The following is a 57,502-nucleotide window of genomic DNA, read 5'->3' on the forward strand; positions in this document are numbered from 1 at the left end:
AACCCCCCCTTGAATGCCCCCCCCTATTGGGTTTTAGGGGGGGCCTGCCCGGGGGGGGGGCGCCGGGGGGGGGGGCGCGGGGGCTGTGGGGGGGGGGGGGGGGGGGGGGGGGGAGGGGGGGGGGGGGGGGCCGGTGGCCCGCCGCCGGACCACGAGGTCCTACTCCTCCAGCTCGCCGTTTCCGCTGGAGAACTGCGCCAGCCGGAAGATCACGAACTCGGCGGGCTTGACCGGGGCGATGCCGATCTCGCACACGACCCGGCCGACGTCCACCGACTCCGGCGGGTTGGTCTCCTCGTCGCACTTCACGTAGTACGCCTCTGCCGGGCTCTGCCCGAAGAGAGCGCCACTGCGCCACTCGTTGACCAGGAACGCCGAGATGTTGCGGCGGATGCGGGCCCAGAGGTTGTGGTCGTTCGGCTCGAACACCACCCACTGGGTGCCGATCAGGATCGACTCCTCCAGGTAGTTGAAGTACCGGCGGACGTTCAGGTAGCGCCAGGCCGGGTCCGAGGAGAGGGTGCGGGCTCCCCAGACGCGGATGCCGCGGCCCGGGAAGGAGCGGATGCAGTTCACGCCGATCGGGTTGAGCAGGTCCTGCTCGCCGCGGGTGATCTGGAGCTCCAGGTCGACGGCGCCGCGCACGACCTCGTTCGCCGGAGCCTTGTGCACCCCGCGCTCGGAGTCGTTGCGGGCCCAGATTCCGGCGACGTGCCCGCTCGGCGGGATCAGCCGGGACTGGCCCGACGACGGGTCGAAGGTCTTGATCCACGGGTAGTACAGGGCCGCGAACTTCGAGTCGTAGCCGGCCGTCTCCTGCCGCCACACCCGGATCTGACGGGCGTTCTGCCGCGGCGGCGGGTCGATGATCGCGACCCGGTCGCCCATCAGCTCGCAGTGCGCGATCAGCCCGAGCTGGACCGCCTTCACGGCCTCCAGGTCGATGGCGCCCCGCTCGTAGGCGGACATCAGGTCCGGCACGGCGACCATGGAGATCTCGTCGATGGCCTCCAGGCCGCCGAAGCCCGTGCGGTCCGCCGAGTCACCGAGGTACTGGGCGGGCCCCGGGTGCGCGGCCGACGCGGTCTCGGCCTCGGCGGGCCGCTCCGGTGCGGGCGCGGGCGCCGCGGGCAGCGCCACCGTCTGGTTCTCCGGGCGGGCCAGCTCCGCGGCGGGAGCGGCCTCGGCCACGGTGATGAGCTGCGAGCGCTCCTTGACCTGCGTGACGACGTACGCCCGGCCGCCCTTCTTGTTGGCGGTCACCTCGAAGGTCTCGACCGGCTTGCCGCCGTCCTTGACGATCAGCTTGAACCGCTCCGCGGGGCCCTCGCCCTCGGGGTCGGCGACCTCGACGCTCAGCGCGCCGCTCGCGCCGGGCGCGGTGGCCGTCACGGCGAACGTGCCCAGCCGCGCGGGCTCGGCCGCCGGAAGCGCGGCGGGCGTCCGGGAGGCGCGCACCGCGGCCGGGGCGGGCCTGCTCTCCGCGGCGGCACCGTCCGCGGCGGAGCCGCCGACCCGGACGACGTACGCGGCGGAGCCACCGTTGTTGAAGAACCCGTAGACGGAGTGCGCCAGGTAGTAGTCCTCGGTGAACGCACCGAAGTTCGCGACGTACTGAGTCCAGTTGGTCACCAGCGTGGGTTCGTTCAACGGCCCGGTCGGGGCGAGCCCCACGAAGGCCGCCACCGAGGTGCCCACCCCCTCGATCGGGCGCGAGCCGCTGGCCACCTCCTCGACGTAGACGCCGGGCGACAAGTAGGACGGCATGCTCTGCGCTCCTCGGGGTAGGACAGGACAACGCTCAGCCTGTCGCGCCCCCGACCTCCGGCGAAACGTCCGCAGGGGCCGCCCCGGGGGCAGCACCGCCGCCCCCGACCTGCCCCGACGGGCACCCGGGGGCCGTCCGCGGGGCGGGCGCCCCGGCTCCCGGGCCCGCCGGTGGCCCCGCGGTGCGGTGCGCCGGACACCCGCAGGACACCGGGGCATCGCCCCGCACGGGCGTCCGCCGGGTCCCCGGGGGCAGCACGGTCTGCCCCGACTGCCCGTGACCCGCGCGCAGTTGCCCGCCTAGCGTGCGGGGGTGAGCCTTTGGACTTCCCTTGAACCCCCGTCCGTGACCGTCGACCCCGGCAGTACCACCAGGGCCCAACTACGGGTGCGCAACACCGGTGATGTGGTCGACGAGTACCGGTTCGAGCCGGTCGGCGGGCTCGCCCCCTGGATCCGGGTGGAGCCGCAGACCCTGCGTCTGTACCCCGGGACGACGGGCACCGCGGAGGTGACCTTCTCCCCGCCCCGCACCCCGGACGCCACGGCCGGCCCCAACCCGTACGCGATCCGCGTCACGCCCACCGAACACCCGGACGCGGTGACCGTCCAGGAGGGCAACCTCACCATCACGCCCTTCTCCGAAGTCCGCGCGGAACTGGTGCCGTTGACGGTCAAGGGGCGCTTCCGGGGGCGGCCCCGGCTCGCGGTGGACAACCTCGGCAACGTCAAACTGACCGCGTCGGTCAGCGGCAGCGACAACGGCGACCACCTGTCGTACGAGATCCGGCCCGGCAACGTGCAGATCGAGCCCGGCCGGGCCGCCTTCGTGGACACCACCGTCAAGCCCCGGCGGATCACCTGGTTCGGCTCGAAGGAGGAGCGCCCCTTCACCCTGGCGCTGCGCCGCTCCGGGGCCGACCCGCTGGAGACGGAGGGCATGTACGTGCAGCGGGGCTTCCTGCCGCGCTGGCTCGCCACCTTCCTCGGCGCCCTGGTCGCCGTCGCCATCGCCTTCGTGGCGATCTGGTTCGCCTACAAGCCGCAGGTCATCACCAGCGCCACGGAGCAGGCCGCCGTCGGCAGCGTGCTGCCGCCCAGCCCCAGCGCCCAGCCCAAGCCGCCCGAGCAGCAGCCGCAGCCCTCGGTGCCCGCACAGCCGCAGCCCACCGCGGAGAAGCCCGGCGGGGGCGGCGACGACAAGCCCAAGCCCAAGCCGACCCGGAAGCCCGGCGTCGTCCCCGCGAAGAACGTCCTGCTGCAGAACGTCAGCACCAAGCTGTGCGCGGACATCCCCGGCGCCGACAAGGGGCAGATCAACGGCCCCGTCCTCCAGGAGCAGTGCCACGAGCGGAACGACAACCAGCTCTGGGACCTCGAAGTCACCCTGCCCAAGGGCGGCCCCGGCGGGAAGCCGCTCTTCCTGATCAAGAACACCACCGACGGGTTCTGCATGGACCTGGGCGAGTACGACGGCCGGCCGATCCACACCCCCATCGGTGAGTTCCACTGCGACGGCACCCTCAAGGACAACCAGCTCTGGTACCTCGACGAGACGGACCCCGGGGTCTACTGGATCCGCAACTTCGCCAGCAACGGCAAGTGCCTGGACGTGGCCGGGAACAGTGACGCCACCCCCGGCCTCAAGCTGATGATCTACGAGTGCACCCGCACCGACGACCAGGAGTGGCGCATCGTCCCGCGCAAGGACTGACCGCCCGCCACGGGCGACCGGGGCGGCGGGCCGGAACTCCGGCCCGCCGCCTCACCAGTTGCCCTCGCCCGGCACCAGCCGGCCCGCCTTGCGGTACTCGCGGCGGGCACCCTCCAGCAGGTCCTGTGCCGAGATCGGGCCGCCCCGCCCGGCGGCGAGATATGCGGCGGTCACCACCGCGCTGCGGATGGTCCCGCCCGCCAGCTCGAAGTCCCGTGCCAGCGGGGATGGATCGATGCCGTCGTCGGACGGCAGGTGCTTCAGCCCGTGCCGCCACAGCGCCAGGCGCTGCTCCACGTCCGGGAAGGGGAAGTCGACCACCAGGTCCAGCCGGCGGGTGAACGCCTCGTCGATGTTGGCGCGCAGATTGGTCGTCAGCACCGCGATCCCGTCGAACGACTCCAGCCGCTGGAGCAGGTAGGAGCTCTCCATGTTGGCGTACCGGTCGTGCGCGTCCTTCACCTCCCCGCGCTTGCCGAACACGGCGTCCGCCTCGTCGAACAGGAGCACCGCGTCGGTGCGGTCCGCCTCGGTGAAGATGCGTTCGAGGTTCTTCTCCGTCTCGCCGACGTACTTGTCGACGATCGACGACAGCTGCACGACGTAGAGGTCCAGCCCCAGATCGGCCGCCACCACTTCCGCCGACAGCGTCTTTCCCGTCCCCGAAGCTCCCGCGAACAGCCCGAGCACACCCCGCCCGCGTCCGCCGCCCGCACTCAACCGCCAGTCGCCCAGCACCTTCTGGCGGTGCCGGGCGCGCAGCGAGAGCTCGCGCAGCTGGGCGAGCGGACCCTCCGGCAGGACCAGATCGTCCCAGTCGACGTCCGGCCTGATCCGCCGGGCGTGCTGCTCCAGACCCGACACCGAGCGGCGGCGGGCGGCGAGCTGGACGTGCGCGGCGGACAGCGGCGTCCCGTCGAAGGCCGCCAGGGCGCGGGCGGCCAGCGCGGTCTGCCGGATGCGGTCACCGTCCAGGCGGTACGGGGCGACGGCTGCGGCCAGGTCGAACGCCTCGGCGTCCGGGCCCAGTGCCGCCCGCCAGAGGTCGGTGCCGCCCGCCCGGCGGCCGGGCGCATCCAGGACCAGCGGGTCGCCGGACGACCAGTGCGGATCGTACGGGCGGGAGTCCGTCAGCAGCACGGTCACGTCCGGCACGGTCGTCAGCGCCCGCACCAGCGGTCCGGGACGCTCCGGCAGGCCGGGTACGACCAGCGCCCGCCCGCCCAGCCGGGCCTCCCGCAGCAGCTCCGGAATCCGGCCCTCGGGGTCGTCGCAGACCAGGGCGTCGAGGCCGGCCTCCCGCAGCGCCTGGGCGAGTACGGTCGTGGCGTCGCCCTCGCGGGTCTCCCGCAGGTAGACGGGGAGCGGACCGCCGCGCAGCCGGGCCGCGAGCCGGTGGGCGAAATCGGCGGCCCCCGTGTCCAGCGGCACCGGGACGGGCAGCGGACGCAGCAGGCCGAGCAGGGCCGCGTCCGGGGTGTCGTCGCCGAGGAGATGCCCGATCACCCGGTCGGGGACCCGCAACGAGCGGGTGAGGAAGGGGCGTTCGGGCTCATCGACGTCCAGCAGGCCGAAGGAGAGCAGCGGGGCCGAGGGGTGCAGCCGGGCGCGGGCGGCGGCGGTGTGCGCGGGCACCCCGCACAGTTCCAGGGCGAGACCGGCGGTGGCGCGGCGGCGGCTCACGTCGTCGTTGAGGTAGCCGTAGAGCTGCTCGAAGGTGCGGTCGACGTCCGGCGCGAGGGCGGTCAGCAGGATCCGCACGTCGAGTCCGGTCATCCCGACCCGTTCGGCCAGCCGGGCCAGCCGGTCGGCGGGACCGCCGCCGGGACCGTGCCTGTGATCCGCCGCCCCGGCGCCACCTGGCCCGAATCCGCCGTCCCCGACGGCCGGTTCGTCACCCGGGGCGAGCGGCCGGGCGCGCAGCAGGTGCTGGACGGCGTCGTCGGAGAGGTAGAGGCCGCGCAGCGGGTCGTCCGCGGTGGGGTCGGTGGCGGTACGGGCCCCGACCAGTGCGGCCACCCGCTCGCGCAGCCCGGTGAGCCGGGCCCGCAGTGCGGCGGCGGGCTCGCCCGGCCCGGGGAAGTCGGGTCCGGCGGTGGTTGCCGGGCCGTCCTGCGGGAGCTGTTGCGTCGCCGACCCGGCTTCCTCGGCGGTGGTTTCGGTGAGGTCGCGGGTGTTCATCGTGTCTCCCCCCGGCGGTCCGCCGCCACCGCTTCGCGGGCGGCACGGGCGGCGGCCACCTGCGCGGCGCTGTGCGAGCGCTCCGACGGGTCCGCCGGGGCGCCTTCCACCGCGCGCACCCGTACCGTCGCGCCCTCGGTGACCGGAGGCCCGGCGTCGTACTCGGGGTAGGCGGGGAACGGTGCGGTCACCACCAGGTCCAGGGACGGTTTCAGCTCCCCGCCCAGCGCCGACCAGATGTCGGCGAGGGAACGGGACTCCGACTGCACCCCGGCCACCGACAGCGGCACCGAGAGCCCCAGCCTGCCCAGCGAACCCGGGAGTTGCTCGGCCGGCAGCACCTCGCGGGGCAGCAGCGTCGCCAGGACGGCGGACAGCAGCCGGTGTTCGTCCTGGGGGATCTTCGTCCACGCCGTCAGCAGGTACGACAGCCGGAACCAGCGGGGCGGCTGGCGGCGCCGTACGACGATGTCGCGTTCGTCGCGCACCGGCAGCTGGCCGCGCTGGCGGCGGGCCACGTCCTCCCGGATGTCGTACAGATAGGCGTTGACCGTGGGGGCGTTGCGCCGTGCCGCCCAGTCCCGGGTGGGCGCCTCGAACGACACCTCGATCCCCGAGTCCGTCAATGCCCCGCCCCGGAGGAGGCCTCCCAGAACCTCGTCCACCTCGTGGATCACACGCCCGCTCCCGTCCGCACTCTCGTCGCGGCGGCCCGCGTTCCGCGACCGCCCGCCCCCCGATCGTGCCCGCGCCCCCGCGCCGCCCGCAGGCACGGCGGGGACGCCGACGGGGCAGGGAGCGCTGCCCGAGCAGCCCCCGGGAGCGCTCCCGCGGGTGCGCGACGGGTCAGATGTAGCCCTCCCGCAGGGCATATGCCACTGCGTGGGCGCGGTTGCGCAGGTGCAGGCGGGTGGTGAGCCCGTGGATGACGTTCTTGACGGTCCGTTCGGAGTACGACAGCTTCGCCGCGATCTCCCCGGTGTCCAGTCCCTCGGCCACCAGGCGCAGTACGTCCACCTCGCGGACCGCGAGGCCGAGGGAGGGCAGACCGGAGCGTCCGGTCGCGCTCCGCTGGAGCGTGCCGACCTGGCTGATGAGTCTGCCCAGCAGGTCGGCGGGGAGGTCGCCGTCGCCGCGGGAGGCCGCGAGCACGGCCTGCACCAACCGGTGCGCGGTGGCCTGGTGCTGCCAGACGATCGCCCCGACGCCGCACTCGACGACGTCCAGCAGTTCGCTCTCGCGGATCGATCCGACCACGAGCACGGCCCGTGCGCCCTGACTGCGCGAGACACGGCGCAACCGGGTCAGCGAAGCCTCGTCCAGGGTGTTCTCGATGAGCAGGGCCACGGTCCCGGGGCCCGACTCCTCGCTGAGTTCTATCTCCGGGTGGCGGCGCAGATGGCTGACGGCGCCCTCGCGGCTGAGCGGGTCGGGTGCGCAGACCGCGACGGGGACGCGTCGGGTGCGCGGGACGGTGGCGCTCACGCTCGGGGGACCTCCGCCGGAGGCGGTGGCCCCGTCGGCACGGTCACTCATGACTGCGTTCCTTTCATGAGCCCCGGACCGTGGTTCGGGGTGTGGGGGGCTTCCTGCGGCGGGTGCCGTACCTACGGCTTTACCCACGTTGAAAGGGGTGACGCGATCTCGTTCATGAACAACAGTGCCACCCCTGTGAACATCTGTATCACGGTGTTTTGGGCCTGCTTGAGGCGACGTAGCGGAACCGGCCAACCCGTTCGTGCTGTCGGGCATACGGTTTCAGCACCCCCGCGGAGCCGATTTCGCAAGGGTCAAGTCGCCATGTTCACGGGGCAGTTCAATGGGCGCCACGGATACCTCGGAGGGTTGGTGCGAACGCGCACCGGAGGTGGTACGCGCGGCCGTGCCGGCCCTCCCGGTCCGGGGGGCCGGCCCTGCGGAAGGAAGGATGGCGCGCGGAACGGATGGGTTGCGGCGGTGCCCCGATCTCTCCCGGATCTGCCCGAAAGGGCAACAGGATCTGCGTGCGGGTACCTGTGCGGTCTGCCTGCGGATGCCTGGAGGAGGGACCGGAGGCCGTACGGTCTGCCCCGAGTTGTTCCTCGCCGGGCCTGCCGGAGCACCGGGGCGACCCGGTACAACGGCAGGGGGCGGCGCGGTGGATCGCCAGCCACCCACCCCTGCCCCCGGGGCGGTTCCGCACGGATTCGGCCCCTGCCGACGAAGGGGGCACGACATGCACGCAGGAGAGCGCGAAGAGCGGCCGGACGCGGCGGGCCGGGTCCCCGCCGCCCGGCCCGCGCGGGCCGCCGGGAGCACGGCCGCGGACCCGGAGAAGGAGGCGGCGGCCCCGGAGCTGGGCCGCGGCCGGCCGCTCTCCGCGGCCCAGTTACCGGCCGTCCAGCGCTACGCGGGCAACCGGGCCGCGACACGGGCACTCGGGGAGCGGTCCGCCGGGCGCGGCGCCGGGCCGCGGCCGACGGTGCAGCGGGCCCCCGGGCCGGGAGTGTCGTCCAACCGGCTGACGAACAACGTCCGGGAGTACGGTCCCGGCAACCTCCGGCAGGCCAACGAGGAGGACCAGGCCCGGCTCGGCCGCGTCTTCCCCAAGGACAGCGAGGGCAACCACCTCCAGTTCCCCGACCCGACCGCGTTCGGCTCCTCCCTGGTGGGCCCGCTCCAGAAGACGCTGAACAAGATCCGTCCCGGCGCGTCGAGCGGCTCCGGCGGCGCCGCGGACTGGGTCAAGGGGATCAATCCGCGCCGGGACGAGGACGGCCCCACCGGCGCCTACCGCCGCAACTGCTGCGACGCGGTGCGCAGTTTCCTGGCGTCCTGGTCCGGCAACCCCACGGTGGCGGCCGGCATCCACAACCCGGGTCCGGCCGAACTCGAAGCGGACGGCGCTCCGAAGTCGAAGCGCTGGCTGGGCAGCGACTGGCGCACCTCGGAGACCGGGGCGAACGGCGAGGTGCGGCCCGTGTGGCAGGCGGTGGAGAGCCGGCTGCTGGGAGCCGGGCACGGCTCCGCGAGCATGGTCGTGTTCCGCAAGGCCGGCGAGCGGCCCACCGTGCACGCCGTCGCCGGGGTCAACTACAACGGCAGGGTCGTCTGGGTCGACCCCCAGATGGGACGCGTCTCCTCCACACCCCTGTACGAGGGCACCCTCTTCATGTCGATCACGCTCGACCCCCGGTTCGCCCCGGTCGACGAGCCGAACCTGCGGGCCCCCGCGCCCGCGCCGACGCCGTGAGCCCCGGCCCGCCCGCACAGTGCGCGGGCGGGCCGGGGCCGGGGTTCCGCCCGGGGCCGGGGCCCCGGGCGGGGGCGGGCGGTGCTCAGTTGCAGCCCGCCGGAGTGGCCTGCGAGGCGTCCCTGATCAGGGACCGGTGCGCCTCCTTCAGCCGCTGCACGTCCGGCTTGACCACCTTGCGGTCGTAGGTGAGCAGACCGTTCAGCTCGCCCTCCACATCGGTGATCTGCGTGTACACGGCGCCGTTGCCGCCCCGGCAGGCGAGCTCGCGCACCTCGTCGAGCTTGGTGAGGTAGTCGTCCGTGTACGTCGCCGGGTCCACGTCGACGTAACTCTGCTGCACCGCCCAGGCGTGGCCCGGCACCGCGAGGCCCAGGCCGCCGTACTCGCCCGCGACCATCGCACGCCGGCCGTCCGGCTTCGGCAGGGCCGGGCTCGGGTAGCCGTGCTCGTCGATGATGTCGCCGGTGCCGCCGTCGGCGCCGAGGTTCAGCCCGGACATGCCGTTGACCGGGCGGGTCGGGTCCCAGGTCTTCGCCAGGTCCGCGATACGGCCCATGTCGTACTGGCCCCAGCCCTCGTTGAAGGTCACCCACATGGCGATCGACGGGTGGCTGCTGTGCTGGTCGATCATCTGCTTCATCTCGTGCTCGTACTGGGCGCGGGCCGCGGGGGAGGGGTTGGTGCCCGCCTCCATCGACGGCATGTCCTGCCACACCAGCAGACCGAGCCGGTCGGCCCAGTAGAACCAGCGGTCGGGCTCGACCTTGATGTGCTTGCGGACCGAGTTGAAGCCCATCGCCTTGTGCGCCTTCAGGTCGTACGCCAGGGCCTCGTCGGTCGGCGCGGTGTGCAGGCCGTCGGGCCAGAAGCCCTGGTCGAGGGTGGCCATCAGGAACACCGGCCTGCCGTTCAGCATCGTGCGCGGCGTGCTGTCCACCTTCTCGACCGACACCGAGCGCATCCCGAAGTAGCCGCTCACCCGGTCGGACCCCACAGCGACCTTCAGGTCGTACAGGAAGGGGTCGTCCGGCGACCAGAGCCGGGGACGGGAGATCCGCAGGGCGAGCGGGCTGCCCGTCCGGCCGCTCACCCGGGCGACCTCACGGCCTCCCGCGTACGCGGTCGCGGTGACCGGCAGGCCGTCGCGGACGCCCCTCGGCTCCACGGTCAGCTGCCCCTTCGCCACGTCGGGAGTGAGCTTGAGGTCGGTGACGTGGTCGGCGGCCACCGGCTCCATCCACACCGTCTGCCAGATGCCGGACGACGGGGTGTACCAGATGCCGCTCGGGTCCAGCCGCTGCTTGCCCATCGGCGGGTTCTCGGCGCCGCGCGCGTCGGTCGGGTCGTACACGCCGACGATGAGCTCCTGGGTGCGGCCGGGCTTCAGCGCGTCGGTGACGTCGGCGCTGAACTTGTCGTAACCGCCCTTGTGCTCGGTCACCTTGGTGCCGTTGACGTACACCTCGGACTGCCAGTCGACCGCGCCGAAGTTGAGCTTGAGGCGCTGTCCGGAGCCGATCCGCCAGTCGCGCGGGACGGTGAAGGTGCGCCGGTACCACATCCGGTCCTCGTGGCGTTCGATGCCCGACAGCTGGGACTCGATCGGGTAGGGGACCAGCACCTTCTCCGGGAGCTGCCTGCCGACCGGCGGAGCCTGGCCGGCGGTGGCCGGGGCGAACTGCCAGGAGCCGTTCAGGTTCTGCCACTTGGTGCGGACGAGCTGCGGGCGCGGGTACTCGGGGTGCGCGTTGCCCGGGTTCACGTCCTTCGCCCACGGGGTGCGCAGCTGGTACGTCGAGTGGTTGGGGCCGCTGCTCCAGAACGTGCCGACCGCCTTGCCGTCGGTACCGGTCAGGCCGCCCTTGCCGTCGTAGGTGAGGTCGGCCCGGCCCGGGGCGTCGCCGCCCTTCCTGCCGACGACGGGCTCGGTGAGGGCGAGGAGCAGGGCGCGCGGGTCGCCGGGGTCGGCCTTCGCCTGCCCGAGCGGCCAGTTGGCGCCGCCGATCACGGCCTTGAAGTGGGTGGCGAGGCCGGCCGGGGGAGGGGCGACCTCCTGGGCGAAGTCGAGCTTGAGGGTGCGGCCGTCGCCGAGGACGGTGGTGCCGATCGCGCCGTCGTAGTCCCAGCCGTCGGGGAGGCGGAACGCGGTGGCGGGCACGGCCGTCTTGGCGCCGCCGGGCGGGGTCCAGCGCAGGTGGAGGTTGGAGCCGCCGTAGTGCTCGAAGTACTCGACCTTGATGTCGTACGCGGTGCCGGCGGTCAGCTCGACGGGGGCCGAGGTCTGCTCCTTGTCCCAGTCGTCGACCCAGTGGTCGACGGCGAGCCTGCCGTCGATCCACAGCCGGAACCCGTTGTCCCCGATCACCGAGAACGTGGTCGGCCCCGTCTTCTCGGGCACCACCTTGCCGGTCCAGCGCACGGAGACGTCGTCGGAGCGCCCGGTGGCCGACCTGAGGCGGGACTCCAGGCTGTCGAAGTCGATCGTGGGGTCGAAGCCGGTGTTCTTCAGCTCGTGGAAGTCGAAGGCGCCGGGGGCGGACTGGGTGTAGTACTCGCCCTTCAGGCCGTGCGGTACGACCGGGTCGGGTGCGGCGCTCGCGGAGGTGGTCGCGGTCAGCCCCGTGAGGGCGAGGGCGGCGGCCAGGAGCAGGGCGATCCGGCCTCTGGGGCGGACGGAACGGGGTTTGCCGATGCGCACGGGTCCTCCTTCTGAGGAAGGGTGGCGGCTCGCTGCTTCAGTCTGTACAACGTTGGAAGGAACGGCAGTTGGCATGACAGCACGGCTCCCGGCTCCTGTCCAGGGACATGACAAACACCCCGCCGGGCGGGGTCACCCACCGATGCGGAGGAGATCACCTTGCGGGTGAGCCTCAAGGACGTCGCGCAGCACGCCGGCGTCTCGATCAAGACGGTCTCGAACGTCGTGAACAACTACCAGCACGTCACCCCCGCGATGCGGGCCCGGGTGCAGAGCGCCATCGACGAACTGGGCTACCGGCCGAACCTGACCGCCCGTCATCTGCGCAAGGGCCGTACGGGCATCATCGCGCTCGCCGTGCCCGAACTCGGCAACCCGTACTTCGCCGAACTCGCGGGCGCGGTCATCGACGCCGCGGCCGCGCACGACTTCACCGTGCTGCTCGACCACACCGGCGGCGACCGCGAGAAGGAGGTGCTGGTCAGCCAGGGTTTCCGGGCACGCGTCATCGACGGGCTGATCCTCAGTCCGCTGGAACTGGAGGCGGAGGACCTGCGCGGCCGGGAGGACGACGTGCCGCTCGTGCTGCTCGGCGAGCGCGAGTACGGGCTGCGGTACGACCACATCGCCATCGACAACGTGGCGGCGGCCCGGGAGGCGGTGCGCCACCTGCTCGGCAGGGGCCGCAGCCGGATCGCCTTCCTCGGCGCCCGCACCGACTCGGCGAACCGCCCCGCGCACCTGCGGCTGGCCGGCTGGCGCGCGGAACTCGCCGAGGCCGGACTGCCCGCGCCGGACACGCTGGTGGGGCCGACCGGGGGCTGGGACCGGGGCGACGGGGCAAGGGCGATGGCCCGGATGCTGGACGCGGGCGTGCGGCCGGACGCCGTTTTCGCGTACAACGACCTGGTCGCGATCGGGGCGATGCGGGTGCTTCACGAGCGCGGGCTCAGGGTGCCCTGGGACGTGGCCGTGGTGGGCTTCGACGACATCGCCGAGGGGCGGTTCGGCGCGGTCACGCTGACCACCGTGTCGCCCGACAAGGCGGCCATCGCGCGGCTCTCGGTCGAGTCGCTGCTGCGCAGCCTGGAGAACGGGTCGCCGGGGGAGGGCCGCGAACTGGTCGCCCCGTTCCGGCTGGTGGAGCGCGAGAGCACCCTCGGCAGGCGCTGAGTCGCGGCAGGCCGGGGCCGCGGCGGGTGCGGGGGCGCGGCGGGCCTCTGCCGCGGCTGGTCCGGGCCGCCGGGCGCCCGCGGGGCCGGGCCGGATTTCGGACGGAGGGGTTTACAGCCCTCTTCCAACGATGTAAAAACCTCCCCGAACACCTAGACGTGCCGCACGAGTTGACCGCAAGAGCCGAACTCCCCGTGAGCGCCCACGGCGCCGGGGCCGCGCCATTTGGGGACTCCATGAAGCCGACCGCATCCCGCCGCACCTCCCTCCAAGTCCTGCTCGCCACCGGCCTCGCCGCGAGCCTCGCGCTGGCCTCCGGGTGCGCCAAACCCGAGAGCGACGGGGCGAGCGACAAGAGTTCCCAGAGCGGCCAGGGTTCGCAGGGCGACTCCGGCCAGGTCGTCGCCACCCCGACCGGGGCGGCCGGACCCACCTGTGCCATCGACACCTACGGCGGCAAGAAGCTCGACCTGGCCAAGGCCACCGTCGGCTTCTCCCAGTCGGAGAAGGAGGCCAACCCCTTCCGCATCGCCGAGACCGCCTCCCTGAAGGCCGAGGCCACCAAGCGGGGCGTCAAACTCCTCACCGCCAACGCCCAGTCGCAGTTCTCCAAGCAGATCACCGACGTCCAGGACCTCATCGCCAAGGGCGCCGACCTGCTCGTCATCGCACCGCTCAACTCCGACGGCTGGGAGCCGGTGCTGCGCGCCGCCGGCGCCAAGCACATCCCGATCGTCACCGTGGACCGCAAGATCAACGCGACCGCCTGCAAGGACTACGTCAGCTTCATCGGCTCCGACTTCGTCGAACAGGGCAAGCGCGCCGCCGACGAGATGATCAAGGCCACGGGCGGCAAGGGCAAGGTCGCCATCCTGCTCGGCGCGGCCGGCAACAACGTCACCACCGAGCGCACCAAGGGCTTCGCCGACCGCCTCAAGGAGAAGGCCCCCGGACTGGAGATCGTCTTCCAGCAGACCGGCGAGTTCGCCCGCGAGAAGGGCCAGCAGGTCACCGAGCAGCTCATCCAGTCCAAGCCGGACATCGACGGGATCTACGCGGAGAACGACGAGATGGGCCTCGGCGCCGTCAACGCCCTCAAGGGCGCGGGCAAGAAGGCGGGCGACGTCAAGATCGTCACCGTCGACGGCACCCGGGGCGCGGTGCAGGGCATCGTCGACGGCTGGATCTCCGCCGTCATCGAGTCCAACCCCCGCTTCGGCCCGCTCGCCTTCCAGACCCTGGACAGCTTCACCAAGGGCGAGAAGGTCGCCCAGAACGTCGTCATCCAGGACAGCGCGTACACCAAGGACAACGCCGCCGCCGACGTCTCCAAGGCGTACTGACGCACGCCGGCCCCACGACACCCGCAGGCGATCCGCAGGCGTACGGAAAGGCGTACCGACGTGCTCTCGGTGACCTCCCTCAGCAAGACCTTCCCCGGCGTACGGGCCCTGGACGGCGTCGCCTTCACCGCCCGCGCCGGGGAGGTGCACGCCCTGATCGGCGAGAACGGGGCCGGCAAGTCCACCCTGATCAAGGTCCTCACCGGCGTCCACCGGCCGGACCCCGGCTCCGGCGGCATCACCTACGACGGCAGGGCGGTCCACTTCCGTACGCCGCTCGAAGCGCAGCACGCGGGCATCTCCACGATCTACCAGGAGGTCAACCTCGTCCCCCTGATGAGCGTGGCCCGCAACCTGCTGCTGGGCCGCGAACCGCGCGGCCGGCTCGGCCTGATCGACCTCGGGCGGATGCACCGCGAGGCCGACGAGGCCCTGCGGGAACTGGGCGTCCGCGTCGACGTCCGGCGCCCGCTGCGCGAACTGGGCGTGGGCGCCCAGCAGATGGTCGCCCTCGCCCGCGCCGTCGCGGTCGACGCACGCGTCGTCGTGATGGACGAACCCACCTCGTCCCTGGAGCCCCGCGAGGTGCGCACCCTGTTCCGGGTCATCCGGATGCTCCGCGAGCGCGGCATCGCCGTCATCTACGTCAGCCACCGGCTGGAGGAGCTGTACGAGATCTGCGACGCGGTGACCGTCCTGCGCGACGGCAGGGTGGTGCACACCGGCCGCATCGAGGAGCTCGACCGGCTGCGCCTGGTCTCGCTGATGCTGGGGCGCGACCTGCGCGCCGTCCAGGAGGAGGGCCTGACGAAGTTCTCCGGCGACCACGACACGGCCGCCGAACCGGTGCTCACCGCAACGGACATGACGGTACGTCACCAACTGCACGGCATCTCGCTCGACCTGCGCCCCGGGGAGGTCGTCGGACTCGGCGGGCTGCTCGGATCGGGCCGCAGCGAGACCGCGAAGGCCATCGCGGGCGCCCTGCCCCTCGACTCCGGCGGCGTCACCGTCGCCGGTCGCCCGGTGCGCCCCGGCTCCACCCCCGCCGCCATCCGGGCCGGCATCAGCCTGCTCCCCGAGGACCGGAAGGCGGAGGGCATCGTCCCGGGTCTCTCGGTACGGGAGAACATCGCGCTCGCCGCACTCCCCTCGCTCTCCCGGTTCGGCCTGGTGGAGGAGGCCCGCATCGACCGCATCGTGGACACCTTCATGAAACGCCTCAGCATCAAGGCGGCCGGACCGCACCAGAAGGTCGGCGAACTCTCCGGCGGCAACCAGCAGAAGGTGCTCCTCGCCCGCTGGCTCGCCATGAACCCCAAGGTGCTCCTCCTCGACGAACCCACCCGGGGCATCGACGTCGGGGCCAAGGCCGAGGTGCAGAAGCTCATCGACGAACTCGCCGACGACGGCCTCGGCGTCCTGCTGATCTCCTCCGACACCGAGGAACTCATCGAGGGCTCGGACCGCGTCGTCGTACTGAGGGACGGCGCCGTGGTCGACGAACTGCGCGGCGACGCCGTCACCGAGGACCGCCTGATGCGGGCCATCGCCTCGGCCGGTGAATCCGGTCAATCCGGTGACTTCGGCTTCGGCGAATCCGGTGACTTCATCGAATCAGGCGAAGACGGTGAACCCGGCGGGACCGGCGCCCCCGGCGGTCCCACCGGGCCCGGCGAGCCCGTCGAGGACCGGCCGCCCCGGCCGGACACCCGGCACCGCTCCGGGCGGCCCGACCCGAGGAAGGACACATGACCGACCGCAACCGGCGGGTCGCCGCACCCGCGGCCCGCGCATTCGCCGTGGCCCCCGCGCACCCGTCCCGCCGGACCGCCCGCCACCCCGCTCCCGACCCGTGCCGAAGGGGCGAGTCATGACCGAACTCCTCGCCGGACGCGCCTCCTTCGACCGCGACCGGCTGCTGCGCTTCCTCCAGGACTACGGCGTCTACCTCGGCGTCGCCGTGCTCCTCGTCGTCAACATCGCCCTCACCCCGCACTTCCTGTCCACCGAGAACTTCCGCACCCAGGCCGTCCAGGTCGCCCCCGTCATCGTCGTCGCACTCGGCATGGCCCTCGCCATCGGCAGCGAGGGCGTCGACCTCTCCGTGGGCTCCGTCATGGCGCTCGCCACCTCCCTCGTCTCGCTGTACCTCGGCTACGGGATGTGGATCGCGCTGCTGATCGCACTGCTCGGCGGGGTGGCGGTCGGCGTCGCCAACGGGGCGCTCGTCGCCCTCGTCGGCGTCCAGCCGATCGTCGCCACCCTGGCCCTGATGGTCGCCGGACGGGGCCTGGCCCTCGTCCTGCTGCCGCAGCTCAAGGAGGTGCGCGACCCGGGCATGGCGTCGCTCGGCTCCGGCGCGGTGCTCGGCATCCCCTACCTCGTACTGATCGCGGCGGCGCTCGCCCTGCTCGTCGCGTTCGTCGTACGGCGCACCACGTTCGGCAGGCAGCTCCTGGCGATCGGCGACAGCAGGCCGGCGGCCCGGCTCGCCGGACTGCCGGTCCGGCGGGTGCTGATCCTCGTCTACGTGGCCTCCGGCATCCTCGCCGCACTCGCCGGGGTGCTCGCCACCGCCCGCCTGACCGCCAGCGACCCCACCTCGCTGGGCACCCTGATGGAGCTGTCCGCCATCACCGCCGTCGTGGTCGGCGGCACCCCGCTCAGCGGCGGCCGGGTCCGCATCGGCGGCACCGTCGCGGGCGCCGTACTGATCCAGCTGCTGACCGCCACGCTCATCAAGCACGACCTGCCGCCGTCGTGGACCCAGATCGCCCAGGCCGTGGTGATCGTCCTCGCCGTCTACGCGGCCCGGGAACGAGGGAAGCGATGACCACAGCCGGGATCGAGAAGACCGCGCCCACCCGGACCGCGCCCGAGGAGGAACCGCTCGGCGCGTCCCGCTCGGAACGCCTGAGCGCCCTCGCCCAGCAGCACGGCGCACTCGTCACCCTCGTCGTCGCGGTGACCGCGGCGTCGATCGGCTTCGACACCTTCCTCACCGGCGACAACCTCCAGAACATGGCGCTGTCGTCGGCCTTCCTCGCGATCGTCGCGCTCGGCATGACCTTCGTGATCGTCACCGGCGGCATCGACCTGTCGGTCGGCTCGCTGTTCGCCCTCGGCGGGGTGCTCGCCGCCTGGGGCTCGCAGTACGGCACGGCCGTCGCCCTGTTGCTGCCGCTCGCCGTGTGCGGACTGATCGGCCTGGTCAACGGGCTGCTGATCGCGCGCTCCCGGCTCGCGCCGTTCATCGTGACCCTGGCCGCGATGCTCGGTGCGCGCGGCATCCTGCTCGCCGTCACCGACGAGGGCTCGCAGACCTACCTGGTCGACAAGTCGACCTTCTTCGCCACGCTCGGCCAGGACACCCTGCTCGGCATCGGCATCCCCGTGTGGATCACGGCCGCCCTGTTCGTGGCCGGTGCCCTGGTGCTGCGGCGCAGCCGCTTCGGGCAGTACGTGTACGCGGTCGGCGGCAACGAGGACGCGGCGGCCCTGATGGGCGCCCCGGTGGCCCGTACGAAGATCACCGTCTACACCGTGTCGGGGCTGTGCGCGGGGCTGGCCGGGGCCCTCAACGCGGCCTGGCTGGTCTCCGGGGTGACCATCCTGGGCACCGGCATGGAGCTGGAGGCGATCTCCGCGGTCGTCATTGGCGGCACCCTGCTGACCGGCGGCTTCGGATTCCTCAGCGGCTCGCTCGTCGGCGTGCTGCTGCTGAAGGTCATCCAGAACGTGATCAACCAGATCGGCTCGCTGGACTCCGCGTACCAGCAGGTGGTCAGCGGCGCGTTCCTCGCGGTCGTGGTGATCGCCCAGACCTGGCTGGGGCGCCGCAGGAAGGTGCTGTAGCGGTCCTGCCCGACGTGGGCCGGCCGGTGGACGGCCGGCCCACGAGGGGGATCAGGCCAGGTCGAACCGGTCCAGGTCCATGACCTTCTGCCACGCCGCGACGAAGTCCGTCACGAACTTCGCGTGCGCGTCGTCGCTCGCGTACACCTCGGCCACGGCGCGCAGTTCGGAGTTCGAGCCGAACACCAGGTCGGCGCGGGTGCCGGTCCACTTGACGGCACCGCTCGCGTCCCGGGCCTCGAACTCGTCCTGCGCCTCGGACGTCGACTTCCACTGGGTGTCCAGGTCGAGCAGGTTGACGAAGAAGTCGTTCGTCAGCGTGCCCGGCCGCTCGGTCAGCACCCCGTGCTTGGAGCCGCCGTGGTTGGCGCCGAGGACGCGCAGACCACCGACGAGGACCGTCAGCTCCGGGGCGCTCAGCGACAGCAGGTTCGCCCGGTCGAGCAGCAGGTACTCGGCGGGGAGCCGGTTGCCCTTGCCCAGGTAGTTGCGGAAACCGTCCGCGGCGGGCTCCAGGGCGTCGAACGACTCGACGTCCGTCTGCTCCTGCGAGGCGTCCACCCGGCCCGGCGTGAAGCCGACCTCGACGTCCACGCCGCCGTCCTTGGCGGCCTTCTCGACCGCCGCGCCGCCCGCGAGGACGATCAGGTCGGCCAGCGAGACCTGCTTGCCGCCCTTGGCGTTGAAGGACTCCTGGACGCCCTCCAGGGTGCGCAGCACCTGGGCCAGCTCGTCGGGCGAGTTGACCTCCCAGTTGCGCTGCGGCTCCAGGCGCACCCGGGCACCGTTGGCGCCGCCGCGCTTGTCGCTGGCGCGGAACGAGGCCGCCGAGGCCCACGCCGCGGAGACCAGCTGCGCGACGGTGAAGCCGGAGCCCAGCACCTGCTCCTTGAGCGCGGCGATGTCCGCGGCGTCCAGCAGCTCGCCGGTGCGCTCCGGCAGCGGGTCCTGCCACAGCAGCACCTCGGAGGGGACCTCGGGGCCGAGGTAGCGGGCGACCGGACCCATGTCACGGTGCGTCAGCTTGTACCAGGCGCGGGCGAACGCGTCGGCGAACTGGTCCGGGTTCTCGTAGAAGCGGCGCGAGATCGGCTCGTAGACCGGGTCCAGCCGCAGCGACAGGTCCGTGGTGAGCATCGTCGGACGGTGCTTCTTCTCGGCGTCGAACGCGTCCGGGATGATCTCCGGGGCGTCCTTGGCGATCCACTGGTGGGCGCCCGCCGGGCTCTTGGTCAGCTCGTACTCGTACTCGAAGAGGTTCTTGAAGAACCCGTTGCCCCACTGGGTGGGCGTCTCGGTCCAGGTGACCTCCAGGCCCGAGGTGATGGCGTCCTTGCCGACGCCCGTGTTGTACGTGCTGCGCCAGCCGAGGCCCAGCTGCTCCATCGGGGCGGCCTCGGGGTCGTCGCCGACGTGGTCCGCCGGGCCCGCGCCGTGGGTCTTGCCGAAGGTGTGGCCGCCGGCGATGAGGGCGACGGTCTCCTCGTCGTTCATCGCCATCCGGCGGAAGGTCTCGCGGATGTCGCGGGCGGCGGCAACGGGGTCCGGGTTGCCGTTGGGGCCCTCGGGGTTGACGTAGATGAGACCCATCTGGACCGCGCCGAGCGGGTTCTCCAGATTGCGGTCGCCGGTGTAGCGTCCGTCGCCGCCGAGCCACTCGGTCTCGGGGCCCCAGTAGACGTCCTCCTCGGGCTCCCACACGTCCTCGCGGCCACCGGCGAAGCCGAAGGTCTCGAAGCCCATGGTCTCCAGCGCGACGTTGCCGGTGAGGACCAGCAGGTCGGCCCAGGACAGGGACTGCCCGTACTTCTTCTTGACCGGCCACAGCAGACGGCGGGCCTTGTCGAGGCTGGCGTTGTCCGGCCAGCTGTTCAGCGGCGCGAACCGCTGCTGACCGGCGCCGGCGCCGCCCCGGCCGTCGCTGATGCGGTAGGTGCCCGCGCTGTGCCAGGCCATCCGGATCATCAGCGGGCCGTAGTTGCCGAAGTCGGCCGGCCACCAGTCCTGCGAGGTGGTCAGCACCTCGGCGATGTCGCGCTTGACGGCCGGGAGGTCCAGGCCCTCGAACGCCTTCGCGTAGTCGAACTCCTCGCCGAGCGGGTTGGCCACCGCGGGGTTCTTGGCGAGGATCTTCAGGTTGAGGCGCTCCGGCCACCACTGGCGGTTGCCGCCGCCCTGGGTGGGGTGCGGGGCGCGGCCGTGCGCGACCGGGCAGCCTCCCTCCGCGCCCGTCTCGTCGGTCTTCGCGTCGGTGACGATCGCGTCGTGGTTGTCAGCCATGGGGTCCTCTCGCACTGGAGCAGAACAGCAAGTTGGGTGAGCGGATGGCCGTACCGGACCGCCTGGTGTCCCTTGGCCCTTCGCCAGGAAGCGATCCTATGGTGGACAGGATCCAGGTCAAGAAGCTCACCTGTTCCCTTGCTCGATGAATTCCCCTCCATTGCCTACCATCGAAGCTCTGTCAACTGCCTCTAGGATCCCGGTACTTGACTCGGCACCCCACTGACACCGATTGGGTGGTACGTCATGAGTGACCTGCTTCAGCGGCTGCGCGGGCGTGGCTGGCGGATGACCTCCCAACGGCGTGTCGTGGCCGAGGTGCTCGACGGCGACCATGTGCACCTCACGGCCGACGAGGTGCACGCGCGCGCGGTGGACCGGCTGCCGGAGATCTCCCGGGCGACCGTCTACAACACGCTGGGCGAGATGGTCTCCCTCGGTGAGGTCGCCGAACTCTCCACCGACGGCCGGGCCAAGCGCTACGACCCGAACGCGCACCGCCCGCACCAGCACCTGGTGTGCTCCGGGTGCGGGGTGATACGCGACGTGCACCCGGTCGGCGACCCGCTGGACGGGCTCCCCGACGAGCAGCGCCACGGCTTCACAGTCCTGGAGGCGGCGATCGTCTACCGGGGGCAGTGTCCGGCCTGCGGGTAGCGCTCCGGGAGCCTCGTGGGAGTGTGCCCGCCCCGGCCGCCGGCACCGGCGACGGTGCCCGTCCGGGCCGGTGCGCGCGGGCCGTGCGGGTCGGTTCTGTCCGCGAGGTTGACGCGGACGTGACGGCGCCGCACATTACCTAGCGGTAGGCCTACTTGCCGGTAAGTCCCGGTGCCCCGCGCGATTCCCTGTGACTCCACGAGGAGAGACCGCATGCCGTTCCGTCGTGTCATGACTGCGTCAACCGTTGCGGGGGCGCTGGCCCTCGCCCTCACCGCCGCGACCGCCTCCGCCACCGCCGCGCCCCGGGCGCTCGCCTACGTCGCCCTCGGCGACAGCTACAGCGCGGGCTCCGGCGTGCTCCCCGTCGACCCCACCAACCTGCTGTGCCTGCGCTCCACGGCCAACTACCCCCACGTCATCGCCGCCAGAACGGGGGCCCTGCTCAAGGACGTCACCTGCGGCGGCGCCCAGACCAAGCACTTCACCCAGGCCCAGTACCCGGGCACCGCGCCCCAGGCCGACGCCCTCTCCGCCGGTACGGACCTGGTGACGCTCACCATCGGCGGCAACGACAACGGCACCTTCATCAACGCCGTCCTGGCCTGCGGGTCGGCCGGGGTGCTCAGCGGCGGCAAGGGCAGCCCCTGCAAGGACAAGAACGGGACCACCTTCGACGACCAGATCGACAAGAACACCTACCCCGCCCTCAGGTCCGCCCTCGCGGCCGTCCGCGCCAAGGCCCCCCACGCCCGGGTGGCCGTGCTGGGCTACCCCTGGATCGCCCCGGCCACCGCCGACCCGTCCTGCTTCGCCAAGATGCCCCTCGCCACGGGCGACGTGCCCTACCTGCGCGGGATCCAGGCGCACCTCAACTCCGTGGTCGAGCGGGCCGCCGAGGAGTCCGGCGCCACCTTCGTCGACCTCGCGGGGGCGTCCGACGGCCACGACGCGTGCAAGCCCGTCGGAACCCGCTGGATCGAACCGGTTCTCTTCGGCAACAGCGTGGTACCCGTCCACCCGAACGCCCTCGGCGAGCGCCGCATGGCCGAGCAGGCCATGGCCGCACTGGGGCTCGGATGATCGATTCGTCCGTACACAAGGTGTTTGACGTGTGGAGGTGTGCGGGCGGCGGTTGCGTCGACCGGGGTCACTGAGAGACTGTTGCCCTTCGACAACTGTTTCTCTTCGATCTGTGAGGTGAGGGCCACGCGCGCAAGCGGGTCCTAGTCTGTGGTTTCTTCCCTGAACGGCCCCTGCGCAGGTGCCGCGATGACGGTGTCCGGCTCCAGCGCACCGTACCCGGTGATCGTCCTCGACGAGACCGGGCAGGTCATGGAACTCAACGACGCGGCGGCACGGCTGCTGCCGGCCACCGCCGGCCGGGCACCCGAGCCACCTTCCTGGCTCGCCGACGCGCACGCCGACCGCACGGCGCACTCCGGCCCGGTGACCGGACGGATGGGCGGGCACGCCTACTCCGCACACCGGTCACCGCTGCCGGACGGCGCCACCGCGTGGTGGCTGGTGGAGGAGACCGCCTACCTCGCGGCGGTGGACGAACTGGGCGTCGAACGCCGGCGCACCCGCTTCCTCGCCCAGGCCTCCAGTGCGCTCCTCGCGTCGTTGAACCTGGACCGGTGCATGGAGGTCACCGCGCAACTGGCCGCCGAGCACCTCGCGGACGCGGCCCTGGTGATCGCCCCGGCCGCCGGACTGAAGTTCCCCACCGTCACCTGCGACGCCCAGGGGCGGGTACGGCGGTTCGTGACGCAGGCCGAACCCGGTTCGGTGCCCGGTCTCGCCGAGGCCCTGCGCGGCTTCCCGCCGGTGCCCTCCCGCTGGATCGACCCCGCACAGGCCCCCGCGTGGCTGGTGCCCGAGGGGTTCGGGCCCGTCGGGTCGATAGCGATCACCCCGCTGCCCGGACACGGTGTCTCCGCGGGCGCGCTGGTGCTGCTGCGCCGTACGGAGAACGAACGTTTCAGCGAGTCCGAGGAGGCGTTCGCCGGACTGTTCGCGGCCCGGTCCGGCGCGGCCATGTCCGCCGCCCGCCTCTACGCCGAACAGGCCGCGATCTCGGACGTCCTGATGCGCGAACTCCTGCCGCCCGTGCTGGCGAGCGTGGAGGGCGTGGAGTTCGCCGGCCGGTACCGGCCGAGCGCGGACGGCGACCGCGTCGGCGGCGACTTCTACGACGTCCACCCGCCCACCGAGGAGAGCACCGAAACCCTCGCCGTCCTCGGCGACGTGTGCGGCAAGGGACTTGAGGCCGCGGTCCTCACCGGAAAGATCCGCAACACCGTGCAGGCGCTGCTGCCGATGGCGGACGACCACGGCCGGCTGCTGCGGCTGCTGAACAACGCCCTCCTCAACAGCCACCAGACCCGCTTCGCCACCCTCGTGCTGGCCTCCGCCCGCCGGGAGGGCAGCGAAGTGGTGCTGCGGCTGACCGCGGCGGGGCACGCGGCGCCCCTGGTGGTGCGCCGTGACGGCACCGTCGAGGAGACCGGCACGGGCGGCTCCCTGATCGGAGTGCTGCCCAAGGTCACCTCACGCACCGTCACCGTCCGGCTGGGACCGGGGGAGACGTGCCTGCTGTACACCGACGGCATCACCGAGGCGCGGGGCGGACCCATGGGCGACGCCATGTTCGGCGAGGACCGGCTCCGGCGCACCCTCACCGAGTGCGCGGGCCTCCCCGCGGAAGCCGTCGTCGAGCGCGTCCAGATGCTTGCCTCCCAGTGGGTGGGCGACCAGCGGCACGACGACATGGCCGTCGTCGCCGTCACCGCACCCCGCGGCGCCCATCTGAGCGCCGTGGACGGCACCACCCGAGGCAGGTACACCGCATGACCGCACTCCAGCCCAGCCCCGACCGCCCGGTACGGCACCGGGTCGGCGCCCGCCTCGCCTCCCCCCGCACCGACGAGCGCGCCGCCGCGTGGGCGGACAAGCTCTGGACCGCGGTCGAGGCCGTCGACGAGTACTCTGCCGCGGACACCGTGCGCAACGCCCTCAACGCGGGACTGGACGCGGAAACGGTGCTGCTGGACGTCATCGGGGCCGTCCAGCACCGGGTCGGCGCCGCCTGGGCCGCCAACCGGATGAGCGTCGCCGGGGAGCACGCCGCGACCGCCATCAACGACCGGGCCATCGCAGCCCTCCCCATCCGGCGCCCGGACACCCCGCGCGGCCGGATCACGGTGGCCTGCGTCGACAAGGAGTGGCACGCGCTGCCCGCCCACCTCCTCGCCGCCACCCTGCGGCTGCGCGGCTGGCAGGTCGACTACCTCGGCGCCCAGGTGCCCACCCCGCACCTCATCTCCCACATCCACCGCACCGCCCCCGCCGCGGTCTGCCTCTCCAGTTCGCTGCCCACCCGCCTCCCGCTCGCCCACGGCGCGATCACCGCCTGCCAGGCCGCCGGGTCCCCCGTCATGGTCGGCGGACTGGCCTTCGGCACCGACGGCCGGCACGCCCGTACCCTCGGCGCCGACGCCTGGGCGCCCGAGGCCCGCGCCGCCGCCGACCACCTCGCCGCCGGGCCGCTGCCCGCACCGCCGCCCGCGCACCAGCCGGTGGAGGACCTGCCGCACCTGCTCGACCAGGAGTACACGATGGTCTCCCAGTCGGCCGCCCGGCTGGTGCGCGAGACGTTCCACGGTCTGGCGGCGAAGTTCCCCGCCATGCGCGACTACACCGACGAGCAGCGCGAGCGCACCGCCGAGGACCTCGCGTACATCGTCGACTTCCTCACCGCCGCCCTCTACGTCGACGACGACGAGACGTTCACCGACTTCCTCGCCTGGACCGCCGACATCCTCACCGCCCGCGGCGTGCCCGCCCGCTCCCTGCTCCCCGGCCTCGACCTCCTGGAGGACCAGTTGCGCGACTTCCCCCGCGCCCGCCGCCTCCTGGACGCCGGGCGCCGCACGCTCGCCCACCACGACCGGCCGGCCGTGCTGTGAGCCCGCCCCTCCCCGGCCCGCCGCCCGCCCCGCCGCCGAACCCTTTCCGCTCCTGACTCCCGACCCTCGAAGACCCGTAGGACCTGCCGTGACGACCTTTCCCCGAGACGAAGAAGCACCGGACGCGCCGGCTGCGCCGCACTCCCTGCACATCCGCACCGGAGGAGTCCTGGACTACGACACCAGCACGGCGTTCCTGGTCCGGGTCGACCATGCTCTCGGCAAGCGCCCGGCCCACGTCACCGAGCTGCACCTCGACTGCCGGGACCTCGAAACGATCGACTCCATGGGGCTGTCCACCCTGCTCCAGATCCACCGCACCGCCACCCGCCACCATCTGGCCCTCCACCTGGACAACCGCCCCGCACGCCTGGAGCGCATGCTGACCGTCACCGGCACCCTCGACCACCTCACCCGGCCCGCCGTCGCCGAGCCCACCGGCAGCCCGGCCGACCCGGCGGCCTCCGGCGACGAGCCCAGGACGGGAACGGACGAGCCGGTGATGTGATCTTCCCCATGGCGTCCGCGAGTTGCCGCCCGGCCCCCGACGGCCGTGAGAGGTTGCTCCGAGACAAGGCCGTGCGCGACCGACGGGAGAGCCCTGAACGTGTCCGGAACCAGCCCCGTCCCGACCGCCCGCCAGGCCCTGGCACTCGTCACCGACGACTTCGTCCCGCTGCCCACGCCCTTCGCGGACCGGGCCCTGGCGGACGACGGCCCGATCCACTGGCCCGGCTACTCCGCCTCGCACGCGCGCGCGGCGCGGCACACCGGTGAGGACGAGTCCCTGGTGTGCGGCGTGGGCACGGTGGGCACGGCACCCGCCGTGCTCGCCTCCTTCGAATTCCGGTTCCTGGGCGGCTCCATCGGCGAACGGGCCGGAGCCCTGCTGACCGCCGCGCACGAGCACGCCCGCGCGCGCCGGCTGCCCCTGGTCGTCCTGGTCGCCACCGGCGGCAGCCGTATGCAGGAGGGGATGCGCGCCCTGCTCCAACTGCAGGGCGCGGCACGGCAGTCCGCGCTCACCCGGGCCGCCGGACTGCCCCAGATCGCCGTACTGCGCGACCCGGCCACCGGCGGCGGATGGGCCGCCGTCGGCGCGAGCTGCGACGTGGTCCTCGCCCTGCCGAAGGCCCAGGTCGGCTTCGCCGGTTCGAGGGTCCGCCCGCCGGACGCCGACCCGGCCGCGTACACGGCCGAGGCCCAGTACACGCACGGCCACGTGGACGGCATCGTGGCCCCCGACCGGCTGCGCGGCACCCTGGCCCGCTGGCTGACTCTGCTTACCCGGCCGGCACCCGGCCCGGTGGACCCGCCCAGGGCACTCGGCCGGGAGCGGGACCTGCCGGCCACCGGCCGCGAGGCGCTCGACCGGGCCCGCCACCCCGACCGGCCCCGCGCGCACGCCTACCTCGACGCGTACTTCACGCACCGCGAGGCGCTCTCCGGCGACCGCTGCGGCGGCGTCGACGACCGGATGCTCTGCGGATTCGGACAACGCCCCGACGGGCGGACCGTGGCGTACGCGGCCCAGTGCGGCAACGCCACCCGCCCCGCCGGGTTCCGCACCGCGGCCCGCCTCGTCAGGCTCGCGGACCGGCTCGGCATCCCCGTCCTCACCCTGATCGACACCCCGGGAGCCGCCAACGACGCCGAGGCCGAGCGCGCCGGGGCGGGTCCCGCCATCGCCGACCTGTTCGCGGCCCTCGCCTCCGCCACCGTGCCGCTGACCAGCCTGCTGATCGGCGAGGGCGGCTCGGGCGGCGCGCTCGCCCTGGCCGCCCCCGGCAACACCTGGGCCACCGGCGACGGCTACTTCTCCGTACTCCTGCCGGAGGCCGCCGCCGCCGTGCTCAAGAGCGGCCCCGAGGCGACCGCGGCCATCGCCGGCCAACTGCACCTGAGGCCGCAGGACCTGGTGGAACTCGGCGCGGTGCGGGGCGTGGTGGCGTACGGCGCACGGCGGCAGGAACCTTCCGGGCACCCCTGAGACGCCCGGCCCGGCCTCCGGTCAGCCCGCCCGCCCGTCCTGGTGCACGGAGTGCAGGAACTTCGCGGCGCCGCGCACCGCCGCGGTGTGCGGCGCGGGCACCGGACGCAGGGGCGCGTGCAGCATCCCGACCAGCCGGTGGGTCAGTTCGGGGCGCAGCGCACCGCCCCCGGCCAGCAGGGCGCCCCGGGCCAGGGCGTCGGCGGTCAGCGACGTACGGTCCTGCCGCAGCATCGAGGTGATCATCGTGGCGACGGCCTCGCCGATCACCTCCGCGGCCTCGGGCCCGTCCAGGTCGGTGGTGCCGAGCGCGGTGCGGCGGGCGTCGTGGACGTCACCATCGGCGAGCAGCACGACCTCGGTGAGGTGCGCGCCGATGTCCACCACCAGCAGCGGACGGGCGAGATCGGCGTCCGCCGCGAGAGCGACCGCACGCGCCGCGGGCACCGTCAGCACCGCGCGCGGGCGCAGCACCTCCACGGCGGCCCGCGCCCGCTCCCGGAAGGCGTGCCCGTCCAGCACGGGTGTGGTGATCACCACCAGCGGGCGGGCGAAGCGCGGCAGCCGGCGGCCCAGCAGCCGGTCGAGCATGCGGGCCGTACCGGGTACGTCGACGATGGTGCCGCGCTGGATCGGATAGAGCGCCCCGGCCCCGGGGAAGGTGACGGTGGGCACGTCCAGGATCATCGGCCGGTCCGCGATCCAGGCGCGGGTGCGCGCGCTGCCCAGGTCGAGCGCGAGTCCCCGGCACCGCCTGCACAGCGGCCGGGGCCGGTCGCGGAAGAGAGGGCCGAACGACGAGGCGGCGGCGGCCCGCCGGACGGCGGTCACCGCCCTGCCTCCCGCACCTGCTGGCACCGTGCGCAGTAGCGGGCCTGCGGCACGACGAGTAGCCGCTCACGGCCGACGGGGCTGCGGCACAGGTGGCAACTGCCGTAGTGGCCCTCGTCGATGCGCCGCAGTGCCGCGCGGACGTCGGCGAGGACCATGCGGGCGGACGCGGCGAGCTTGACGTGCACCTCGGCCCGCGCCGCGGAGCCGGCGGGGCACGGGCCCTGGGCGCGTGGCGCCGTCGCGGCGATCTGCCGCAACTGGTCCTGCCGGAAGAGGAGTTGCTCGTGCAGGTTCTCCCGCAGCAGGGCGAGGTCCTCGGGCGACAGGTGCGCGGCACGGTCGCGGATCATCTGGTGGTTCACGCTTCACCCCTTGTGAGCAGGGCGGGAGAGGGAGGGGAGGCGGGTGCGGGCCGGGGTGTACGGTCCCGGGCCCGGCGGTCGGCCGGGCGGTCAGGCGGCGGCGCGGCGCTGGCAGGCGACGCAGTACCGGGTGTACGGGAGGATTTCCAGGCGCTCGACGGGGACGGCGTTGGCGCAGCCCTGGCAGGTGCCGTAGGTGCCCGCCCCGATGCGGGCGAACGCCTCGTCGATCTCCTTGAGCACCCGGCCGATCGCCTCGGCCTGGGCGGACATCAGGAGGTCGTTCACCGACTGCCCGTTCTCCCCGTTCTCCTGAAGGGCCCGCAGCTGGGCCTTGCGGGTGTTGCGGGCGTGTTCGAGGCGCTGGCGCGCGTCGTGCGTGGTGGGCCGTCCGGGAGGGAGATCGGTCCGGGAGGTGTCCAGGGACATGTCACAGGTCCTTTGCGAGGGATGGAGGGGGAGCGGGGTGCGCCGGTGGGAGAAGGGCCGGGGCACCCCGCGGCCGGTCACCGTCGAGCCTGGTCGCTCCCGCCCCGGAATCCCATCGGGCACAGGCCCCATTCACGAGGGGCCGCAATGACCACGGCCACGCCCCATGGGTAGTGCAACGCCTCCGAATTGGGTAGCAAAACCCATGGACCTTGCGTCAAATCCAAGGCAGAGTGGGCCGAGATCAACCGTAATCAGAGGAAGTGGCTCCGTCCCGGGGCGCGCGACGGCCGACAGCGGAGCCCACCGAGGTCGGAGCGCGGAAGAAGAAGGAGTTGCCCCGGTGTCGCTGTTCTGGCGGGTCTTCGGACTCAACGCGCTGGTGCTGGGCGCCGCCACGGCACTGCTGCTGTGGGCGCCGGTGACCGTCTCCGTACCGGTCCTGCTGACCGAGGCGGTCATCCTGGTGGGCGGACTCGCCGTGATGCTGGTCGCCAACGCCGCACTGCTGCGCTGGGGTCTGGCCCCGCTGGGCCGGCTGACCCGGCTGATGGCCACCGTCGATCTGCTGCGCCCCGGCCAGCGGCTGCCGGTGCCCGGCCCCGGCGGCGGCAGCGAAGTGACCGAGCTCATCCGGGCGTTCAACGCGATGCTCGACCGGCTGGAGCAGGAGCGCGCCACCTCCAGCGCACGCGCCCTGCTCGCCCAGGAGTCCGAACGCCGCCGCATCGCCCAGGAACTGCACGACGAGGTCGGCCAGAGCATGACCGCGATCCTGCTGGTGCTCAAACGGGCCGCGGACGCCGCCCAGGACCCGCTGCGCGAGGAACTGCACCAGGCCCAGGAGATCACCAGGGAGGGCCTGGACGAGGTCCGCCGCCTGGTGCGCCACCTGCGCCCCGGTGTCCTGGACGACCTGGGGCTGGTCAGCGCCCTGACCTCGCTGACCCACAACTACGCCACCCACACCGGGCTCCACGTGGTGCGCAGTTTCGACGCCGGGCTGCCCGCCCTGGAGCAGCAGGCGGAACTCGTGCTGTACCGGGTGGCCCAGGAGAGCCTGACCAACGCGGCCCGGCACGCGGACGCGGAACGCGTCGAGGTGAGCCTGCGCCGCACCGAGGAGGCGGTGGTGCTGGAGGTCACCGACGACGGCCGCGGCATCGAGGCCGCCTGCGAGGGCGCCGGGATCCGCGGAATGCGCGAACGGGCTCTGCTCGCCGGGGCCGCCCTGCTTCTCACCTCCACGCCCGGCACCGGCACCCGCGTCCGCCTCACCGTCCCCACCCCCAGGAAGTCCTGACCATGCCCGACCCGGCCCAGCCCCCCGAACCCGGCACCGCCCCGGCGCCGCACACCGCCCCGGCGCGGCCCATCCGTATCCTGCTCGCCGACGACCACGCGCTGGTGCGCCGCGGCGTACGCCTGATCCTGGAGCAGGAGCCGGACCTGCGGGTCGTCGCCGAGGCCGGGGACGGCGCGGAGGCCGTCGAGGCGGCCCGCGTCCTGGACTTCGACCTGGCCGTCCTGGACATCGCCATGCCCCGGCTGACCGGCCTCCAGGCGACCCGCGAACTGGCCGCCCTCAAGCCGGACCTGCGCATCCTGATGCTGACCATGCACGACAACGAGCAGTACCTCTTCCAGGCGCTGAAGGCCGGCGCCTGCGGCTACGTCCTGAAGTCCGTCGCCGACCGCGACCTGGTGGCCGCCTGCCGGGCCGCGATCCGCGACGAGCCGTTCCTCTACCCCGGCGCGGTCACCGCCCTCATCCGCAACTACCTGGACCGGGTCCGCCACGGCGAGGAGAACGCCGACCACCTGCTCACCGCGCGCGAGGAGGAGGTGCTCAAACTGGTCGCCGAGGGGCACTCGTCCAAGGACATCGCGGAACTGCTCTTCATCAGCGTCAAGACGGTGCACCGCCACCGGGCCAACCTGCTGCACAAGCTCGGCCTGCGCGACCGGCTGGAGCTGACCCGGTACGCGATCCGCGCCGGGCTCGTCGAGCCCTGACGCCCGCCCGAGATGCGCCGGACACCCCGTAGCCTCCCGTCGCCGGCGGGCACCGCCCCGTCGGCCCGCGGCCCCGTGCGGCCCGCGGGCCACCGGCTCGCCGCACCGCTCGCGGTACTCCTCGCCGTTCTGCTGGCGCTGCTGCCCGGGGACACCGGGAACGCCCAGGCCGACCCGGTACGGGGCCCGGCGACGGGCACCGGCGCACCGGCCGACCCGCACCGCACCGACCCGCACCGCACCGACCCGCACCGCACCGACCCGCACCGCACCGATCCGCACCGCACCGTCGCGGACCCCCGGCCCGGTGCCCCGGCGGGCACGCACTCCGACCCCCGTGCGGGCTCCGTCCCCGTACCCACCGCACCGCACGCGGACGACCCCTGGACGCCCGGTTCCTGGGCGCAGGTCAGGGCCCGGCACGACCATCTCGCCGAGCGCCCCGCGCCGCCGGACCACCCGCTCGCGGGGCCCGGCGGTACCGCGCCGGTGCCCGGCGAGGGGACGTACGACCCCGCACCCCGGGCATGTCCGCCCGTTTCCCCGGGCCGCTCGGCCCACGACCGCGGCCGGGCGCCTCCGGCCCGTACCGGCAGCTGACGCACCACCACCCTTTCCTCTCCTTGCCGCGGTCGCGCCGACCGCCGCCGCGGCATGCCTGCCGGAGGCTCCCGTTGAAACGACGGAAACACTCGCTGCGCATCCGCGCACTGCTCGCCCTCGCCGTGATCGCCGGATCACTGGCCATCGCCCTGACCATGCCGATCCGCCTGGGTCTCGACCTGCGCGGCGGCACCCAGATCGTGCTGGAGACCCGTTCCACCCCCACCACCCCCGCCGACCGCGAGGCCACCGACCGCACCGTCGAGGTGCTGCGCGGCCGTATCGACGCGCTCGGTGTCGCCGAACCCACCCTCGTCCGCTCCGGTGACCACCGCATCCTGCTCGAACTGCCCGGAGTGCAGGACCCGAAGAAGGCCGCCGACGTCCTGGGCCGCACCGCCCAGCTCACCGTCCATCCGGTGCTCGGCGGGGCCGGAGCGGCGGCCGGCCCCACCGCGCCCCCGGGCGCGAAGGCCGGGGAGCGCGTGCTGCCGGACGAGTCCGGGCAGTCCCTGCGGCTGAAGGCCGCCGGGCTGACCGGCCAGGACGTGAAGGGCGCGGACGCCCGGTTCGACCAGCAGGGCGGCGCCGGCTGGCACGTCGCCGTCGACTTCGCCGACACCGGCCGCGACCGGTGGCGGGCGGTCACCGCCGAGGCCGCCTGCCACCCGGCGGGCGACCCGCAGCGCCGGGTCGCCATCGTGCTCGACGACAAGATCATCTCCTCGCCGCAGGTGGACCCCTCGGTGGCCTGCGGGGCCGGCATCCCGGGCGGCAGCACCCAGATCACCGGCACCTTCAGCGACACCGAGGCCCGCGAACTCGCCCTGCTCATCTCCGGCGGCGCCCTGCCCGTACCGGTGGAGACCATCGAGCAGCGCACCATCGGCGCCACCCTCGGCGAAGCGGCGATCACCGCGGCGGCCTGGGCCGCCGTCATCGGCACCGCGCTGACCGCCCTGTTCGTCATCGCCGTCTACCGGCTCATGGGACTGCTCGCGACGCTCGGCCTGGCCTGCTACGGGCTGATCTCGTACGCGGCCCTCGCCGCGGTAGGCGCGACCCTGACGCTGCCCGGACTCGCCGGATTCGTGCTGGCCATCGGCATGGCGGTGGACGCCAACGTCCTGGTCTTCGAGCGGGCCCGGGAGGACCACGCCGCCCGCAGACGCCCCAGCACCCGCTCGGCCCTCACCGCGGGATTCCGCGGCGCGCTGAGCGCCATCGCGGACTCCAACATCACCACCCTGATCGCCGCCGGCCTGCTGTTCGCCTTCGCCTCCGGGCCGGTCCGCGGGTTCGGCGTCACCCTCGGCATCGGCGTACTCGCCTCCATGGTCAGCGCCCTGCTGATCACCCGCGTGCTCGCCGAGTACGCCGCCAACCGGCCCGCCGTCCACCGCCGCCCCCGGATCACCGGAATCGCCAGCACCGGATGGGTGCGTGACCGGCTGCTGCGCCGCGACCCCGACCTGATGCGCCGCCCGCGCCGCTGGCTGGCCGTCTCCGCGGCCGTCCTGGCCGTGGCGGTCTCGGGCATCCTCGTACGCGGTCTGGACTTCGGCATCGAGTTCACCGGCGGCAGACTCGTCGAGTACTCCACCAGCACCCCCGTGGACCCGAACCGGGCCCGTACCGCACTGGCCGACGCCGGGTTCTCCCGCGCGCTCGTCCAGACCTCGGGCGACGAGAGGATCACGGTCCGCGCGGAAAGGCTGACCGACGCCGAGGCGGCCACCCTCACCGAAACCGTCCAGCGGCTCGGCGGCGGGACGAAGAAGGTCCGTGACGAGCTGATCGGGCCCACCCTGGGCGAGGAACTGCGCCGCAACGCCCTGATCGCCTTCGGCCTCGCCCTCGGCGCGCAACTGCTCTACCTCGCGGCCCGCTTCCGGCTGCGGTTCGCCGCCGCCGCGGTCGGCGCGCTCGCCCACGACGTGCTCATCCTCGTCGGTGTGTTCGCCTGGCTCGGCAAACCGGTCGACGGGATCTTCCTGGCCGCGCTGCTCACCGTCATCGGCTACTCGGTCAACGACTCCGTCGTCCTCTTCGACCGCATCCGCGAACTCCTCGCCAAGGAGCGCGGCAGGTCACTGGCGCGGCTGTCCAACCGGGCGATCCTGCAGACCCTGCCCCGCACCGTGAACACCGGCATGGGAGCGGCGCTCATCCTGGCCGCCCTCGCGGTGCTGGCCGACGACGCCCTCACGGACTTCGCGCTCGCCCTGCTGATCGGCCTGGCGGTGGGCACGTACTCCTCCGTGTTCACCGCGACGCCCCTGGCGATCGAACTGCACCCGCGGCGCGGGACGCCGGGTGCGCGCCCGCCGGGCACGAAGAAGCCCCGGCTGGACGGGGGAAGACCAGCCGGGGCGGCAGAGGTGTGGCACGCGGAGGGCGGTCGCCTCGCGGCGAAAGGCTCCATGGGGCTTCAGCCGAACGATCTTCCCCATGGGCAATAGGTAGGGCCCGGGGACACTGTCCCCTCCGCAGCCACACTTGAAGGAACGGCGCCCGCCACCGGAATGTTCCGGACAACCACCGCACTTGCCAGTGAAGTGGGACACACCGGTGGCGGGACCCACCGGCGCCGCTGCCTTCGCGGGCCGACGGGGGCGGCGGGCCGACGGGCCGACGGGGGCGGCGGGACCGCCGGGCCCGGCCCGCCGGGCGCCCCCGCGCGCCGCCGGGTCAGCCCGACTTCGGCGGATGCGAGGCGTCGAACGCGAAGAGGGTGTTCTTGGCGGCGGCCACGACCAGCGCACCGCCCGCGACGGTCACCCGGGGGCTCGCGCCCTCCTCGCCCGTCAGGCCGTCGGCCTGCGGGTCCGTGGACCACAGCGGCCTGCCGTCGCGCGGCGCGAGCGCGGTCACCCGGCCGGTGGCCGAGCTGAGGTAGAGCGCACCCCGGCCCGCCACGGGGCCGGACGCCCCCTCCACGTTCGTCTGCCGCGACCACTTCGTACGGCCGGTCGCGGGGTCGAAGGCCGTGACGAGACCGGTCTGGCCGCTCACGAAGACCGTCCCGCCCGCCATGCCGGGCGTCCCGGCGAACGGCTTCGCCAGCCGGGAGAAGCTGACCTTCCGCGAGGCCGGATCGACCCGGGTCACCCCGTCGTACCCGGCCAGCGCCGGGCCCTCCCAGTACTCCCGCAGCATGACGAGACTGCCCTCGGCCGTGCCCATCGGCACCTGGCGCCCGGGGATCGTGATGGGCCGCTCCAGCTTCCCCGAGGCACGGTCCACCCTGCGCAGCGTGGAGTGCGTCACCTCCAGGGAGTCCACCTCGGAGCGGGGCGCGCACATCGCGTAGAGCTGGGCGCCGGCCGCGACGGGAGCGCACTGCGCGCCGGCGGGGAACGGGGTCCGCCAGGCCACCCGGCCGCTGTGCGCGTCCCGCGACTCCAGCCGGGAGTTGGAGCCGTCCACCGTCACGACCGAGGAACCGGACACCACGGCGTCCTGCGAACGGCCCGTGACCGCCTTCGACTGGGCGCCGGACGGCACGGCCCACAGCTCGCGGCCCTTCGCCGCGTCGAGGGCGACGACCTCGCTGGCCGGGCCCTGCGGGTTCTCCTGGTCGGCGAACCGGTAGCCGAGCACCGTGTCGTCGGTGGCGCCCACCAGGTGCATGCCCTGGACGGGGACGCCCGGACTGTTCGCCGTCCACACCCGCGAGCCGTCGACGGCGCTGATCCGGGCCGCGACGACTCCGCCGCCGCCGCAGAACAGCGCGTCCCCGCGCGCGACGCAGCGCAGCTCGTCGGGGATGTCCTCCCGGCCGCCCAGCACCGTCCGGTGCCACGGCTTGAAACCGTGCGGGAGCGCCGCCCCGGGCGCCGCGACGCTGGTGCCGCCGTCGCCCTCGCCGCCGCTTCCCGAGCCGCCGGACGTGAGCGCGGCGACCCCGCCGCCGATCGCCGCCACCGCGACCGCCGCCGCGAGCACCGGACGCCAGCGGCGCCGCACCCCGCGACGGGCCGGGACGGCGCCCGCCGAGGTGCCGCCGTCCCCGACGCCCGCGGTGTCGTCGGCGCCGGAACCGGCCGTTGCCGTCACGGGTAGGGCCGCGGGGGCGGCTCCCGGCGGCGGGGTGTCCGCCGCGAGGTGGTGGTGGGTGTGCGTGTCACGGGTGCGGCCCGCCCCGCCGGCCCCGGCCGGGCCGGTCACGCCCAGGTCGCCCGGCAGGTCCCGCAGCCGCACCAGGAGTTCGTCCGCCGAGGGGCGCCCGTCGGGCTCCTTGTCCAGGCACGGCCCGACGACCGCGCGCAGCGCCGCCGGCACGGCGTCCAGCGCCGGCTCCTCGTGCACCACCTGGTACGCGGTCATGTACGGGCTGTCCGCGTCGAAAGGACCCTGCCCCGTCGCCGCGTACACCAGCAGGGTTCCCAGCGAGAAGACGTCCGACCGGGGCCCCACGCCGCGCGGCGCCTGCAACTGCTCCGGCGACATGAACGGCGGGGTGCCGATGACCCGGCCCGTCATCGTCAGCGTCTGCTGGTCAGCCGCCCGGGAGATGCCGAAGTCGATCACGCGCGGGCCCTCGGGCGACAGCACGACGTTCGAGGGCTTGAGGTCCCGGTGCACGACGCCCACCCGGTGGATGTCGCGCAGCGCCTCGGTGAGGCCGATGGCGAGGGTCCGCAGCTCCGTGCCGGTCAGCGGGCCGTGCTCGGCGATGTGCTGGGCGAGCGTGTGCCCCTCGATGTAGGCCGTCGCCATCCACGGCTGCTCGGCCTCCGGGGCCGCGTCGATCACCGCGGCGGTGAACGCGCCGCTCACCCGCCGCGCCGCCGCCACCTCCTGCCGGAACCGGATGCGGAACTCGTCGTCCCCGGCGAACTGCTGGTGGATCAGTTTGATCGCGACCCGGCGTCCCGAATCCGTACGGGCCAGGAAGACGGTGCCCATGCCGCCCGAGCCGAGCCGTGCCTCAAGCGAGTAGCCGCCGATCTCGGCCGGGTCACCTGCGCGCAGTGACACTTTTCCCGCCTTCCGTTCCCCGCGTCTCTCCACCACCACGGGCCTGCGTACATGTGCTGCCCCACAAACTAGCCGCCACCCGGTGGGGCGGAGCAAGGCGGGTGAGCAACGGTGTGCGCGCCGCCCGCCCGGCCCGGCGCCGCTCGGGCCGGGCGCGCGGCGGGCGGGGCGGACCGCCCGTACCCGGATCTCTACGCCGGGTTCACCGCGGCCGCACACTCCTTCCGCGCCACCAGGGCCGCGTTCGCCCCCGCCGCGTCCAGCGGCAGCACCGTCATCGGGCCGAACCCCGCCGCGGTGAGCCACCGCGCGTACTCCGCGTACGTCCAGTTGTGGCCCGCCCGTGTCTCGACCAGCATGTTCAGCCCCATCAGCGCGGCCGGGGCCGGTCCGCACTCGTCGTCGTCCAGGACCAGTTCGCAGATCACCACCGCCCCGCCCGGCGGGAGGGCCGCCCAGCACTTCTCCAGCAGCCGCCGGCACGTCCCCTCGTCCCAGTCGTGCAGGATCATGCTCAGCAGGATCACGTCGTGGCCCGGGGGCAGTTCCGCATCGCGCAGGAAGTCGCCGTCCGCCGCCCCGATCGACTCCGCGAGACCCAGCTCCGCGGCCTTCGCGCGGGCCATCGCCGCCACCCGGGGCAGGTCGAGCACGGTGGCCCGCAGATGCGGATAGCGGCGGCACAGGCTCACCGGGAACGCCCCGGCGCCCCCGCCCACGTCCAGCAGCCGCCGGTGCGCGGTGAAGTCGTACGCCTCGCCCAGCGCGGCGGCGGTGAACGAGGAGAGGGTGAACATCGCTCCCCAGAACCCCTCCAGGACCGCCGGATCGGCGGTCACGAACGCCGACTCCTGGGCGTCCGGGTCCCAGGTGGTGGGCCGGTCCGCGTGCAGCGCCTCGGTGAGGCGGCCCCAGCCCGGGTAGCCGTAGCGGTCCGAGTAGCCGACGAAGCCGCCGAAGTAGTGCGGGCGTCCCTCGACGAGGAACGCCGCGGCCAAGGGGGAGTTGCGGTAGCGCGCGGCGCCGTCCGGGGCGGGGAGGCGTTCCAGCAGGCCGAGGGCGGTACAGCAGGCGAGCAGCATCCGGGCCGGGCGCGCGGGCAGGCCCAGCTCGGTCCTGATCCGCTCGGCGCCGGCCCCGCCGAGGCGCTCCAGCAGGGTGAACAGCCCCAGCTCGACGCCCGCCGCGAGCACCTTGAACCGCCAGAAGCCGGTGGTCAGTTCCATCAGGGGCACGGGCGTCACCCCCGGCGGCCGGGGCCCGCCTTCGCCGCCCGGCCCGGGGTCCCGCTGCCGCTCCGCCGACCGCTCCTGCTCCGTGGCCGCCGCACTCGTCATCGCACCGCTCCTCGACTTCTCCGCGTCCTGAACCAATCCAACGACTACGTATAGTAGTTGTGAAATTTCCGTGCGTAACAACTTGAGGTTTCAGGAGACTTCTGTGACGTACCTTGCGGGTATGGACGGACCCACCGCCGTGGTGTTGCCTCTCCCCGCCGAACTCCCCGGCACCCTCGCTCCCGTCGCGGAGCGGCTCGCCGCACTGACGGCCCGGTACGGCATTGCGTACACCGCCGCGATGGGCGCCGGACCCGAGGAGGCCGCCGCCCGCGCGGAACTGCGGGCACGGCTGGCCGCCGAGGGCGGCGAAGCGGTCCGGGTGGCCGACGAGCCGCCCGCCGGCAGTTGTGTGCACGACGCCTTCTTCTCCGTGCGGCGCGCCCTGGGCGACAGCGCCGCGCTGCTCGCCGGGGCCGTGCTCGTCAGCGACGTACTCGTGCAGGACGACTGCGCGGCGAGCGGCAGCACCCTGGACCCGGACCCCGACAACCTGCTGCTGGGCGTCACCGGCTTCCTCACCGGGGCCCTGCCGCCGGTCTCCAAGGTCGCGGCCTGGCAGCCCGCGCATCCCGTCGAGGCCGCCAACCAGCGCTGGCTCGTGGGCCACCAGCGGTTCTTCGTGATGCTGCAACTGCTCACCGTCGCGCTGCGCGGCCTCGACCGCGAGGGCGCCACCGCCGCCCAGGAGCAGGAAGCGGTCCGCTCCTTCGCCTGGCTGTGCCGCAGCGCCGCCGTCTCCATGCGGTACGCCGCCGACTTCCCGCCCGAGATGTACCCGCAGGTGCGCCGGACGATGACGCCGCCCGCGGTGAACGCGGGGTTCAGCGGACTGCAGACCCGGGACCACCTGGAACTCGTCACGTGGATGCGCCGGTTCAAGCGCGGGGGCGGCCTCGACCGGCTCGACCCCGGCTCGCGCGACGCGGTCCACGCGGCCGTCCAGCACCTCTACGAGGCCCATGTGTGGGTGTGCGACCGCTTCGGCGGGGCCGACGAACCCAGCCTGCTGATGGCCCAGGCGGCCCAGGCGGCGGGGGAGCGCGCCGAGAGCGGCGTCGCCGCCGCGCAGCGACTGGCGCGCCAGCGGCTCGGCCACCTGACGCCTTCGCCGGCCCCGGCCCCGCCCGCCCCGCCCACCGCTCCTGCCCCGGCTCCGACAGCGTCCCCGTGACCGTCCGGGAGTCACCCTTTCGAAGGTACTGAGGAAACGCTTCGTCACCCCTACAGGGGAAACGCTTCACCCCTGGCCCCGCCGAGTGCTCCGGCCGTCGGCGGGACCAGGGCCAGGGACCAGCCCGGCCCGCCCGGGTCCGTGACCGTCAGGAGACATCCCGGATGACCGCCCCGCCTCCCGGCGCCCCGCACGGGGCAGCCCCCGGCGCCGCCCCGCCCACCGCTCCGGGAGCCGTTCCCGGTGCCGTTCCCCGCGTCCGGGAGGCGGGTCCGCCGGACGCGGGGCGGTTCGGGCCGCGCCGGACCGCCGGTGTGCTCCGGCCGCGCTCCGTGGCCGAAGTGGTGGACCTGGTGCGGGCGGCGGCCGGCTCCCGCACCCCGCTGCACCCCGTCTCCACCGGCCGCAACTGGGGCCTCGGCTCGGGGCTCCCGGTCGAGGACGGCGCGGCGGTGCTCGACCTGTCGGGTCTCGACGCCGTCCGCGAGACCGACATCCGCCGAGGCTGGGCCGTCGTCGAACCCGGTGTCACCCAGGGCCGGCTGACGGAACGGCTGGCCGGGACCGAGCGCATGCTCAACCTCACGGGAGCCTCCCGTCACACCAGCGTCATCGGGAACATCCTGGAACGCGGTGTCGGCCTGCACCGGCCGCGCGCCGAGGACCTGGCGGGACTGGAACTGGTCCTCGCGGACGGAGCGCGGGTGCGCACCGGCTGGTGGCCCGCCCCGGACGGCCCGGCCGTGGTCCAGCCGCACGGGCGCGGCCCCTCCCTCAACCACCTCTTCACCCAGGCCTCCTGGGCGGTGGTCACCGCCGCGGTGGTGCGGCTGCTGCCCCGGCCCCGGGCGGTACGGGTCCTTCCGGTCGTCTTCCCGCCGGACGCGCTCGCCGAGGCCGTGGACACCCTGCGGGCCTGGACGGCGGGCGGCTCCATCCCGGCCACCACCAAGATCTACGACCCCGTCGCGGCCCGCACCTACGGCATCGGCGGCCCTTCCGGACCCACCGGCTCCGCCGGAGCCCATCTGGCCCACATCGCCCTCACCGGCGACGCCGACACCGTCGCCGCGCGCACCGGCGTCCTCGCCGCGCGGCTGCGCGAGGCGTCCTGCCCGCTGCGCGAGGGCCCCTCCCGGGCCGCCGACGCCGAGGTGCACGCGGCGTACGCGGGAGTGCACGATCCGCACGACAGCCTCTTCCGCCGCAAGACCGCAGGCACCTGCGCGCGCTGTCTCGACCGGGTCGGCGGGCTGCTGATGTTCCTGCCGGTGGTCCCCTTCGAAGGGGCCGCCGTGGCGGAGGCCGCCGCGCTGGTCGGGGCGGCACTGGCGGACGGCGCGGCCCGGCCGGGCATCACCATGAACGTGCTCGACGCCGACACCGTCGACCATGTCGTCACCCTCCGGTTCGACCCCGCCGACCCGGTGTCCACCGCCGCCGCCCATCGGACCCTGGACCGGCTGCACACCACCTTCGGGGCGCGCGGCTGGCCCGCGTACCGCCCGGACGTCGACCACCCGCTGACCGGGGCCGCCGACCCGGTGCTCCACGGGCGGCTGGCCGGCGCGCTGGATCCGCACGGGGTGTTCGCCCGAGGCCGCTTCGGCCCGTCCCGCTCCGACGGGGGAGTACCTTATTGCACATAGTTTGCAGAAACGCAGGATGTGCGAGAGGTGAGGGCGTGAGTGCTCCGGTGGTGCTGGGCATCGAGTCGTCGTGCGACGAGACGGGTGCCGGGATCGTCTCCGGCGGCCGGCTGCTCGCGCACGTCGTGGCGTCGAGCATGGACGAACACGCCCGCTTCGGCGGAGTGGTGCCCGAGATCGCGGCCCGCGCCCACCTCCAGTCGTTCCGGCCGGTGGTGCGGGAGGCGCTCCAGCAGGCCGGGCTGGGCGTACGGGACATCGACGCCGTCGCCGTGACCACCGGCCCCGGACTCTCCGGCGCCCTCCAGATCGGTCTGGCGGGCGCGAAGAGCCTGGCCTACGCCGCGGGCGTCCCGCTCTACGGGGTGCACCACCTGGCCGGGCACGTCGCCGCCGACACCCTGGAGCACGGGCCGCTGCCCGATCCGTGCGTGGTGCTCATCGTCTCCGGCGGCCACACCTCGCTGCTGCTCGTGCGCGACCTCGTACGCGATCCGATCCTGCACCTGGGCGACACCGTGGACGATGCCGCGGGCGAGTGCTTCGACAAGGTCGCCCGGGTCTTCGGCCTCCCCTACCCGGGCGGACCGGCGATCGACCGCGCCGCCCGGGAGGGCGACCCGTGCGCGGTCGCCTTCCCGCGCCCGCTCACCGGAGCCAAGGACGACCCGTACGCCTTCTCCTTCTCCGGGCTGAAGACGGCCGCCGCCCGCTGGGCCGAGCAGCACCGGGCGCGCGGCGAGGAGATCCCGCTGGCCGACGGCGCCGCCTCGCTCCAGGAGGCCGTCGCCGACGTGCTGACCCGCAAGGCGCTGGCCGCCTGCCGCAGGTACGAGGTCGCCACCCTGGTCGTGGTCGGCGGCGTCGCGGCGAACTCCCGGGTGCGCGCGCTGGCCGAGGAGCGGTGCGCGGCGGCGGGCGTCGCGCTGCGGGTGCCGCCGCTGACGCTGTGCACCGACAACGGGGCCATGATCGCCGCCGTCGGCGACCTCCTCGTCAGGGCGGGTGCCGACCCCGCCGCGCTGGACGTGTCCGTCGACCCGTCGGCGCCGCTGGAGTACGCGGCCCTGCACCCGGCCGCCCGCCCCGCCCGCGTCGCGTGACGGCGGCGCACCCGCCCCGGCCGCCGTCGGGCGACGCGGGCGCGCGCTCCCGCCGCGGGCTCCGGCCTCACGCGGCGGCGCCGTCCGCCTCCGTGGTCATCCGGGCCACGTGCAGCGCCAGATAGGACACCTCGTCCTCGCTCAGGTGCTGCTCCAGGCGCAGTTCGACGATCCGCGCCAGTCGCAGCGCGGTGCGGGTCGCCTCCGGGTAGTGCTGGCGGATGCCCAGGCCGATGGTGGACTCGTGGCCACTCAGCTGCCGGTGCTGCTGGATCCGTACGAAGAGGTAGCGCACGTGCGTGATGAACCGCGCGGCGCTCATGGACTCCTGGGCGAGGTCCAGCCCGTACCGCTCGCGCACGACGTTGAGCATCTGCTGGATGATCCCGGTCATCGTGTACGTGAACGACAGGTCGCCGGAGGCGAAGCCCGCGTTGACCAGGTGCAGTGCGAGCGCGGTCGCCTCGGAGGGGTCCAACCGCGGGTCCACCCGCTCGTTGATGGCCCCGAGCAGCAGCTGCGCCTGGGCGTACTCGGCGGCGTACAGGGTCTGCACCTCGGCGCGCAGCGGGTACTCGACCGAGATGCCCCGCCCCGCCCGCTCCAGCGCGCCCGCGACGTGGTCGGCGACGGCGATGGCGAGGGTGGGCCGGGTCGACTCGCGGCCCTCGATGCCGACCTCGCCGAGGGCGATCACGACGGCCCGCAGGACGTCCTCGCCGATGAGGGCGAGCACCTCGGCCAGGTGGTCGGGGTTGCGGCCGTCCGCGGGGACGAAGACGCGCACGATCAGCGAGGGGTCGATGGGCTTGCCCTGGCGGGCGCCGAACCCGATGCCCCGCCCGGTGAGTATGACCTCCTGACCGCTCGGGTCCCGGGCGAGGACCACGTTGTTGTTGAGGACGCGCAGCGCCTTCACCGCCGGGCCCGCCTTCCGTCCGTGATCCGTTCCTGTCCCATGATCGCGCACCGCGCGCCGCCCCTTTTCCACCTGTTCGCCGACCGCTGCCGAACCGCCGCGGTGCGCGCCCGCGTCCCGCGGCGGGGACAGGGGCGCGCACCGGTGGGATGACGGATCGTCACCGCCGTACGGTCACTACGGGGGTACCGGCCGTGACGTCCCGTCCGGCGAGCGGCTCGACCGAGGCGAGGTCCGCGGTGTTGGTGACGGTCAGCAGGGTGACGGCCGGGTGCTTCGCGGCGCGCACGGCGTCGAGGTCGACCTCGACGAGGAGATCGCCGGCCGACACCTTCCGGCCCGCCTCGACGCGTACGTCGAACCCCTTCCCGGCCATCCGCACCGTGTCGATGCCGATGTGCACGAGCACCTCGACGCCGCCCGGGGTGCGGATCCCGAAGGCGTGGCCGGTGTCGGCGACGGTGATCAGCTCGCCGCCGACGGGGGAGACCACCCGGCCGTCGGACGGCTCGATGCCGACGCCCTCGCCGAGCGCGCGGGAGGCGAACACCGGGTCCGTGACCTCGTCGAGGCTCATTGCCCGGCCCGTGACCGGCGCCAGCAGCTCCAGGGCGGCCCCGGCGCCGGAGCCGCCGGCGGAACGGGCACCGGCACCGGTACCGGAGGAGGCGCCGGCGGTCGTGGCGCCGACGGCGGCCAGTACCCGGTCGTCCGTGGCGGCACCGGCCGCGACCGGCTCCCGGTCACCGGCCGTGACGCCGGTGGTGGCCGGCTCGTGCTCCGCGGCGGCCGTACCGCCGCGGGCCGCGGCCTCCGCCGCGTCGCGCTCGGCGTTGACCTCGGCGCGCTGTTCCGGAGTGAGGTAGTCCGAGAAGTAGACCAGCGCCATCGCCGTGAAGAAGGCCGCCGCGACCGCGATGCCGTAGATGCCCATCGGGGAGAAGACCGGGATGGTCAGCACCGAGGTGAAGGCGAAGACCTTGGCGTCCACACCGCCCAGGGCGCCCACGATCAGACCGCCGACGAGGCAGCCGACGAGCATCCGCGGGTAGATCCGCTTGAAGCGCAGGTGGATGCCGTAGAGCGAGGGCTCGGAGACACCGCCGAGGAGACCCGCCGCCAGGGCGCCGAGCGCGGTCTGGCGCATCTCCTTCTCACGGTGGCGGATCGAGAGCAGCAGCACACCGGCGGTCGCGCCGAAGCAGGCGAAGTTCCATGCGCCCATGGGGCCCTGGATGAAGTCGTAGCCGATGGTGCTGATGTTCTGGAGCATCAGCGCGTTCAGCGGCCAGTGCAGCCCCAGCGGCACCAGGAACGGGTACAGCAGCGGAATGATGATCGCGAAGACGATCGGGGCGTTGCCGTTCAGCCAGGCCAGACCGGAGCCCAGTCCGTTGCCGGCCCAGATGCCGATGGGGCCGATGAGGAAGGCGGTGACCGGGATCATGATCAGCATGCTGAAGAACGGCACGAAGACCAGCTGGATGTTGTCCGGGAAGACGCGCTGGAGGCCCTTGTAGAGGAGTGCCAGCACCGCGACCATCACCAGCGGGACGAACACCTGGCCGCCGTAGTCGTTCAGTTGCATCGTCAGTCCGAAGACCTTGGCGGTGCACTGCTCGGCGCCCAGCGTCTCGTTGGTGACGCAGCTCACGCCAGGGACCTTGGAGGCCGAACCGAGCATGCTCAGGTAGTTCGGGGTCATCACCGCGGCCATCACGGTGGCGCCCAGCCACGGGTCGATCCTCAGCTTCCTGGCCGCGTTGTAGGCGACCATCAGCGGCAGGAAGAACATCACCGAGCGCCACATAGCGTCCACGAAGACCCAGGTGGCGGACTTGTCGGCGGCGCGTGTGTCGATGTACCCGAAGGCTTCGAGCACGGAGGTCGCGGCTATCAGCAGCGACGCCCCGAGCAGCACGCCCATCAGCGGGCGGAACGAGTCGGAGAGGTACTCGAAGAAGTTGTCGAGCCAGGCGTAGCGACCGCGGCTCCTGGCCCGCGCGGCGGCCTTGACCTCGGCGTCGGTCCGCGGGCGGGAGGTGCCGCCCGCCTTCATTGCGGGCAGGGCCATGATGTCGGCGTAGACCCCCGCGACGGCCCCGCCGATCACGATCTGGAAGCGGTCGCCGGACTGGGGGACGGTGCCCATGACGCCCTTGAGGGAGTCGAGCGCCGCCTTGTCGGCCTTCGACCCGTCGTGGAGCTGGAATCGGAGCCGGGTCGCACAGTGCGTGAGGCTCTCGATGTTCTTCGGGCCACCGACGCCGCGGAGGATCTGCTCCGCCAGCGTGCCGGTCCCCGGCGCGTGTGTGTTCATGATGCGTCCTTGCACCCTCGGGCTCTTGCCGGCCTGCGTGTGTCGCCGATCCCTCTCGCGCCCGTGACCGGGCAACAAAAAAGGCCCGGGGGGCGCACGAGGCGCCTCCCAGGCCTTGCCTCCCCTCGGGCGGTGCGCCGCCGTGGCGTCGCGCGCGGCGACGACGGTGGCGACCTCGGGGAGTAACAACCCTGCGATCGAGATCGATCAAGCGTGACCTTAACACCATGTAAGGCGATTTGCGGCAAACACTGTTTTTAGCCCGGAAAGGGGGAGGTGTTCCTGGAGGGGGCGGTTGTGGTGCCGACGGGATTCGAACCCGCGGACGGCGGGAGGCAGGACCGCCCCGTCCCCGTCAGTCGCCGCGCGAGGGTCCTCTCCCGCGGCGATCGCGATGGGCCGCTCTGCCACGGCACCACAACCTGCGGGAGTGCGCGCCACCCCGCTGCGGCCCAGGGTACGCAGCGGGGGCGGCGCGGCGGGGGAGTCCCGTGGTGCGTGCTGTGCCCGCGCACCCCGGGCGCCGGCGCTCAGTTGTGCCGGATCAGCGACTCCACCAGGCCCGCGCGCGTGTTGGGGTAGTCCATCGGGACGATGCCCAGGCCCTTCCAGCCGCTGGCGCCCGAACTGTCCAGCAGCGTGTGCACCTTGGGGTTCAGCCGGTCGGAGTTCGAGCGGGGCGGCAGGGCGGCGGCGGTGCTCACGAAGTTGATGTACTGCTTGCCGGGCTCGGCGGCGGCCTTCCTGAACTGGGCCTCGATCTTGGGGTACTTGGCGAACGGCTCGGCCTGGTAGTCGTCCTGGATGTCGAAGACCGAGGAGTCGCCCCACCGGATCCCGCCGGGCAGCCCGCCGTTGTCCGCGAGCAGGACCACCTTGCCGCGCGCCTGCCCGAGCGGGGGCAGCGCGTCGGCGATCAGGAACAGCGAGCGCCAGCCCCGCCGGTCCAGGTAGTCGGCGAACAGTCCGCCGAACTCCGCGTCGGAGACCTCCGAGTACTCCTGCTTGACCCGCATCAGCACCGTCTCCGAGGGCTGCGCGGCGAGGAAGTCGCGGCATGCGGTGAGGACGTCGTCGAAGTTGAGGCGCTGGTAGAACGCCGCGTGGTGGATCGTGAACGAGCCCTCGAAGGCCCGGCACCGTATGTCGAGGAACCGGATTCCGGCGTTCAACTGCTGGGCGATCGTGGTGTTCTGGCACTCCACCCACCAGCCGCCGAACCTGGCGCCCGAGTCGTGCGTACCGGGCACGGTGAGCGTGCGCAACGGCCGCGCGGAATCGATGCCGGCCATCCAGTTCTGTACGCCGAGGGCGCGTGCGGTCCGTCCGCGCACCCCGCCCCGGGCCGGTGCGGCGCCCGCCGTCGCGGTGCCGGCGTGGGTGAGAAGTCCGGCGGCGGAGAGCGCCGCGGCGCCCCTGAGGAACCCTCGTCGGTCCATGCGCAACTCTTCTCCCTGGTGTCGCTCCGGTCGCTCGCGCGCATCGAAGCACACTTGCGGAGCGTCAACCAGAGTGCGAAAGGCCGCACTTGGGGTTTACCGGCCGACGGCGGAGACGCATCGGCGAAACATGGGTGAACGAACGGTGAACGGCACCCTCGGGGGGCGCTGACCTCGGGCCGCGGCAGCGTTGGCGGCCGGACGCAGGGGGCACCGGACGCGCGGTCGCCTCGGGCGTGAAGTTCCCGGGCGCGCGGTCGCTTCGGGGCGTGAGGCCGCCGGGTGCGGGGCGGCCTCAGGAGTGCTGCCACCTCCGCGAGTGCGGGCGCCTCCGGTCGTGAGGCCCCCGACGTACAGGCGTCTCCGGGCGCACTGCTCCCCGCCGCACGGGCGTATCCCCGTGCGGCGGTTCCGCAGGGTGTCTCGGCGTGAGGGGGTGTCCCGGAGGAGGCTCGGGGCGGGCGCAGACGGGGCCGGGCAGTGGTCGGTTCAGCGGGCGGTGGCTGCCAGGTCCTCCTCGTACGCGCGGGTCTCCTCCCTGCGGCGCTGCTCCTGCCGCCGTCGGCCGACCGTCACGGCTGCCGCCAGTGCGCTGCCCACGAAGGCGGCGGCCACCATCCACGGCCGGTCGAAGCGGTGGCCGGTGGCGTGGTCGAGCGAGAGGCGGCCCGCACCCGCGATGCCGATCGCGGCGGCGGTGACGCCGAGGAAGGCGGGGTACTCGTAGCCGCCCGACTGGGCGAAGAAGCCGGCCGGGGCGTGCACGGCGACCGCGCCGGTCATCGCCCCCGCGGCGGCCGCGCAGGCCGTCGGAGTGGCGAACCCGAGGGCGAGCAGCGCGCCGCCGCCCGCCTCGCCGACCCCCGCCGCGACGGCGCTCTGCCGGCCCGGAGTGAAGCCCATCGACTCCATGGCGGCGGCCGTCCCCTCGATCCCCCCGCCGCCGAACCACCCGAAGAGCTTCTGCGTGCCGTGGGCGGCCAGCACCGTGCCCGTGCTCACGCGCAGCACGAGGAGGCCGAGGTCGCGCCGGTTCAGGCCGGAGGCCATGTCTTCTCCCAGGGGGTCGGGTGCGGGGCCGGACGACGCGCGGACACCGGGGCGCCGGTGCGCGGCGGCACATCACGCCCACGCTCGGGCGCGCGGCAACCCCGCACGTCACGCCCACTCTCGGGCGCGCGCGGCAACCCCGCGGGCGGTACTGCTCCAGACGGCCCCGTGCCCGTCCGGAGCGCCGGCCCGCGTACTGCCCAGGCGCGCGGCCCCGCAGGGGCGGCCCGGGACGCCTTCGCACGGGCGGACCGGGGCCCGCCGAGGGCGGTCCGGGACGCTCACCCGTAGGGAGGACGGGGGGATTGGCCCGATGGCGATCATGGGGAAGGTGTGTGGTGCCGGGCCCAGGCCCCGATCTCCGGCTCCCTTCTCCCCGTCAGGACCGCCCGATGATCCTCGACCGCCGTACGCTGCTCACCACCGCCGCCGCTGCCACGCTCTGCACCGTCGGCGCCGCCGCCCCCGTCCCCCGCGCACCCCAACTGGCACCCCCCGGCACGCCGCTCCGGTACGGAGTCCTGGGCGACAGCATCACCGGCCGGGGCAGCTTCTCCTCCCGCGAGAGCGGGACGTGGACCACCCTGCTGCAGTCCAGGCTGGAGAAGACCTGGCAGGTCACCCGCGTCAAGGGCGCGACCAGCCGGGACGCGCAGGGCGTGACCTGCCTGGCGAGCGTGGACAGCGTGCCCTTCGGGTGCGACCTGGTCGTCGTCGGCCTCGGCACCAACGACTGCCGCGAACAGCGCGACGGCAGCTACGTCTACACGCCCGACGACACGCACACCGCGGCCCGCGTCCTGTTCGGGGCGGTGGCCGCCGCGAACCCCGGCGCGGTGATCGTCGCACTCGGTGTGTGGAGCGACAGCACCGAGCAGTGGACCCCGGAGGGCTCCGCGTACCCGGTCTCCCGGGTGGAGTCCTGGGACGAGCTGATCGGCGACTGCGTCGCGGAGGCCGGCGGCATCCACATTCCGTGCGCCGATCTCTATCTGTGTTCCGCCTACCGGCTGCCCGCGGGCCGGCCGGCGTTCGGCGGTTACACCACCGACGGTTTCCACCCGAACGACGCCGGGCACGAAGCGCTCTACCGGCGGGTGGCGCACCGGCTGCGCCTGCCCTGACCTCACGGGGCGGCCTCGCGGTGGCCCCACGGCGTTCCGCGGTGCGAAAGGGCCCCGCCGGTGGACTCCCCGTCCCCGGCGGGGCCTTCCTTCGTTCCGCTTAATCGTTAGGAAGGTTTCCCAACACTCTTGACGCCGTCTGTGCGGCGCCCTAACTTTCACGCCAGGACGCACGCCCACCCCCACATCTGGAGCCCCGTGATGCACCGGTCCAAGCGATCTGTCATGTCCATGGCTGCTAGTTCCCTCGCGGCCGTTCTGCTCTCGCTGTCCGCCACCACCCCCGCGACCGCCGCGCCCGCTCCCCAGGGCGCCAAGGCGGTCAACGGCCCCCTGAAGGTCTGCGGCACCCAGCTCTGTGACGCCGACGGAAAGGCCGTCCAGCTCAACGGCATGAGCACGCACGGCACGCAGTGGTACCCCCAGTGCGTCACCGACAAGTCCGTCGACGCGCTCGCCAACGACTGGCGCGCGGACGTCATGCGCATCTCCACGTACGTCCAGGACGAGGGCTACGAGGACGACCCGGCCAAGTTCACCGCCCGCGCGATGAAGTTCGTCGACATGGCGATAGCCCGGGGCATGTACGCGATCATCGACTGGCACATGCTGGAGCCGGGCGACCCGCACTACAACCTGTCGCGCGCCAAGACCTTCTTCACCGCCATGGCGAAGAAGTACAAGGACAACCCCGGCGTGCTCTACGAGATCGCCAACGAGCCGTCCGGTGTCAGCTGGTCCCGCGTCAAGTCGTACGCGGAGAAGATCATCCCGGTCATCCGGGCGCAGGACCCCGACTCGGTGGTCCTGGTCGGCACCCGCGCCTGGTCGTCCTTCGGGGTCTCCGAGGGCTCCGACGAGTCCGAGGTCGTCAAGAACCCGGTGCAGGCCTCGAACATCATGTACACGTTCCACTTCTACGCGGCCTCGCACGACGAGGAGTACCTGTCGACGCTCGACCGGGCCTCCGACAAACTCCCGGTGTTCGTGACCGAGTTCGGCACCCAGAACTACAAGGGCGAGGGCGCCAACGACTTCGCCATGGCGCAGAAGTACCTCGACCTGATGAAGCGCAAGAAGATCTCCTGGGTCAACTGGAACTACTCCGACGACGAGCGCTCGGGCGCCGTCTTCAAGGAGGGCGTCTGCGACGCCGACGACAAGTGGACCGGCACCTCGGTCCTCAAGGAGGCGGGCGTCTGGATCCGGAACAAGATCCGCGCCTGACCGTCCGGCCGGCACTCGCCCCGGGCCCGGCGGCACCCTCCTCCGCCCGCTCAACTTCCTTCCGCACAGCCCCGGTTGAAGTACTGGTAGGAAACCTTCCTATCAACTACCCTTCCTGATGGCGGCCTGGCGCGGTGCCCCCGCTTTGTCGTGGGCATGACGCGCTCAGCGAGAGCTCTGACCCGGCCGCCGTCCCGCCGCCCCCGTCGCGGGGGCGGCGACGAACCAAGGTGTCCAGCTCTCCTCACCCCCCACGTCAGGGAGTCCAGGTATGCGCCTGAACGTCTCAGCCCACCTGCCGTCCCACGGCAGACATCCCACCCTCCTCCTCACATTCGCCGCCGTGTTCGCGCTCGTCGGCGGTCTCCTCCTCGCCTCCTCCGGGAAGGCCGGGGCCGCCGCCGACCCGGTCATCTCCACCGGCAGGACCGCCACCGCCTCCTCCGCCGAGTCCACCTCCTACGCCGCCGGCAACGCCTTCGACGGCGACCCCGCCACCCGCTGGGCCAGCGCCGAGGGCTCCGACCCGCAGTGGCTCCAGGTCGACCTCGGCGCCGGAGCGACCGTCTCCCGCGTCAAGCTGACCTGGGAGGACGCCTACGCCAAGGCCTACCGCGTCGAGATGTCGACGGACGGCGTGACCTGGACCCAGATAGCCCAGGAGAAGGCCGGCGACGGCGGCACCGACGACCTGACCGGCCTCACCGGCAAGGGCAGGTACCTGCGTGTCCACGGCACCGCCCGCGGCACCGAGTACGGCTACTCGCTGTACGAGGCCGAGGTGTACGGCACCGTCGACGGCGGCACCCCGCCCAGCGGCGCCTTCACCGTGGTGGCCGTCGGCGACATCGCCGCCCAGTGCACCGCGTCCGACAGCAAGTGCGCCCACCCCAAGACCGCCAAGCTGGCCCAGCAGATCAACCCGAAGTTCTACCTGACCATGGGCGACAACCAGTACGACGACGCCCGCATCTCCGACTTCCGCAACTACTACGACAAGACCTGGGGCGTCTTCAAGGCCAAGACCCGCCCGGTGCCCGGCAACCACGAGACCTACGACCCGGCCGGCTCCCTCGCCGGGTACAAGTCGTACTTCGGCAACATCGCCTACCCGCAGGGCAAGACCTACTACAGCTTCAACGAGGGCAACTGGCACTTCATCGCCCTCGACTCCAACTCGTTCGACAAGTCCGAGCAGATCAACTGGCTGAAGGCGGACCTCGCCGCCAACAGCAAGAAGTGCATCGCCGCCTACTTCCACCACCCGCTCTACTCCTCCGGCGGGCACGGCAACCAGCCGGTCTCCAAGCCGGTCTGGAAGCTCCTGTACGGCGCCAAGGCCGACGTCGTCCTCGGCGGCCACGACCACCACTACGAGCGGTTCGCCCCGCAGAACGCCGACGGCAAGGCAGTCTCCGACGGCATCGTCGAGATCGTCGGCGGCATGGGCGGCGCCGAGCCGTACGACATCGAGGAGATCCAGCCCAACAGCCAGAAGCGCATCAGCGGCCCCTACGGCGTGCTGAAGATGGACTTCACCGACAACGGCTACAGCTGGACCTACGTCGACACCGACGGCCAGGTCAAGGACACCAGCCCGAAGTACAGCTGCCACTGATGTACCTGGCCGCCAACGGCCGCCCGGACGCGCCGCCCCGCCCCGCAGGGGTGCGGCGGCGCGTCCCCGGCACCGTCATCGCACTCGGCGCGGTCAGCCTCGTCACCGACGTCTCCTCGGAGATGGTCACGGCAGTGCTGCCGCTCTACCTGGTCCTGGGCCTCGGCCTCTCCCCACTCCAGTTCGGCTTCCTCGACGGCCTGTTCAACGGCGCGACCGCCCTCGTCCGGCTGCTCGGCGGGCGGCTCGCCGACCGCGGCGGCCGGCACAAGCGGGTCGCCGGGGCCGGCTACCTGCTCTCCGCGCTCTCCCGGCTCGGCCTGCTCCTCGCCGGCGGCGCCGCCGGAGGGATCGCCGCCGCACTCGCCGCCGACCGGCTCGGCAAGGGCATCCGCACCGCACCGCGCGACGCCCTGATCTCGCTCAGCGGCCCGCCGGAAACCCTCGGCCGCTCCTTCGGCGTGCACCGCGCCATGGACACCACCGGGGCGCTCCTCGGCCCGCTCGTCGCCCTCGCCGTGCTGTGGGCGACCGCCGACGCCTACGACGCCGTGTTCGTCGTCAGCTTCTGCGTCGGCCTCCTCGGCGTGCTGCTGCTCGTCCTGTACGTCCCCGACGTCGCCGCCGGGCCGGCCGCCCGCACGGCCCCCGTCAAGCACCGGCCGCTGCGCGACCCCGCCTTCCGCCGCATCCTGTACGCGGCCTGCCTGCTGGGGGCCGCCACCATCGGCGACGCCTTCCTCTACCTGCTGCTCCAGCGCGGCCTCGACCTCTCGCCCACCCTGTTCCCGCTGCTGCCGCTCGGCGCCGCCGCCGGCTATCTGCTGCTCGCCGTCCCGGCGGGCAGGATCGCCGACCGGGCCGGACGCCGGGTGCCCTTCCTGTGCGGACACGCGGCCCTGCTCGGCGCGTACGCCGTCCTGCTCGCACCCGTCTCCTGGACGACCCTCGTCCTGGTCCTGGCACTGCTGGGCATCTTCTACGCCGCCACCGACGGCGTCCTGATGGCGCTCGCCGGACCGGTGCTGCCCGCGCACGGCCGGGCGAGCGGGTTCGCGATCCTGCAGACCGGCCAGGCACTGGCCCGGCTCGTGGGCGCAGCCGGATTCGGGGCGGCCTGGACGTTCTGGGGCCAGGGGCCCGCCCTGTGGGTGGCGGCGTTCGCCCTGGCCGCGGCCCTGGTCGCCGCCTGGCGCGTCCTGCCCGCCCCGGGCACCACCCCGCAGCCCCCCACCGATCCCGCCCCGGAGGCGCCATGAAACCCCGCACCCGGCAGCTCCGCCTCGTCTTGGTCGTCGCCGCCGTCCTCCTCCTCGGCGGCGGCTCCCTGGGCTACGTACTGCACGCCAGACAGCGCGAGGCACCGGCCGCACAGGCGCACGCGGACGCCTCGTTCACCCTCGCCCGGCCCGGACTGTACTTCCGGGACACGGCCACCGGACGGGTCGCCCGGCAGCCGGGAGGCAAGGTGCCGCGGGTGGCCGGCGGGCCCTCCTGCGAACGGTTCTACGCGGCGGGGGACCGCGCCCTGTGCCTGCGCAAGCTGCCCGGGGTGCCCGCCCGCACCCAGGCACTCGTGCTCGACCGGCAACTGAACGAGATCCGCAAGGTGACCCTCGCCGGCATCCCCAACCGGGCCCGGGTGTCCGCCTCGGGACAACTCCTGTCCTGGACCACCTTCGCGACCGGCGACTCCTACGCCACCTCGGCCTTCTCCACCCGCACCGGCATCCTGGACCTGCGCACCGGCTCCCTGGTCAAGTCCGTCGAGGAGATCCCGCTGACCATCGACGGGGCCCGCTACCACTCGCCCGACGTCAACTACTGGGGGGTGAACTTCGCCCGCGACGACAACCGCTTCTACGCCACCGTCTCCTCCAAGGGCAGCACCTACCTCGTCGAGGGCGACCTGCGGAAGTGGTCGGCGAAGGCGCTGCGCAAGAACGTCGAGTGCCCCTCGCTCTCCCCGGACAACACCCGCATCGCCTTCAAGAAGAAGGTCTCCGACGACCCCAAGGCACCCTGGCGGCTGTACGTCCTGAACCTGGCCGACCTGCGCGAACACCCGCTCGCCGAGACGCGCAGCGTCGACGACCAGGCCGCCTGGCTGGACGACTCCACCATCGGCTACGCCCTGCCGGGCGAGGACGGCCGCAAGAGCGACATCTGGTCGGCCCCCGCGGACGGCACCGGCAGCCCCCGCCTCACCGTCCCGGGCGGCTCCTCACCGGCCTCGGTGCGCTGACGCACGAGGACCGTCCACGACGCCGGGCGGGGTCTCCCCGCCCCGCCCGGCCACTACTTCCCCGCGGACCCCGCGCGCGTCGCGTCCGCTCCCCAGCTGGCCAGCAGCCGCAGCCCCTGCGCCGACGCCGAGTCCGGCTCCGCGTGGTACGTCACCAGCGACTGGTCCTGGTCGTCGGGCAGCCGCAGCGTCTCGTACGACAGGGTCAGGTCGCCCACCAGCGGGTGGCGCATGCGCTTGACGCCGTGCCCCTTCTCCCGCACGTCGTGCCGGGCCCACAGCCCCCGGAACTCCTCGCTCTTCACGGACAGCTCACCGACCAGCGCGGAGAGCAGCGGGTCGTTCGGGAAGCAGCCGGCGTCCATCCGCAGGAAGCTCACCATGTCCGACGCCTTCTGCTCCCAGTCCACGAACAGCTCCCGCGAGGCCGGGTGCAGAAAGCAGATGCGCGCCCAGTTCCGCTCCTCGGGCGGCAGCGCCCCCCAGTCGCCGAAGAGGGCCGCGGCCATCCGGTTCCAGGCGAGGATGTCCGACCTGCGGCCCACCACGTAGGCGGGAATGCCCTCCATCGCGTCCATCAGGTGGTGCAGCGCGGGGCGCGCGTGCTGCGGGCGGGCCGGCCGCTTCTTCTTGTGCTGCTTGGGCTTGGCCAGGTGCGTGAGGTGGGAGTGCTCGGCGTCGGTGAGGCGCAGCGCCCGCGCGATGGCGTCCAGCACCTCGCCCGAGACGTTGCGGCCGTTGCCCTGTTCGAGCCGGGTGTAGTACGCGACGGACACCCCGGCCAGCTGTGCCAGCTCCTCGCGCCGCAGGCCCGGCACCCGCCGGTGGCGCCCGAAGTTCGGCAGGCCCACGTCCTCCGGCTGCAACCGGGCCCGGCGGGTGCGCAGGAACTCGCTCAGCTCGGCGCGCCCGTCCAGGGGCTCGGGGGCGGGGGAGGGCGTCGGCTGCGGATCCATGCCTCCAGTATCCAGGGTCGTACGCACCCCAGACTGTCCCCGCCAGTAGTAGGACCACTGGACGTAGGCAAGACGGTGACCTGGGTGGATGTCTTCGACGCTGGCACGGTGGATGCCATGACCGCACAGACCAGCACCACCACCGTTTCCGCCTACGCCGCTCCGTCTGCCAAGGCACCCCTGGAGCGGACCACCATTCCGCGCCGCCCGGTCGGCCCGTCCGACGTGCTGATCGACATCAAGTACGCGGGCATCTGCCACTCGGACATCCACCAGGCGCGCGACGGCTGGGGCGAGGGCATCTTCCCGATGGTCCCGGGCCACGAGATCGCCGGCATCGTCACCGAGGTCGGCTCCGACGTCACCCGGTTCGCCGTGGGCGACCGGGTGGGCGTCGGCTGCATGGTCGACTCCTGCCGCGAGTGCGAGAACTGCAAGGCAGGGCTGGAGCAGTACTGCCACCAGGGCAACACCGGCACCTACAACGCCCTCGACAGGAACGGCGAGCCCACCTACGGCGGCTACTCCACCCACATAGTCGTCGACGAGGCGTACACCGTGCGCATCCCCGACGGCCTCGCCCTGGACGTCGCCGCGCCGCTCCTGTGCGCGGGCATCACCACGTACTCCCCGCTCGCCCACTGGAACGCGGGCCCCGGCAAGAAGGTCGCCGTCGTCGGCCTCGGCGGGCTCGGCCACATGGCCGTCAAGATCGCGCACGCGATGGGCGCCGAGGTCACCGTCCTCTCGCAGACCCTGCGCAAGAAGGACGACGGCCTGAAGCTGGGCGCCGACCACTACTACGCGACCAGCGACGACGCCACCTTCGAGCAGCTCAGGTCCTCCTTCGACCTGATCGTCTCGACGGTCTCCGCGCCGCTCCCGCTGGACAAGTACCTGTCCCTGCTGCGCACGGACGGCGCGATGGTGAACGTCGGCGCCCCCGAGGAGCCCGTCTCGCTCAACCTCTTCTCCGTCATCGGCGGCCGCAAGACCCTTGCGGGCTCCGGCATCGGCGGCATCCGCGAGACCCAGGAAATGCTGGACTTCTGCGCCGAGCACGGCCTGGGCGCGGAGATCGAGCTGATCTCCGCCGACCGGATCAACGAGGCGTACGAGCGGGTCCTGGCCAGCGACGTGCGCTACCGCTTCGTGATCGACACCGCCACGATCTGAGGACCCCGCCCCGTCAGTCCTCGACGGCCTGGTGCAGCGTGGCCCAGAAGTCGTGCATCAGGCGGGGCGAGTCCGCGGTGGACATGCCCACCTGGGTGAGCAGCACCCCGGTCAGTCCGGTGCCCGGGTCGGCGTAGACCGTGGTGCCGGTCCCGCCGTCCCAGCCGAACTGGCCGACGGGCGCGTAGTCCTCGCGCCTGGTGCGCACCGCCATACCGAACCCCCAGCCCCCGTGCTGTCCCTGACCAACCGTCAGGTGGGCCATCCCCCGGTACATGGTGTCCCGGGCGGCCTGCTGCACGGGGGTGAGGCGGTTGGTGGTCATCATGCGGACGGCGGGCCGCGACAGGATCCGTGCGCCCTCGTGCATCCCGTCGTTCAGCAGCATCCGGAAGTACGCGTGGAAGTCGTCGACGGTGGACACCAGCCCACCTCCGGCGCCCTGGAAGGCCGGCGGGCGGGAGGACCGCCCGCCCACCGCCTCGTCCCACACCAGGAACTCCCCGGTCCGCGGATCGGGCCCGTAGAGCGGCGGCAGCCGGTCGATACTGTCGGCGGGCACGTGGAAGGCGGTGTCCTTCATCCCCAGCGGACCGAGGACCCGCTCGCGCAGGAAGTCCTCCAGCGGCCGGCCCGCGACCCGGGACACCAGCACGCCCAGCACCTCGTGGGCGAGGTCGTACTGCCACCGCTCCCCGGGCTGGTACGACAGCGGCAGCTCGCCCAGGCGGCGCATCCACACGTCGGGCTCCGGCGCAGGACCGGAGGCCACGCTGTAGTCGGTCCGCTCGAAGGTGGCCGCCCTGATCGGGGAGTCCAGCAGTTCGAAGTCCATGCCGAGCCCGAACGTGGAGGTCAGCAGGTCCCGTACGGTGATCGGCCGGTGCGCGGGGACGGTGTCGTCCAGCGGGCCGTCGGGCCGCCTCAGCACCTGCCGGTCGGCGAGTTCGGGCAGCCACTCCTCGACCGGGTCGTCCAGCCGCAGTCTGCACTCGTCGAGCAGGACCATCGCCGCCGCCGTCGTGACCGGCTTCGAGGTGGACGCCATCCGGAAGATCGTGTCCCGGGCCATCGGCGCGCCGCCGTCGTGGCGCATCGTGCCGAGCGCCTCCACGTGGGTCCGGCCGCCGAGGCTCACCAGGGCGACGAGCCCGGGGATCCTCCCGGACCCGACGTGCCGGGCCAGTACGTCGTGCAGCCTGCGCAGTCCGGCTTCGGAGAAGTGGCTGTTCTTCGTTTCCATCACGGAACTCCTTGTTCGGGGCGGCCTGTTCGCCGAGCGGCCCCGCGGTGGAGGCCGTACGCAGAGGCTGCACCCTTGACCCAGGGTCAAGGTCAACTCCCCGGGGCCGACCGGCCGGGCCGTACCCTCGCCCGCTACCCTCGCCCCGGGTGAGCGGGCAGGCCGTCAGGAGGCCTCGGCCGCCCAGGAGCGGGAGGCGTGCCGGGCCGATGGCGGACGGACTCACGATCGGCCAGGCGGCGGCCCATGTCGGCGTGACGATCAAGACGGTGCGGCACTACCACCGGCTCGGCCTGGTCGCCGAGCCCGAACGCGACCACTCCGGCTACCGCCGCTACCGGTCGGCGGACCTGTACCGGCTGGTCCAGGTGCGCACCCTGGCCGCGTCCGGCGTGCCGCTGGCCGAGATCGCCGAGCTGCTGGACGCCGGTCCCGAGCGGTTCGCCGCCACCCTCGTCGAGGTGCGCCGCGGGCTCACCGAACAGATCGAGGACCTGACCGCGCGCCGCGACCGGCTCGACCGCCTCGACCACGGCGACCGGGCCCTGCTGCCCGACCGTGCCTGCGCGGTGCTGGAGCGCCTCGCCGGCCTCGGCTTCCACCCCGAGTACGTGGCCGGACAGCGGGAGGCCCTGGTACTGGCCGGGGCGCTGGCCCCGCAGCTCTTCGACAGCTTCCTCAACCGGCTCGAACACTCCCTGGAGGACCCGGAGTTCGTCGAGGTGACCAAGCTCTGCTTCGACGCGAGGTCCTGGGACCCGCACGATTCGAGGATCGCCGGACTCGCCTCCGCGATGGCCGACAGGCTGCTGGCCGACCGGGCCCTGC

At 73.2% G+C, this 57,502-nt stretch carries 44 protein-coding genes and 1 tRNA gene (1 of these 45 cut by a window edge); 27 read left to right on the forward strand and 18 right to left on the reverse strand.

Translation table 11 applies throughout. From position 1 onward, the window contains the following. Positions 1-159: 159 nt before the first annotated feature. The gene (locus ACFYVL_RS41330) at positions 160-1,767 is read right to left on the reverse strand and encodes a phage tail sheath family protein (protein WP_389254669.1); all 1,608 of its coding nucleotides are present in this window, start codon (positions 1,765-1,767) and stop codon (positions 160-162) included. A gap of 313 nt (positions 1,768-2,080) precedes the next feature. Here ACFYVL_RS41330 and ACFYVL_RS41335 point away from each other — a divergent pair, with 313 nt between their 5' ends. Next, positions 2,081-3,481: an RICIN domain-containing protein gene (locus tag ACFYVL_RS41335; RefSeq protein WP_389254671.1), complete on the forward strand. Its 1,401-nt coding sequence runs from the start codon at positions 2,081-2,083 to the stop codon at positions 3,479-3,481. Positions 3,482-3,532: 51 nt separating this feature from the next. Here ACFYVL_RS41335 and ACFYVL_RS41340 read toward each other — a convergent pair whose 3' ends face one another. From ACFYVL_RS41340 to ACFYVL_RS41350, 3 genes are all read right to left on the reverse strand, one after another. Continuing rightward, positions 3,533-5,662, reverse strand: coding sequence for an AAA family ATPase (locus ACFYVL_RS41340; protein WP_389254673.1), 2,130 nt, complete (start codon positions 5,660-5,662; stop codon positions 3,533-3,535). Beyond that, the gene (locus ACFYVL_RS41345; protein WP_389254675.1) at positions 5,659-6,339 is read right to left on the reverse strand and encodes a DUF4255 domain-containing protein; all 681 of its coding nucleotides are present in this window, start codon (positions 6,337-6,339) and stop codon (positions 5,659-5,661) included. The genes ACFYVL_RS41340 and ACFYVL_RS41345 overlap by 4 nt, the downstream gene beginning before the upstream one ends. A gap of 169 nt (positions 6,340-6,508) precedes the next feature. After that, positions 6,509-7,198, reverse strand: coding sequence for a LuxR C-terminal-related transcriptional regulator (locus ACFYVL_RS41350; RefSeq protein WP_389254677.1), 690 nt, complete (start codon positions 7,196-7,198; stop codon positions 6,509-6,511). A gap of 679 nt (positions 7,199-7,877) precedes the next feature. Here ACFYVL_RS41350 and ACFYVL_RS41355 point away from each other — a divergent pair. After that, on the forward strand, positions 7,878-8,894 hold the full coding sequence (locus tag ACFYVL_RS41355) for a toxin glutamine deamidase domain-containing protein (RefSeq protein WP_389254679.1): 1,017 nt from the start codon (positions 7,878-7,880) through the stop codon (positions 8,892-8,894). 85 nt (positions 8,895-8,979) lie between these two features. On the opposite strand, the gene ACFYVL_RS41360 is transcribed toward ACFYVL_RS41355, so the two are convergent. Beyond that, entirely contained in the window at positions 8,980-11,589 is a 2,610-nt protein-coding gene (locus ACFYVL_RS41360; protein WP_389254796.1) for a PA14 domain-containing protein, read from the reverse strand. 165 nt (positions 11,590-11,754) lie between these two features. Here ACFYVL_RS41360 and ACFYVL_RS41365 point away from each other — a divergent pair, with 165 nt between their 5' ends. The 5 genes from ACFYVL_RS41365 (at position 11,755) to ACFYVL_RS41385 (ending at position 17,969) form a co-directional block, all read left to right on the forward strand. Next, on the forward strand, positions 11,755-12,768 hold the full coding sequence (locus tag ACFYVL_RS41365; protein ID WP_389254681.1) for a LacI family DNA-binding transcriptional regulator: 1,014 nt from the start codon (positions 11,755-11,757) through the stop codon (positions 12,766-12,768). A 236-nt stretch (positions 12,769-13,004) separates the two neighbouring features. Continuing rightward, complete coding sequence (locus ACFYVL_RS41370; RefSeq protein ID WP_389254683.1) at positions 13,005-14,111, forward strand: ABC transporter substrate-binding protein; 1,107 nt, start codon at positions 13,005-13,007, stop codon at positions 14,109-14,111. 60 nt (positions 14,112-14,171) lie between these two features. Then, positions 14,172-15,866 carry a sugar ABC transporter ATP-binding protein gene (locus ACFYVL_RS41375; protein WP_389254685.1) on the forward strand — a complete coding sequence of 565 codons (1,695 nt, stop codon included), beginning with the start codon at positions 14,172-14,174 and terminating at the stop codon, positions 15,864-15,866. 118 nt (positions 15,867-15,984) lie between these two features. After that, positions 15,985-16,947 (forward strand): ABC transporter permease, encoded by a 963-nt coding sequence (locus ACFYVL_RS41380; protein ID WP_389254687.1) that lies wholly within the window; start codon positions 15,985-15,987, stop codon positions 16,945-16,947. Then, a complete protein-coding gene (locus ACFYVL_RS41385; protein WP_389254689.1) occupies positions 16,944-17,969 on the forward strand; it encodes an ABC transporter permease in 1,026 nt (341 codons plus the stop codon). The genes ACFYVL_RS41380 and ACFYVL_RS41385 overlap by 4 nt, the downstream gene beginning before the upstream one ends. Before the next feature lie 51 nt (positions 17,970-18,020). Here ACFYVL_RS41385 and katG read toward each other — a convergent pair whose 3' ends face one another. Then, on the reverse strand, positions 18,021-20,249 hold the full coding sequence (katG, locus tag ACFYVL_RS41390; RefSeq protein WP_389254691.1) for a catalase/peroxidase HPI: 2,229 nt from the start codon (positions 20,247-20,249) through the stop codon (positions 18,021-18,023). A 246-nt stretch (positions 20,250-20,495) separates the two neighbouring features. On the opposite strand from katG, the gene ACFYVL_RS41395 reads away from it, so the two are divergent. The 6 genes from ACFYVL_RS41395 (at position 20,496) to ACFYVL_RS41420 (ending at position 26,867) form a co-directional block, all read left to right on the forward strand. Further along, positions 20,496-20,906 carry a Fur family transcriptional regulator gene (locus ACFYVL_RS41395; RefSeq protein WP_389254693.1) on the forward strand — a complete coding sequence of 137 codons (411 nt, stop codon included), beginning with the start codon at positions 20,496-20,498 and terminating at the stop codon, positions 20,904-20,906. Positions 20,907-21,137: 231 nt separating this feature from the next. Then, positions 21,138-21,989 carry an SGNH/GDSL hydrolase family protein gene (locus ACFYVL_RS41400; protein ID WP_389254696.1) on the forward strand — a complete coding sequence of 284 codons (852 nt, stop codon included), beginning with the start codon at positions 21,138-21,140 and terminating at the stop codon, positions 21,987-21,989. A 189-nt stretch (positions 21,990-22,178) separates the two neighbouring features. Beyond that, positions 22,179-23,762: a PP2C family protein-serine/threonine phosphatase gene (locus ACFYVL_RS41405; RefSeq protein WP_389254698.1), complete on the forward strand. Its 1,584-nt coding sequence runs from the start codon at positions 22,179-22,181 to the stop codon at positions 23,760-23,762. Continuing rightward, positions 23,759-24,877 (forward strand): B12-binding domain-containing protein, encoded by a 1,119-nt coding sequence (locus tag ACFYVL_RS41410; RefSeq protein ID WP_389254700.1) that lies wholly within the window; start codon positions 23,759-23,761, stop codon positions 24,875-24,877. The genes ACFYVL_RS41405 and ACFYVL_RS41410 overlap by 4 nt, the downstream gene beginning before the upstream one ends. An 88-nt stretch (positions 24,878-24,965) precedes the next feature. Next, a complete protein-coding gene (locus ACFYVL_RS41415) occupies positions 24,966-25,385 on the forward strand; it encodes an STAS domain-containing protein (protein WP_389254702.1) in 420 nt (139 codons plus the stop codon). A 99-nt stretch (positions 25,386-25,484) separates the two neighbouring features. Then, positions 25,485-26,867, forward strand: a complete 1,383-nt coding sequence (locus tag ACFYVL_RS41420) for a carboxyl transferase domain-containing protein (protein WP_389254704.1) — start codon at positions 25,485-25,487, stop codon at positions 26,865-26,867. A 21-nt stretch (positions 26,868-26,888) separates the two neighbouring features. On the opposite strand, the gene ACFYVL_RS41425 is transcribed toward ACFYVL_RS41420, so the two are convergent. From ACFYVL_RS41425 to ACFYVL_RS41435, 3 genes are all read right to left on the reverse strand, one after another. Next, on the reverse strand, positions 26,889-27,698 hold the full coding sequence (locus ACFYVL_RS41425) for a rod shape-determining protein (RefSeq protein ID WP_389254706.1): 810 nt from the start codon (positions 27,696-27,698) through the stop codon (positions 26,889-26,891). Next, positions 27,695-28,063, reverse strand: coding sequence for a TraR/DksA family transcriptional regulator (locus ACFYVL_RS41430; RefSeq protein WP_389254708.1), 369 nt, complete (start codon positions 28,061-28,063; stop codon positions 27,695-27,697). The genes ACFYVL_RS41425 and ACFYVL_RS41430 overlap by 4 nt, the downstream gene beginning before the upstream one ends. 90 nt (positions 28,064-28,153) lie before the next feature. Then, a complete protein-coding gene (locus ACFYVL_RS41435; protein ID WP_389254710.1) occupies positions 28,154-28,492 on the reverse strand; it encodes a TraR/DksA family transcriptional regulator in 339 nt (112 codons plus the stop codon). Positions 28,493-28,835: 343 nt separating this feature from the next. On the opposite strand from ACFYVL_RS41435, the gene ACFYVL_RS41440 reads away from it, so the two are divergent. The 4 genes from ACFYVL_RS41440 (at position 28,836) to secD (ending at position 33,573) form a co-directional block, all read left to right on the forward strand. Next, entirely contained in the window at positions 28,836-29,795 is a 960-nt protein-coding gene (locus tag ACFYVL_RS41440) for a histidine kinase (protein WP_389254712.1), read from the forward strand. Positions 29,796-29,797: 2 nt separating this feature from the next. Next, entirely contained in the window at positions 29,798-30,508 is a 711-nt protein-coding gene (locus ACFYVL_RS41445) for a response regulator (RefSeq protein WP_389254714.1), read from the forward strand. A 12-nt stretch (positions 30,509-30,520) separates the two neighbouring features. Next, positions 30,521-31,108, forward strand: coding sequence for a hypothetical protein (locus ACFYVL_RS41450; protein WP_389254716.1), 588 nt, complete (start codon positions 30,521-30,523; stop codon positions 31,106-31,108). 158 nt (positions 31,109-31,266) lie between these two features. Then, a complete protein-coding gene (secD, locus tag ACFYVL_RS41455; RefSeq protein ID WP_389254798.1) occupies positions 31,267-33,573 on the forward strand; it encodes a protein translocase subunit SecD in 2,307 nt (768 codons plus the stop codon). Positions 33,574-33,802: 229 nt separating this feature from the next. Here secD and ACFYVL_RS41460 read toward each other — a convergent pair whose 3' ends face one another. After that, complete coding sequence (locus ACFYVL_RS41460) at positions 33,803-36,094, reverse strand: serine/threonine-protein kinase (RefSeq protein WP_389254718.1); 2,292 nt, start codon at positions 36,092-36,094, stop codon at positions 33,803-33,805. Positions 36,095-36,285: 191 nt separating this feature from the next. Continuing rightward, on the reverse strand, positions 36,286-37,431 hold the full coding sequence (locus ACFYVL_RS41465; protein WP_389254720.1) for a methyltransferase: 1,146 nt from the start codon (positions 37,429-37,431) through the stop codon (positions 36,286-36,288). A 121-nt stretch (positions 37,432-37,552) separates the two neighbouring features. Here ACFYVL_RS41465 and ACFYVL_RS41470 point away from each other — a divergent pair, with 121 nt between their 5' ends. From ACFYVL_RS41470 to tsaD, 3 genes are all read left to right on the forward strand, one after another. Next, a complete protein-coding gene (locus ACFYVL_RS41470) occupies positions 37,553-38,605 on the forward strand; it encodes a hypothetical protein (protein ID WP_389254722.1) in 1,053 nt (350 codons plus the stop codon). 164 nt (positions 38,606-38,769) lie between these two features. Continuing rightward, a complete protein-coding gene (locus ACFYVL_RS41475) occupies positions 38,770-40,254 on the forward strand; it encodes an FAD-binding oxidoreductase (RefSeq protein ID WP_389254725.1) in 1,485 nt (494 codons plus the stop codon). A gap of 47 nt (positions 40,255-40,301) precedes the next feature. Continuing rightward, positions 40,302-41,357 (forward strand): tRNA (adenosine(37)-N6)-threonylcarbamoyltransferase complex transferase subunit TsaD, encoded by a 1,056-nt coding sequence (gene tsaD / locus ACFYVL_RS41480; protein WP_389254801.1) that lies wholly within the window; start codon positions 40,302-40,304, stop codon positions 41,355-41,357. Positions 41,358-41,424: 67 nt separating this feature from the next. Here tsaD and ACFYVL_RS41485 read toward each other — a convergent pair whose 3' ends face one another. From ACFYVL_RS41485 to ACFYVL_RS41505, 5 genes are all read right to left on the reverse strand, one after another. Further along, positions 41,425-42,276, reverse strand: coding sequence for a PRD domain-containing protein (locus ACFYVL_RS41485; RefSeq protein WP_389254727.1), 852 nt, complete (start codon positions 42,274-42,276; stop codon positions 41,425-41,427). A gap of 160 nt (positions 42,277-42,436) precedes the next feature. Then, complete coding sequence (locus ACFYVL_RS41490) at positions 42,437-44,596, reverse strand: glucose PTS transporter subunit IIA (protein WP_389254729.1); 2,160 nt, start codon at positions 44,594-44,596, stop codon at positions 42,437-42,439. A 298-nt stretch (positions 44,597-44,894) separates the two neighbouring features. Further along, positions 44,895-45,013: transfer RNA gene (locus ACFYVL_RS41495), tRNA-OTHER, on the reverse strand. Positions 45,014-45,126: 113 nt separating this feature from the next. Beyond that, complete coding sequence (locus tag ACFYVL_RS41500) at positions 45,127-46,035, reverse strand: phosphatidylinositol-specific phospholipase C (RefSeq protein ID WP_389254731.1); 909 nt, start codon at positions 46,033-46,035, stop codon at positions 45,127-45,129. A gap of 489 nt (positions 46,036-46,524) precedes the next feature. Beyond that, positions 46,525-47,085 carry a DoxX family membrane protein gene (locus ACFYVL_RS41505; RefSeq protein WP_389254733.1) on the reverse strand — a complete coding sequence of 187 codons (561 nt, stop codon included), beginning with the start codon at positions 47,083-47,085 and terminating at the stop codon, positions 46,525-46,527. A 392-nt stretch (positions 47,086-47,477) separates the two neighbouring features. On the opposite strand from ACFYVL_RS41505, the gene ACFYVL_RS41510 reads away from it, so the two are divergent. The 5 genes from ACFYVL_RS41510 (at position 47,478) to ACFYVL_RS41530 (ending at position 53,299) form a co-directional block, all read left to right on the forward strand. Continuing rightward, complete coding sequence (locus ACFYVL_RS41510) at positions 47,478-48,209, forward strand: SGNH/GDSL hydrolase family protein (RefSeq protein WP_389254735.1); 732 nt, start codon at positions 47,478-47,480, stop codon at positions 48,207-48,209. Between the two features lie 225 nt (positions 48,210-48,434). Then, positions 48,435-49,436: a glycoside hydrolase family 5 protein gene (locus ACFYVL_RS41515; protein ID WP_389254737.1), complete on the forward strand. Its 1,002-nt coding sequence runs from the start codon at positions 48,435-48,437 to the stop codon at positions 49,434-49,436. 271 nt (positions 49,437-49,707) lie between these two features. Beyond that, entirely contained in the window at positions 49,708-51,054 is a 1,347-nt protein-coding gene (locus ACFYVL_RS41520) for a discoidin domain-containing protein (RefSeq protein WP_389254740.1), read from the forward strand. Beyond that, positions 51,054-52,313 (forward strand): MFS transporter, encoded by a 1,260-nt coding sequence (locus tag ACFYVL_RS41525; protein WP_389254742.1) that lies wholly within the window; start codon positions 51,054-51,056, stop codon positions 52,311-52,313. The genes ACFYVL_RS41520 and ACFYVL_RS41525 overlap by 1 nt, the downstream gene beginning before the upstream one ends. Next, positions 52,310-53,299, forward strand: coding sequence for a hypothetical protein (locus tag ACFYVL_RS41530; RefSeq protein ID WP_389254745.1), 990 nt, complete (start codon positions 52,310-52,312; stop codon positions 53,297-53,299). The genes ACFYVL_RS41525 and ACFYVL_RS41530 overlap by 4 nt, the downstream gene beginning before the upstream one ends. Before the next feature lie 53 nt (positions 53,300-53,352). On the opposite strand, the gene ACFYVL_RS41535 is transcribed toward ACFYVL_RS41530, so the two are convergent. Further along, positions 53,353-54,255 carry a helix-turn-helix domain-containing protein gene (locus ACFYVL_RS41535; RefSeq protein ID WP_389254747.1) on the reverse strand — a complete coding sequence of 301 codons (903 nt, stop codon included), beginning with the start codon at positions 54,253-54,255 and terminating at the stop codon, positions 53,353-53,355. Between the two features lie 117 nt (positions 54,256-54,372). On the opposite strand from ACFYVL_RS41535, the gene ACFYVL_RS41540 reads away from it, so the two are divergent. Next, positions 54,373-55,431, forward strand: a complete 1,059-nt coding sequence (locus ACFYVL_RS41540; protein ID WP_389254749.1) for an NAD(P)-dependent alcohol dehydrogenase — start codon at positions 54,373-54,375, stop codon at positions 55,429-55,431. A 13-nt stretch (positions 55,432-55,444) separates the two neighbouring features. On the opposite strand, the gene ACFYVL_RS41545 is transcribed toward ACFYVL_RS41540, so the two are convergent. After that, positions 55,445-56,674 carry a serine hydrolase domain-containing protein gene (locus ACFYVL_RS41545; protein WP_389254752.1) on the reverse strand — a complete coding sequence of 410 codons (1,230 nt, stop codon included), beginning with the start codon at positions 56,672-56,674 and terminating at the stop codon, positions 55,445-55,447. 209 nt (positions 56,675-56,883) lie between these two features. Here ACFYVL_RS41545 and ACFYVL_RS41550 point away from each other — a divergent pair, with 209 nt between their 5' ends. Continuing rightward, positions 56,884-57,502: the 5' portion of a MerR family transcriptional regulator gene (locus ACFYVL_RS41550; protein ID WP_389254754.1), read on the forward strand. 158 nt of this gene lie beyond the right edge of the window; 619 of the gene's 777 nt are visible here — the first part of the coding sequence; its start codon is at positions 56,884-56,886; its stop codon lies off the right edge, out of view.

Source organism: Streptomyces sp. NPDC004111 (assembly GCF_042874215.1).
Classification (GTDB): Bacteria; Actinomycetota; Actinomycetes; order Streptomycetales; family Streptomycetaceae; genus Streptomyces.

What these genes read in the sequence shown, in the direction of transcription:
- ACFYVL_RS41330 (WP_389254669.1), bottom strand. Translation starts at nt 1,767, where the DNA reads ATGCCGTCCTACTTGTCGCCCGGCGTCTACGTCGAGGAGGTGGCCAGC.
- ACFYVL_RS41340 (WP_389254673.1), bottom strand. Translation starts at nt 5,662, where the DNA reads ATGAACACCCGCGACCTCACCGAAACCACCGCCGAGGAAGCCGGGTCG.
- ACFYVL_RS41350 (WP_389254677.1), bottom strand. Translation starts at nt 7,198, where the DNA reads ATGAGTGACCGTGCCGACGGGGCCACCGCCTCCGGCGGAGGTCCCCCG.
- ACFYVL_RS41355 (WP_389254679.1), top strand. Translation starts at nt 7,878, where the DNA reads ATGCACGCAGGAGAGCGCGAAGAGCGGCCGGACGCGGCGGGCCGGGTC.
- ACFYVL_RS41370 (WP_389254683.1), top strand. Translation starts at nt 13,005, where the DNA reads ATGAAGCCGACCGCATCCCGCCGCACCTCCCTCCAAGTCCTGCTCGCC.
- ACFYVL_RS41380 (WP_389254687.1), top strand. Translation starts at nt 15,985, where the DNA reads ATGACCGAACTCCTCGCCGGACGCGCCTCCTTCGACCGCGACCGGCTG.
- ACFYVL_RS41385 (WP_389254689.1), top strand. Translation starts at nt 16,944, where the DNA reads ATGACCACAGCCGGGATCGAGAAGACCGCGCCCACCCGGACCGCGCCC.
- katG (WP_389254691.1), bottom strand. Translation starts at nt 20,249, where the DNA reads ATGGCTGACAACCACGACGCGATCGTCACCGACGCGAAGACCGACGAG.
- ACFYVL_RS41395 (WP_389254693.1), top strand. Translation starts at nt 20,496, where the DNA reads ATGAGTGACCTGCTTCAGCGGCTGCGCGGGCGTGGCTGGCGGATGACC.
- ACFYVL_RS41400 (WP_389254696.1), top strand. Translation starts at nt 21,138, where the DNA reads ATGACTGCGTCAACCGTTGCGGGGGCGCTGGCCCTCGCCCTCACCGCC.
- ACFYVL_RS41405 (WP_389254698.1), top strand. Translation starts at nt 22,179, where the DNA reads ATGACGGTGTCCGGCTCCAGCGCACCGTACCCGGTGATCGTCCTCGAC.
- ACFYVL_RS41410 (WP_389254700.1), top strand. Translation starts at nt 23,759, where the DNA reads ATGACCGCACTCCAGCCCAGCCCCGACCGCCCGGTACGGCACCGGGTC.
- ACFYVL_RS41435 (WP_389254710.1), bottom strand. Translation starts at nt 28,492, where the DNA reads ATGTCCCTGGACACCTCCCGGACCGATCTCCCTCCCGGACGGCCCACC.
- ACFYVL_RS41445 (WP_389254714.1), top strand. Translation starts at nt 29,798, where the DNA reads ATGCCCGACCCGGCCCAGCCCCCCGAACCCGGCACCGCCCCGGCGCCG.
- ACFYVL_RS41450 (WP_389254716.1), top strand. Translation starts at nt 30,521, where the DNA reads ATGCGCCGGACACCCCGTAGCCTCCCGTCGCCGGCGGGCACCGCCCCG.
- secD (WP_389254798.1), top strand. Translation starts at nt 31,267, where the DNA reads ATGCCGATCCGCCTGGGTCTCGACCTGCGCGGCGGCACCCAGATCGTG.
- ACFYVL_RS41465 (WP_389254720.1), bottom strand. Translation starts at nt 37,431, where the DNA reads ATGACGAGTGCGGCGGCCACGGAGCAGGAGCGGTCGGCGGAGCGGCAG.
- ACFYVL_RS41470 (WP_389254722.1), top strand. Translation starts at nt 37,553, where the DNA reads ATGGACGGACCCACCGCCGTGGTGTTGCCTCTCCCCGCCGAACTCCCC.
- ACFYVL_RS41475 (WP_389254725.1), top strand. Translation starts at nt 38,770, where the DNA reads ATGACCGCCCCGCCTCCCGGCGCCCCGCACGGGGCAGCCCCCGGCGCC.
- ACFYVL_RS41490 (WP_389254729.1), bottom strand. Translation starts at nt 44,596, where the DNA reads ATGAACACACACGCGCCGGGGACCGGCACGCTGGCGGAGCAGATCCTC.
- ACFYVL_RS41500 (WP_389254731.1), bottom strand. Translation starts at nt 46,035, where the DNA reads ATGGACCGACGAGGGTTCCTCAGGGGCGCCGCGGCGCTCTCCGCCGCC.
- ACFYVL_RS41505 (WP_389254733.1), bottom strand. Translation starts at nt 47,085, where the DNA reads ATGGCCTCCGGCCTGAACCGGCGCGACCTCGGCCTCCTCGTGCTGCGC.
- ACFYVL_RS41510 (WP_389254735.1), top strand. Translation starts at nt 47,478, where the DNA reads ATGATCCTCGACCGCCGTACGCTGCTCACCACCGCCGCCGCTGCCACG.
- ACFYVL_RS41515 (WP_389254737.1), top strand. Translation starts at nt 48,435, where the DNA reads ATGTCCATGGCTGCTAGTTCCCTCGCGGCCGTTCTGCTCTCGCTGTCC.
- ACFYVL_RS41520 (WP_389254740.1), top strand. Translation starts at nt 49,708, where the DNA reads ATGCGCCTGAACGTCTCAGCCCACCTGCCGTCCCACGGCAGACATCCC.
- ACFYVL_RS41525 (WP_389254742.1), top strand. Translation starts at nt 51,054, where the DNA reads ATGTACCTGGCCGCCAACGGCCGCCCGGACGCGCCGCCCCGCCCCGCA.
- ACFYVL_RS41530 (WP_389254745.1), top strand. Translation starts at nt 52,310, where the DNA reads ATGAAACCCCGCACCCGGCAGCTCCGCCTCGTCTTGGTCGTCGCCGCC.
- ACFYVL_RS41535 (WP_389254747.1), bottom strand. Translation starts at nt 54,255, where the DNA reads ATGGATCCGCAGCCGACGCCCTCCCCCGCCCCCGAGCCCCTGGACGGG.
- ACFYVL_RS41540 (WP_389254749.1), top strand. Translation starts at nt 54,373, where the DNA reads ATGACCGCACAGACCAGCACCACCACCGTTTCCGCCTACGCCGCTCCG.
- ACFYVL_RS41545 (WP_389254752.1), bottom strand. Translation starts at nt 56,674, where the DNA reads ATGGAAACGAAGAACAGCCACTTCTCCGAAGCCGGACTGCGCAGGCTG.